Annotated in this window: 52 protein-coding genes, 1 CRISPR repeat array and 1 riboswitch (1 of these 54 cut by a window edge); of the genes, 21 read left to right on the forward strand and 31 right to left on the reverse strand. The window is 67.1% G+C overall.

Annotated features, from left to right (window positions below; all coding sequences use genetic code 11):
• From IEV83_RS15360 to IEV83_RS15380, 5 genes are all read right to left on the reverse strand, one after another.
• A partial coding sequence (locus IEV83_RS15360) for a helix-turn-helix domain-containing protein (RefSeq protein WP_188478611.1) occupies positions 1–877 on the reverse strand: 877 nt, incomplete at its 3' end.
• A gap of 586 nt (positions 878–1,463) precedes the next feature.
• On the reverse strand, positions 1,464–2,501 hold the full coding sequence (curA, locus tag IEV83_RS15365) for an NADPH-dependent curcumin/dihydrocurcumin reductase (RefSeq protein WP_181762133.1): 1,038 nt from the start codon (positions 2,499–2,501) through the stop codon (positions 1,464–1,466).
• 14 nt (positions 2,502–2,515) lie between these two features.
• On the reverse strand, positions 2,516–3,673 hold the full coding sequence (locus IEV83_RS15370) for an iron-containing alcohol dehydrogenase (RefSeq protein ID WP_181762134.1): 1,158 nt from the start codon (positions 3,671–3,673) through the stop codon (positions 2,516–2,518).
• Positions 3,674–3,792: 119 nt separating this feature from the next.
• The gene (locus IEV83_RS15375; RefSeq protein ID WP_181762135.1) at positions 3,793–4,428 is read right to left on the reverse strand and encodes a TetR/AcrR family transcriptional regulator; all 636 of its coding nucleotides are present in this window, start codon (positions 4,426–4,428) and stop codon (positions 3,793–3,795) included.
• A 123-nt stretch (positions 4,429–4,551) separates the two neighbouring features.
• Positions 4,552–5,229: an ArsR/SmtB family transcription factor gene (locus IEV83_RS15380; RefSeq protein WP_181762136.1), complete on the reverse strand. Its 678-nt coding sequence runs from the start codon at positions 5,227–5,229 to the stop codon at positions 4,552–4,554.
• A 184-nt stretch (positions 5,230–5,413) separates the two neighbouring features.
• Between IEV83_RS15380 and cas4 the strand changes: the two genes are divergently transcribed.
• From cas4 to cas2, 3 genes are read left to right on the forward strand one after another with little or no spacing between them, the layout of a single operon-like run.
• On the forward strand, positions 5,414–6,082 hold the full coding sequence (gene cas4, locus IEV83_RS15385; protein WP_181762137.1) for a CRISPR-associated protein Cas4: 669 nt from the start codon (positions 5,414–5,416) through the stop codon (positions 6,080–6,082).
• 4 nt (positions 6,083–6,086) lie between these two features.
• Positions 6,087–7,121 carry a type I-C CRISPR-associated endonuclease Cas1c gene (cas1c, locus tag IEV83_RS15390; RefSeq protein ID WP_181762138.1) on the forward strand — a complete coding sequence of 345 codons (1,035 nt, stop codon included), beginning with the start codon at positions 6,087–6,089 and terminating at the stop codon, positions 7,119–7,121.
• Between the two features lie 8 nt (positions 7,122–7,129).
• On the forward strand, positions 7,130–7,420 hold the full coding sequence (gene cas2 / locus IEV83_RS15395; RefSeq protein WP_181762139.1) for a CRISPR-associated endonuclease Cas2: 291 nt from the start codon (positions 7,130–7,132) through the stop codon (positions 7,418–7,420).
• Positions 7,421–7,627: 207 nt separating this feature from the next.
• Positions 7,628–9,545: a CRISPR direct-repeat array (repeat unit 31 nt; unit sequence GTCGCCCCCTCACGGGGGCGTGGATTGAAAC).
• A gap of 61 nt (positions 9,546–9,606) precedes the next feature.
• On the opposite strand, the gene IEV83_RS20260 is transcribed toward cas2, so the two are convergent.
• The 3 genes from IEV83_RS20260 to IEV83_RS15410 form a co-directional block, all read right to left on the reverse strand.
• Positions 9,607–10,275: a GntR family transcriptional regulator gene (locus tag IEV83_RS20260; protein ID WP_443096377.1), complete on the reverse strand. Its 669-nt coding sequence runs from the start codon at positions 10,273–10,275 to the stop codon at positions 9,607–9,609.
• 261 nt (positions 10,276–10,536) lie between these two features.
• On the reverse strand, positions 10,537–11,520 hold the full coding sequence (denD, locus tag IEV83_RS15405; RefSeq protein ID WP_181761304.1) for a D-erythronate dehydrogenase: 984 nt from the start codon (positions 11,518–11,520) through the stop codon (positions 10,537–10,539).
• A 32-nt stretch (positions 11,521–11,552) separates the two neighbouring features.
• Complete coding sequence (locus IEV83_RS15410; protein WP_181761303.1) at positions 11,553–13,370, reverse strand: IlvD/Edd family dehydratase; 1,818 nt, start codon at positions 13,368–13,370, stop codon at positions 11,553–11,555.
• A gap of 495 nt (positions 13,371–13,865) precedes the next feature.
• Here IEV83_RS15410 and IEV83_RS15415 point away from each other — a divergent pair, with 495 nt between their 5' ends.
• Complete coding sequence (locus IEV83_RS15415; protein WP_181761302.1) at positions 13,866–14,636, forward strand: hydroxypyruvate isomerase family protein; 771 nt, start codon at positions 13,866–13,868, stop codon at positions 14,634–14,636.
• A 32-nt stretch (positions 14,637–14,668) separates the two neighbouring features.
• Here IEV83_RS15415 and IEV83_RS15420 read toward each other — a convergent pair whose 3' ends face one another.
• Together IEV83_RS15420 and IEV83_RS15425 are read right to left on the reverse strand one after the other, a co-directional pair.
• On the reverse strand, positions 14,669–16,000 hold the full coding sequence (locus IEV83_RS15420; RefSeq protein WP_181761301.1) for an ATP-binding protein: 1,332 nt from the start codon (positions 15,998–16,000) through the stop codon (positions 14,669–14,671).
• Positions 15,997–16,659, reverse strand: a complete 663-nt coding sequence (locus tag IEV83_RS15425; RefSeq protein WP_181761300.1) for a response regulator transcription factor — start codon at positions 16,657–16,659, stop codon at positions 15,997–15,999. The genes IEV83_RS15420 and IEV83_RS15425 overlap by 4 nt, the downstream gene beginning before the upstream one ends.
• 146 nt (positions 16,660–16,805) lie before the next feature.
• Between IEV83_RS15425 and IEV83_RS15430 the strand changes: the two genes are divergently transcribed.
• The 5 genes from IEV83_RS15430 (at position 16,806) to IEV83_RS15450 (ending at position 22,900) form a co-directional block, all read left to right on the forward strand.
• Complete coding sequence (locus IEV83_RS15430; protein ID WP_181761299.1) at positions 16,806–17,213, forward strand: PepSY domain-containing protein; 408 nt, start codon at positions 16,806–16,808, stop codon at positions 17,211–17,213.
• Between the two features lie 113 nt (positions 17,214–17,326).
• Positions 17,327–17,797, forward strand: a complete 471-nt coding sequence (locus IEV83_RS15435; RefSeq protein ID WP_181761298.1) for a DUF2271 domain-containing protein — start codon at positions 17,327–17,329, stop codon at positions 17,795–17,797.
• Positions 17,798–17,819: 22 nt separating this feature from the next.
• The gene (locus IEV83_RS15440) at positions 17,820–20,030 is read left to right on the forward strand and encodes a PepSY domain-containing protein (RefSeq protein ID WP_181761297.1); all 2,211 of its coding nucleotides are present in this window, start codon (positions 17,820–17,822) and stop codon (positions 20,028–20,030) included.
• Positions 20,011–20,991, forward strand: coding sequence for an FAD:protein FMN transferase (locus IEV83_RS15445; RefSeq protein WP_181761296.1), 981 nt, complete (start codon positions 20,011–20,013; stop codon positions 20,989–20,991). Before IEV83_RS15440 ends, IEV83_RS15445 begins: the two co-directional genes overlap by 20 nt.
• A gap of 13 nt (positions 20,992–21,004) precedes the next feature.
• Positions 21,005–22,900 carry a heavy metal translocating P-type ATPase gene (locus IEV83_RS15450; protein ID WP_181761295.1) on the forward strand — a complete coding sequence of 632 codons (1,896 nt, stop codon included), beginning with the start codon at positions 21,005–21,007 and terminating at the stop codon, positions 22,898–22,900.
• A gap of 27 nt (positions 22,901–22,927) precedes the next feature.
• Here IEV83_RS15450 and modC read toward each other — a convergent pair whose 3' ends face one another.
• From modC to IEV83_RS15495, 9 genes are all read right to left on the reverse strand, one after another.
• Positions 22,928–24,019, reverse strand: a complete 1,092-nt coding sequence (gene modC / locus IEV83_RS15455; protein WP_371873479.1) for a molybdenum ABC transporter ATP-binding protein — start codon at positions 24,017–24,019, stop codon at positions 22,928–22,930.
• Positions 24,016–24,711 carry a molybdate ABC transporter permease subunit gene (modB, locus tag IEV83_RS15460; RefSeq protein ID WP_181761315.1) on the reverse strand — a complete coding sequence of 232 codons (696 nt, stop codon included), beginning with the start codon at positions 24,709–24,711 and terminating at the stop codon, positions 24,016–24,018. The genes modC and modB overlap by 4 nt, the downstream gene beginning before the upstream one ends.
• A gap of 276 nt (positions 24,712–24,987) precedes the next feature.
• Positions 24,988–25,779, reverse strand: a complete 792-nt coding sequence (modA, locus tag IEV83_RS15465) for a molybdate ABC transporter substrate-binding protein (protein ID WP_181761293.1) — start codon at positions 25,777–25,779, stop codon at positions 24,988–24,990.
• A gap of 67 nt (positions 25,780–25,846) precedes the next feature.
• Positions 25,847–26,218 (reverse strand): winged helix-turn-helix domain-containing protein, encoded by a 372-nt coding sequence (locus tag IEV83_RS15470; RefSeq protein ID WP_181761292.1) that lies wholly within the window; start codon positions 26,216–26,218, stop codon positions 25,847–25,849.
• A gap of 124 nt (positions 26,219–26,342) precedes the next feature.
• Positions 26,343–27,356 carry a 4-hydroxy-2-oxovalerate aldolase gene (dmpG, locus tag IEV83_RS15475; RefSeq protein ID WP_181761291.1) on the reverse strand — a complete coding sequence of 338 codons (1,014 nt, stop codon included), beginning with the start codon at positions 27,354–27,356 and terminating at the stop codon, positions 26,343–26,345.
• 1 nt (position 27,357) lies between these two features.
• Positions 27,358–28,299, reverse strand: coding sequence for an acetaldehyde dehydrogenase (acetylating) (locus tag IEV83_RS15480; RefSeq protein WP_181761290.1), 942 nt, complete (start codon positions 28,297–28,299; stop codon positions 27,358–27,360).
• A complete protein-coding gene (locus IEV83_RS15485) occupies positions 28,296–29,072 on the reverse strand; it encodes a 2-keto-4-pentenoate hydratase (protein WP_280514006.1) in 777 nt (258 codons plus the stop codon). The genes IEV83_RS15480 and IEV83_RS15485 overlap by 4 nt, the downstream gene beginning before the upstream one ends.
• Positions 29,073–29,163: 91 nt before the next feature.
• Positions 29,164–30,039 carry an alpha/beta fold hydrolase gene (locus tag IEV83_RS15490; RefSeq protein ID WP_181761288.1) on the reverse strand — a complete coding sequence of 292 codons (876 nt, stop codon included), beginning with the start codon at positions 30,037–30,039 and terminating at the stop codon, positions 29,164–29,166.
• A 110-nt stretch (positions 30,040–30,149) separates the two neighbouring features.
• A complete protein-coding gene (locus IEV83_RS15495) occupies positions 30,150–31,085 on the reverse strand; it encodes a 3-carboxyethylcatechol 2,3-dioxygenase (RefSeq protein WP_181761287.1) in 936 nt (311 codons plus the stop codon).
• Positions 31,086–31,261: 176 nt separating this feature from the next.
• On the opposite strand from IEV83_RS15495, the gene IEV83_RS15500 reads away from it, so the two are divergent.
• Positions 31,262–32,062 (forward strand): IclR family transcriptional regulator domain-containing protein, encoded by an 801-nt coding sequence (locus IEV83_RS15500; protein ID WP_181761286.1) that lies wholly within the window; start codon positions 31,262–31,264, stop codon positions 32,060–32,062.
• Between the two features lie 11 nt (positions 32,063–32,073).
• Here the strand turns inward: IEV83_RS15500 and IEV83_RS15505 are convergent, their stop codons facing one another.
• Genes IEV83_RS15505 through IEV83_RS15520 form a run of 4 tightly spaced genes read right to left on the reverse strand, consistent with a single transcriptional unit; the run spans position 32,074 to position 36,676 of the window.
• A complete protein-coding gene (locus IEV83_RS15505) occupies positions 32,074–32,868 on the reverse strand; it encodes an aspartate/glutamate racemase family protein (RefSeq protein ID WP_181761285.1) in 795 nt (264 codons plus the stop codon).
• A gap of 44 nt (positions 32,869–32,912) precedes the next feature.
• Positions 32,913–33,731 (reverse strand): SDR family NAD(P)-dependent oxidoreductase, encoded by an 819-nt coding sequence (locus IEV83_RS15510; protein WP_181761284.1) that lies wholly within the window; start codon positions 33,729–33,731, stop codon positions 32,913–32,915.
• Between the two features lie 3 nt (positions 33,732–33,734).
• A complete protein-coding gene (locus IEV83_RS15515; RefSeq protein WP_181761283.1) occupies positions 33,735–35,663 on the reverse strand; it encodes a TRAP transporter large permease in 1,929 nt (642 codons plus the stop codon).
• The gene (locus tag IEV83_RS15520) at positions 35,660–36,676 is read right to left on the reverse strand and encodes a TRAP transporter substrate-binding protein (protein ID WP_181761282.1); all 1,017 of its coding nucleotides are present in this window, start codon (positions 36,674–36,676) and stop codon (positions 35,660–35,662) included. Before IEV83_RS15520 ends, IEV83_RS15515 begins: the two co-directional genes overlap by 4 nt.
• 459 nt (positions 36,677–37,135) lie before the next feature.
• Here IEV83_RS15520 and IEV83_RS15525 point away from each other — a divergent pair, with 459 nt between their 5' ends.
• The gene (locus IEV83_RS15525) at positions 37,136–37,702 is read left to right on the forward strand and encodes an AAA family ATPase (protein WP_181761281.1); all 567 of its coding nucleotides are present in this window, start codon (positions 37,136–37,138) and stop codon (positions 37,700–37,702) included.
• Between the two features lie 27 nt (positions 37,703–37,729).
• On the opposite strand, the gene pdxY is transcribed toward IEV83_RS15525, so the two are convergent.
• From pdxY to IEV83_RS15565, 8 genes are all read right to left on the reverse strand, one after another.
• On the reverse strand, positions 37,730–38,584 hold the full coding sequence (gene pdxY / locus IEV83_RS15530; protein WP_181761280.1) for a pyridoxal kinase: 855 nt from the start codon (positions 38,582–38,584) through the stop codon (positions 37,730–37,732).
• 45 nt (positions 38,585–38,629) lie between these two features.
• Positions 38,630–39,328 carry an MOSC domain-containing protein gene (locus IEV83_RS15535; RefSeq protein WP_181761279.1) on the reverse strand — a complete coding sequence of 233 codons (699 nt, stop codon included), beginning with the start codon at positions 39,326–39,328 and terminating at the stop codon, positions 38,630–38,632.
• 159 nt (positions 39,329–39,487) lie between these two features.
• Positions 39,488–40,447: an energy transducer TonB gene (locus IEV83_RS15540; RefSeq protein WP_181761278.1), complete on the reverse strand. Its 960-nt coding sequence runs from the start codon at positions 40,445–40,447 to the stop codon at positions 39,488–39,490.
• Complete coding sequence (locus IEV83_RS15545; RefSeq protein WP_308683739.1) at positions 40,444–40,866, reverse strand: ExbD/TolR family protein; 423 nt, start codon at positions 40,864–40,866, stop codon at positions 40,444–40,446. Before IEV83_RS15545 ends, IEV83_RS15540 begins: the two co-directional genes overlap by 4 nt.
• 13 nt (positions 40,867–40,879) lie before the next feature.
• Positions 40,880–41,257: a biopolymer transporter ExbD gene (locus IEV83_RS15550; protein ID WP_181761276.1), complete on the reverse strand. Its 378-nt coding sequence runs from the start codon at positions 41,255–41,257 to the stop codon at positions 40,880–40,882.
• Positions 41,247–41,948: a MotA/TolQ/ExbB proton channel family protein gene (locus tag IEV83_RS15555; RefSeq protein WP_181761275.1), complete on the reverse strand. Its 702-nt coding sequence runs from the start codon at positions 41,946–41,948 to the stop codon at positions 41,247–41,249. The genes IEV83_RS15550 and IEV83_RS15555 overlap by 11 nt, the downstream gene beginning before the upstream one ends.
• A gap of 12 nt (positions 41,949–41,960) precedes the next feature.
• Positions 41,961–42,422, reverse strand: a complete 462-nt coding sequence (locus tag IEV83_RS15560; protein ID WP_181761274.1) for a hypothetical protein — start codon at positions 42,420–42,422, stop codon at positions 41,961–41,963.
• Between the two features lie 8 nt (positions 42,423–42,430).
• On the reverse strand, positions 42,431–44,521 hold the full coding sequence (locus IEV83_RS15565) for a TonB-dependent hemoglobin/transferrin/lactoferrin family receptor (protein ID WP_181761273.1): 2,091 nt from the start codon (positions 44,519–44,521) through the stop codon (positions 42,431–42,433).
• 350 nt (positions 44,522–44,871) lie between these two features.
• On the opposite strand from IEV83_RS15565, the gene IEV83_RS15570 reads away from it, so the two are divergent.
• The 10 genes from IEV83_RS15570 to IEV83_RS15615 form a co-directional block, all read left to right on the forward strand.
• Entirely contained in the window at positions 44,872–45,933 is a 1,062-nt protein-coding gene (locus IEV83_RS15570) for a hemin-degrading factor (RefSeq protein WP_244628205.1), read from the forward strand.
• A gap of 8 nt (positions 45,934–45,941) precedes the next feature.
• Positions 45,942–46,832 carry a heme/hemin ABC transporter substrate-binding protein gene (locus tag IEV83_RS15575; protein WP_181761271.1) on the forward strand — a complete coding sequence of 297 codons (891 nt, stop codon included), beginning with the start codon at positions 45,942–45,944 and terminating at the stop codon, positions 46,830–46,832.
• Positions 46,833–46,851: 19 nt separating this feature from the next.
• Entirely contained in the window at positions 46,852–47,955 is a 1,104-nt protein-coding gene (locus IEV83_RS15580) for a FecCD family ABC transporter permease (protein ID WP_181761270.1), read from the forward strand.
• 20 nt (positions 47,956–47,975) lie between these two features.
• Positions 47,976–48,815, forward strand: coding sequence for a heme ABC transporter ATP-binding protein (locus tag IEV83_RS15585; protein ID WP_181761314.1), 840 nt, complete (start codon positions 47,976–47,978; stop codon positions 48,813–48,815).
• Between the two features lie 60 nt (positions 48,816–48,875).
• Positions 48,876–49,094: riboswitch (cobalamin riboswitch) on the forward strand.
• A gap of 213 nt (positions 49,095–49,307) precedes the next feature.
• Positions 49,308–51,236 (forward strand): TonB-dependent receptor plug domain-containing protein, encoded by a 1,929-nt coding sequence (locus IEV83_RS15590; protein WP_181761269.1) that lies wholly within the window; start codon positions 49,308–49,310, stop codon positions 51,234–51,236.
• Positions 51,236–52,120: an ABC transporter substrate-binding protein gene (locus tag IEV83_RS15595; protein WP_181761268.1), complete on the forward strand. Its 885-nt coding sequence runs from the start codon at positions 51,236–51,238 to the stop codon at positions 52,118–52,120. Before IEV83_RS15590 ends, IEV83_RS15595 begins: the two co-directional genes overlap by 1 nt.
• Positions 52,117–53,112, forward strand: coding sequence for a FecCD family ABC transporter permease (locus IEV83_RS15600; RefSeq protein ID WP_181761267.1), 996 nt, complete (start codon positions 52,117–52,119; stop codon positions 53,110–53,112). Before IEV83_RS15595 ends, IEV83_RS15600 begins: the two co-directional genes overlap by 4 nt.
• Positions 53,109–53,963, forward strand: coding sequence for an ABC transporter ATP-binding protein (locus IEV83_RS15605; RefSeq protein WP_181761266.1), 855 nt, complete (start codon positions 53,109–53,111; stop codon positions 53,961–53,963). The genes IEV83_RS15600 and IEV83_RS15605 overlap by 4 nt, the downstream gene beginning before the upstream one ends.
• Positions 53,935–54,999 carry a DUF6925 family protein gene (locus IEV83_RS15610; RefSeq protein ID WP_244628206.1) on the forward strand — a complete coding sequence of 355 codons (1,065 nt, stop codon included), beginning with the start codon at positions 53,935–53,937 and terminating at the stop codon, positions 54,997–54,999. The genes IEV83_RS15605 and IEV83_RS15610 overlap by 29 nt, the downstream gene beginning before the upstream one ends.
• On the forward strand, positions 54,996–55,531 hold the 5' portion of the coding sequence (locus tag IEV83_RS15615; RefSeq protein ID WP_181761265.1) for a MotA/TolQ/ExbB proton channel family protein. The gene runs 106 nt beyond the window's last position; 536 of the gene's 642 nt are visible here — the first part of the coding sequence; it begins with the start codon at positions 54,996–54,998; its stop codon lies off the right edge, out of view. The genes IEV83_RS15610 and IEV83_RS15615 overlap by 4 nt, the downstream gene beginning before the upstream one ends.

Here is a 55,531-nt window from a genome sequence, read left to right on the forward strand (position 1 = left end):
CATGGGGGCGTTCCTCGTTGAATTCCCTCACGAAAGCATCGAATTTGGCCTGCTGCTGCAGGTTGTTCATGCCCGCAGGCCGGGTGGCTTCCTTCTTCAAGGTCAGGTGCATGCGCTCGTGGCGGCCGTTCTGCTGAGGGTGGCCGGGCTTGATGCGCTCAATGCCGATGCCCAGGCGCAGCCACCACACCGACAGCTTGGACAGATTGTAGAGCCCGTTCGGCGAGGCGAACGGCAAGCCGTTGTCCGTCCGGATCGCAGAGGGCAATCCGCGCTCTTTGAACAGGGCGAGGAAGGCCTCCATGACCGGCTTTTCCTTCGTTGAGTCAAAGGCCTCGCAGCTCAATAGAAAGCGGGACGCGTGGTCGGTGACCGTCAAAGGGTAACAATATTGCCGGTTGCCCAGCTTGAATTCGCCCTTGAAGTCGGCGGCCCACAGATCGTTGGGGGCAAGGCCTGCCGAAAGAGGCGTTCCTTCGGCCTTGTGGGCGCGTCGCCTCTTGCGGGCTCTGCTGACAAGGCCGTGCCGGTCCAGAACCGCATGCACCGTGCTTTGCGCAGGAATGCGAACGTCACCGGCCAACTTCCGAACCAGCACTTCCCGGATCTTGCGTGCACCCCAGTGGGGCTTGTCCTTCCTCGTGGAGACAATCAGGCGCTCAACCTGCTCGGGAAGCTGGTTGGCATGGCGCACCGGCCGGCGCGACCGGTCGCAAAGCGCCTCCAGCCCATCGCGCTGGTAACGGTTCCAGATCTTGTAGCCGGTCTTGCGCGAAATGCCGAACTCCCGGCAAACCGCACTCATGCCTTCGCCAGCCAGCAGGCGGGCAATGAAACGAAGACGTTCCTCCACTTTGGACACCTCTTGCCACGGCATCGACACCTCCCGCCAAAGCGAAAAGTGTTACCCATGTGTCCGGAACGTTCTGTCACCTATGTCTCAGCTCGGGCACAAAAACCTCCGCAGGCCACGCCGCGGAGGTTTTTTGCGTTCAGGCACAGTGAGCCGATCAACGGAACCCGCGCCGTAGCCGGGATTTGGGCGGTCGACAGCCTCAGAGATCAACTGTCGCGCTCTCCCTCAACCAAAGATCCCCGCGATAGCAGGCTTTCCCAAACCTCGGCCTCCGGAAGGAGGTTGGGGTTGTTCCTGCCGGTGGAAAGACGCAGGAATTCACCGAGATTGCGGCGTGGGAGGATCGCGAGTGCCCCACTCTCGAGAACAAGCGGCACCTGATCAGCAAAGCCCCGAACATCTCGGCAGGCACGATGACGAAGATCACGAGAATGATCGTCGACGCATTGCGGTACTGAGAGGGGCGCGAACGTGACCTTCAGGCTCCTGAGCGAACGCGTCGAGGTCCGCTTCGAGGGGCCAAGAGCAGGATGGCGCCGGTGCAGATCGTGTCCTTGCCGGCGGCGGTTAGTGCCGGCAAGGACGCTGTTCGCGTGTCAGGGGAGGTTTATTCGGCGGGGCGGACGCGAATGACGCGCTTGCCGAAGTTCTCCCCGCGCAAGAGGCCGATGAAGGCGCGCGGCGCGTTCTCCAGCCCATCGATGATTTCTTCGCGGTAGCGGATCTTGCCGCTCTCGATCCAGCCGCTCATCTGAGCGGCGAATTCGGGATAGAGATGGCCGAAATCGTCGAAGATGATGAAGCCCTGGAACTTGAGCTTCTTGCGCAGGATCTGCGCCATCAGCCAGTTGAGCCGGTCGGGGCCCTCGGGCAGGCTTGTGGCATTGTACTGGGAGATGATGCCGCAGACCGGAACCCGGGCGTTCGGGTTGAGCAGGGGCAGAACCCCGTCGAGAACCTTGCCGCCGACATTCTCGTAATAGACGTCAATGCCATCGGGGCAGGCCTTTGCCAAGAGCTCGGCGAAGTCCGGCGATTTGTGATCGATGCAGGCGTCAAAGCCCAGTTCCTCGACCGCATAGGCGCATTTCTCCGGCCCGCCGGCGATGCCGACCACCCGGCAGCCCAGAATCTTGCCGATCTGGCCGACGGTGGCGCCGACCGGGCCGGTGGCGGCGGCAACCGCGATGGTCTCGCCGGCTTTCGGCTCGCCGATTCGGGTCAGGCCGGCCCAGGCGGTGAAGCCGGGCATGCCGAGAATACCGAGGCTCCAGGAGGGGTGCGCGGGCGCCTTGCCGAGCTTGGCGACCTCCGTGCCGTCGGAAACCGCATAATCCTGCCAGCCGCTGCGCGACAGGACCAGATCGCCAACCTCGAACCCATCGAGCTGGGAGGCGATCACCCGGGCGACGGTGCCACCGGTCATCACCTCGCCGATCTGGACGGGCGGGGCATAGGAGGGCGCATCGCTCATACGCCCGCGCATGTAAGGGTCGAGCGAGAGGTACTCGATCCGCAGCAGCATCTCGCCCGGCCCGGCGACGGGAAGGGGGGATTCCACCAGTTTCAATGTCTGGTCGGTCGGCTCGCCGATCGGGCGTTCGGCCAGAATCCACTGGCGGTTCACGGTGTCGGTCTGGGGCATGTGTGTGTTTCCTTTCAAAGAGCGGCTTCAAGGATGCGGCGGGCATCGCTGGGGGCAATGCTGCGATGCTCGCCAAGGGCGGTCAGGCCATGATCGGACAGGGCACTGACGATGATGTCGATTTCCGGCGTGCCAACGGCATAGTCGCCAAGGCGCGTCTTGATGCCGAGGCTTTCGAAGAAGCCGCGCGTGGCCGCGATCGCAGCATCGATGCGCTCCTCCTCGCTGCCCTCGCGAATGTCCCAGACATTGCGGGCATATTGCAGCAGCTTGGCACGTTTTGCTTCGCGCTGATCATTCATCAGGGCCGGCAGCACCACCGCCAGCGTGCGGGCATGGTCGGTATCGTTCAGCGCGGTGATCTCATGGCCGATCATGTGGCTGGACCAGTCCTGCGGCACCCCGGCGCCGATCAGCCCGTTAAGCGCCTGCGTCGCCGTCCACATCAAGGCGGCGCGGGTGTCGTAGTCCTGCGGGGTGGCGAGCGCCTTCGGCCCGAGATCGATCAGCGTCCGCAGCAGGGTTTCGGCGAAGCCGTCCTGCACCGGCGCGGCCACTGGATAGGTCAGATACTGCTCGATGACATGGACGAAGGCATCGGCGACCCCGTTGGATATCTGGCGCGGCGGCAGGGAGTAGGTCACCTCCGGATCGAGGATCGAGAAGGCCGGGTAGCAATGCGGGCTGAGGAAGGCGAGTTTCGCCCCCTTCTCCGCATTGGTGATCACCGAGCCGGGGTTCATTTCCGAGCCAGTGGCCGGCAGGGTCAGCACGGTACCGAAGGGCATGGCATCGGCGACAACAGCGCCTTGGGACGTGAGGATCTCCCAAGGATCGCCGTCGTGGCGCACGGCGGCGGCAATGAATTTGGTGGCGTCGATGACCGAGCCACCGCCAACCGCCAGAAGGAAGGTGATGCCGTTGTCTCGGATCAGCTCCACCGCCTTCAGCGCGGTGGCGAACCGCGGGTTCGGCTCGATGCCGCCGAATTCGATCAGCTTGCGCCCAGTGAGTGCGGCGCGCACCTGGGCAAGCACTCCGGTGCGTTCGGCGCTGCCGCCGCCATAAAGGATCAGAACCTTGGCGTCGGCGGGGACGCGGGCATCAAGGTCGGCGATGCGCCCCTTGCCGAACAGGATGTGCGTCGGGTTGTGAAAGTCGAAATTGTTCATGCAGTCAAATCCTTGGCGTATCCGGGGCCCGGTCGGGGCCCATGGGGGCGTACCGTGTGGTTTGTCGGTTTGGGGTGGAAATAGACCGGTCGGCTAGAGGGTGGGCGAAAGAAGAGCGCTCAGGCGGGCGGGATCATCTTGCGGGTCATGTGCATGGCCGAGCGCAAGGGGGCATCGTCATGGGACAGGCCGGCCAGCAGGCTGGCACCGAGCCATTGATGGTAGATCGCCTCGGCCAGGCTCTCCGCATCGTCGAGCGGGGCAATCGAGCCGTCTTCGGCCCCGTCGCGCAGGGTCTGCGACAGCCGCCGCAGGATCGCCGCGACGCCGCGTTGCAGGATACGGCTCATGTCGGGGGAGAGATCGGCCACCTCGGCGGAGAGCTTGACCACCAGACAGCGATCTTCCGGATTGCCGCTGATCTGGCGGGCGTGCCAGGTTTCGAAATAGGTCAGGAGCCGGTCGCGCGCCGTCAGCTGGTCGTCGTTCAATGAGCGGGACAGGCCCTTTTCGTACTCCTCGACAAAGGCGGTCAGCAGTGCACAGCCATAGGCCTCCTTGGAGGCGAAGTAGTGATAGAAGGAGCCCTTCGGCACGCTGGCGGCCTGCAACAGCTCGCTGAGGCCGACGCCCCGGTAGCCGCGGGTCGCCGTCAGCCGGCGGCCGACCGCGAGGATGTGGCTGCGAGTGTCCTGCGCAAGCGTCTCTTGAGACGCTGAGTCTTGAGAAGCTGTGTCTGGAGTTTGCCGTTTCATGATCCGGCATATAGGAGCGAATAGACCGGTCGTCTAGTGGTGGGGTGAGATTTTTGTTTGCCGCCATCAATCGCCCTTTGCGGACGAGGTGGCTGGCGATGGGGCTTGCCCGCTGATGTGCCGTCAGGGTCCGGGATCGTACACCCGGGTGGCGGTCTCCACGTCGAGCCCGGCCGCTTTCCAGTCGACGAAACCATTGGCCAGCCGCTGGGCCGCAAGGCCGTGGGCACGCAGGGCGGCGACCGCATCGACCGACAGAACGCAATAGGGGCTGCGGCAATAGGCGACGATGTTCTGCTTGGCCGGCAGTTCGGCCAGCCGGCGCTCCAGCTCCTCGACCGGGATGTTGATCGCGCCGGGCAGATGGCCGAGGGCGAATTCATCTTCCGACCGGACATCGAGCAGGGTGACGCTCTCCTCGCTCATGCGCCGCAGCAACTCCTCGCGCGAGATCGGCTCGAGCCGGGCCGGATGGCTGCGACTGTCCGCCACCAGGTCATGGATCCGCGCCTGCTGGTGGTCGGCATAGTCGCGCAAGGCAACGAGCAGAGGGGCGATCGGGCCAGTGCCCAGCCGATAGAGCACATTCTTTCCCTCCCGCCGGGTCTGGACGAAGCCGGCACGCTTCAGGTGCTGCAGGTGCTGGGAGGCATTGGCGAGGGAGAGATCTGTCAGTTCCGCCAGACGCTCCACGCTCCGCTCGCCTTGCGCGATGTGCTCCAGAAGCGCGAGGCGGTGGGCGTTTCCGAGCGTGCGGGCCAGAAGGGCAAGGGTCTCGATGTGCGTTTGATGGGTGTTCATCCCGGGAATCTAGGGCGTGGCCACCATTCAATCAATGTGTTGAGCATTGCCAGTACGCGAGGGGTGGCGCATTCTCACAAGTTAAAGGTGTGCCCATTGGCGACACTCGAGGCGAGGGCGCCGTCCCGCCGTGGGGTGCCGGTGAGGCCGCCGGTTCTTTGATGGCTAAACGAGGCCAGGTGTCATGCTTCCCGCCGATCCGATCCCGATCTCCGCGCTTCAGCATGCGGTCTATTGCCTGCGGCAGGCGGCCTTGATCCATCTGGAGCGGCTGTGGGCGGAAAATCGTTTCACCGCCGAAGGCGACAGGCTGCATGCGACGGTCGATCTGCCCGGTGGGCGCAAGGCCCGAGGTGTGCGGCGGGAAAACGCGCTGCCGCTGGCTTCCGCACGTCTTGGGATCGCCGGGGTGGCCGATCTGGTGGAGTTTCTGCCGGGCGCATCTGGCACAACGGCGTCTGGCAAGACGACAGATCGCGAGATCCCATGTCCGGTGGAATTCAAGCGCGGCAAGCCGAAATTGCACCGGGCCGACGAGGTGCAGCTCTGTGCCCAGGGGCTGTGTCTGGAGGAAATGACCGGCGCCGCCGTGCCGGAAGGTGTGCTCTTTTATGCCGCCACCCGGCGCCGGGTGGCGGTGCCGTTCGACGCGGGCCTGCGCCGCCTCACCGAGGACACGATCGAAGAGCTTCGCGGGGTTCTCGCGAGCGAGACGACACCGCCGGCGGTGTATCGCGCCGAGCGCTGCCGCGCGTGTTCGCTGGCCGAGCTGTGCCGGCCGAAGCTGGCCGGGCGCGCGGTGGCGGCCTGGCGTGACCGGATGGTGCGCGATCTGCTGGCGGAGGGGGACTGACCGCATGAAGAAGCTGCTCAACACCTTGTATGTGACCGTCGAGGGGGCGGGCCTGCGCAAGGACGGCGAAAATCTGGTGGCCGAGGTCGAGGGGGAGGAGCGGGCGCGGGTGCCCTTGCACATGCTGGCCTCCGTTGTTGTCTTTGGTGGGATTTATCTCTCTCCGGCGTTGATGCAGGCCTGCGCGGCGGGCGGAATTGCCATTGTTTTGCTGGATCGGATCGGCCGGTTTCAGGCGCGGGTCGAGGGGCCTCAATCCGGCAATGTCCTCTTGCGGCGCGCCCAGTATCGTCTCTCCGAGATGCCGGACGAGATCGTGCGCGGGCTCGTGCTGGGCAAGGTGGCGAACCAGCGCGGTGTATTGATGCGGGCGCTGCGTGATCACGGGGCCGAGCTTGACGAGACGCGGCGCCGGGCCATCGACGCGGCGATCCGGCGTCAGGCGGAGATCCTGCGCCGCATCACTGGGGCGGGCGAGGGAGCGGAAACCCTGCGCGGCGCGGAAGGAGAGGCGGCGAAGCTCTACTTCGGCGTCTTTGATCATTTGCTGCGGTCGCCGGATGAGGAGATCCGGTTTCGCGGTCGCTCGCGGCGCCCGCCGCTCGATCCGGTCAATGCGGTGCTGTCCTTCCTCTATACCCTGCTTACCCACGATTGCCGGGCCGCAGCCGAAAGCGTTGGCCTTGATCCGGCTGTCGGTTTTCTGCACCGCGACCGGCCGGGTCGGCCCAGTCTGGCGCTCGATCTGATGGAGGAGTTGCGGCCCGTCTTCGCCGACCGGCTGGCCCTGTCCATGTTCAACCGCCGGCAATTGCGGGCCGGCGACTTCGAGACGCGGGACGGCGGCGCCGTGTCCCTGTCCGAGGATGGCCGCAAGACCGTGCTCGCCGCCTGGCAGGAACGCAAGAAGGAGGAGCGGATGCATCCGTTCCTGCAGGAGAAGGCACCGCTCGGACTGGTGCCCTACCTGCAGGCGCAGCTTCTGTCGCGGCATCTGCGCGGCGATCTCGATGCCTACCCACCCTGGTTCTGGAAATAGGAGAGACGATGCTGGTGCTTGTGACCTATGACGTGCGCACGTCCGATGCCGGCGGGCCCGGGCGATTGCGGCGGGTCGCCAAGGCTTGCCGTGACTATGGGCAGCGCGTGCAGTTTTCGGTCTTCGAGATCGAGGTGGATCCGGCGCAGTGGACCCGGCTCAAGGCACGGCTGGAAGCGGCGATCGACCCGGAGGCGGACAGCTTGCGCTACTATTATCTTGGCGCCAATTGGCAGCGGCGGGTGGAGCATGTCGGCGCCAAGCCGGCCACCGATCTCGGCGGAACGCTGATCATCTGAGACCGGGAAACCGGCGGAGGTCCGGGCCAGCGCGAACCGCAAGCGTGTCCGGATTCCCCGGGAGGTTCGCGCTGGCCTTACAGGGATGAAAAAATTTGTCTTTTTCCAGACAGGTGCGGCATGGGCGATGATTTGTGGACACGTTTTGCAGAGGTTCGCGCTGGCGAACGATTTTTCTTTGATCCGGCAACGTGATAGGAGGGGGACGTCGCCCCCTCACGGGGGCGTGGATTGAAACAACAGGGTGACCGCAGGTGACAACACCCGGGGCGTCGCCCCCTCACGGGGGCGTGGATTGAAACAAAGAACATCGAGCCGGCAGAGACAGCGCCCCCTGTCGCCCCCTCACGGGGGCGTGGATTGAAACGGAGGACAAGAGCCGGATTGAAAAGGCGTACAAGGAGTCGCCCCCTCACGGGGGCGTGGATTGAAACGCCCGGCGATCACGTCCGGATCATCCGGCGCGCCAGTCGCCCCCTCACGGGGGCGTGGATTGAAACAGAACAAAATTCTCCGGACGATGAATACAATATGGTCGCCCCCTCACGGGGGCGTGGATTGAAACGTCGCGGGGCATGCTTGCATTGGCGCGTATCCTGGTCGCCCCCTCACGGGGGCGTGGATTGAAACAGCCAGTCGGCAAACGCCCCGGCAGCCGCCCTTGTCGCCCCCTCACGGGGGCGTGGATTGAAACTCATACAGCGCAGATTACGATCACGACCCTTTTGGTCGCCCCCTCACGGGGGCGTGGATTGAAACGCGGAGGTCTCGAGCCTCCTTGATGAGATCCGTAGTCGCCCCCTCACGGGGGCGTGGATTGAAACGGAGGTGATCGCCATGACGCCGCGCGAGCTGCCTGTCGCCCCCTCACGGGGGCGTGGATTGAAACGAGGGCGACCAGTGGCAATTGACCCATGACGCGCGTCGCCCCCTCACGGGGGCGTGGATTGAAACATCAACTACAAGGGCGCCGATCAGTTCGACAAGTCGTCGCCCCCTCACGGGGGCGTGGATTGAAACCGGGTGCGGGAAGCCCGGCCGGACTCGAGCGGCAAGTCGCCCCCTCACGGGGGCGTGGATTGAAACGAGGACATCCCGACGGCCACGACCGGCGTCTCGAGTCGCCCCCTCACGGGGGCGTGGATTGAAACCCGCTGCTGCCGGCATTTGATGGCGCCGGCGGGATGTCGCCCCCTCACGGGGGCGTGGATTGAAACTCGCGGTGGCGCTGATCAGCGGGCTGCTGCTGGGTCGCCCCCTCACGGGGGCGTGGATTGAAACGATCGTGAAATCGATTGTTTGGCGGATCAGCGGGAGTCGCCCCCTCACGGGGGCGTGGATTGAAACATCCGTCGCCATCATGCGCCCCACAAAAAAGGCCCGTCGCCCCCTCACGGGGGCGTGGATTGAAACCAATATTGCGCCGTCACATCGGTCGCGCTGTCGAGTCGCCCCCTCACGGGGGCGTGGATTGAAACGCGAGGCGCTGGCCTCGCTGGTTGCCGAGCTGGCGTCGCCCCCTCACGGGGGCGTGGATTGAAACGGGAGGACCCTCGATCCGATCCCGCGCGCGCAATGTCGCCCCCTCACGGGGGCGTGGATTGAAACCGCCAGGACCATCGCGACGCCTCGATGATTGGCCGTCGCCCCCTCACGGGGGCGTGGATTGAAACGCCGAGTCCACGCCGATCGTGTAGAGGTTGATCGTCGCCCCCTCACGGGGGCGTGGATTGAAACCGAACGGTGTCCAGTTGCTGTTCGTCGGCATCCGGTCGCCCCCTCACGGGGGCGTGGATTGAAACGTGCGCTCATTATGGGGCCGTACATTGGGTGTTGTCGCCCCCTCACGGGGGCGTGGATTGAAACTGGCGTCATGATGATCTCGGACGGATCGACAAAAAGTCGCCCCCTCACGGGGGCGTGGATTGAAACGTTGCGACAGCATACCAGCCATTCGGCTCAAGGATCGCCCCCTCACGGGGGCGTGGATTGAAACCGCCGATGAATTTATTTTTGGTGGCGGTGCGGTGGTCGCCCCCTCACGGGGGCGTGGATTGAAACCCTGAAACGGATGATATTTCGGGCGGCCGGTCGGTCGCCCCCTCACGGGGGCGTGGATTGAAACGGGTGCAGCAGCTCAAAACGGCGGGTGGTCAGGGGTCGCCCCTCGCGGGGGCGTGGCTGCCTCAGCCGCCGGAGGGCTGGCCCTGCTGTTGGCGCAGCAGCGACAGCAGCAGGGTGTCGGCCCGGTCCCGGTGCTGCTGGTGCAGCCGGGTTGCCTCCGCCTCATCGCCGGCGCGGATCGCCGCCAGGATCGCCCGGTGCTCCTTGTCGGAGATTACCGGCAGCGGGCGAAGCCCGGCGATGGCGATGCGGGCGCGGTATTGCTGGTCCCAGAGCTGGCGCAGCATGCCCTGCAGGCGCGGGTTGCCGCAAAGGGCGACCAGTTCGGCGTGGAACAGATCGTCCAGCTCGGACCATTGCGCGATGTCGCCGCGTTTGGTGGCCCGTTCCATCTGGCTGAGAATGCCGTCAAGCCGCTCGTAGTCGGCCGCGCTGATGCCGCGCCGGGCTGTCAGTTGCGCGGCCTTGACCTCCAGGGTCGAGAACACCTGGTAGATCTGCTCGATCTCCTCGATCGACAGCGCCCGGACGGTGATGCCATGGCGCGGCCGCACGTCGACAAGCCCTTCCTCCTCCAGCCGGATCAGCGCCTCGCGCACGGGTGTCCGGCTCAGCGACAGGAGGCTGGCCACCTCGGTTTCCAGCAAGGTGGTGCCCGGGGGCAAGCGGCCTTCCAGAATGCGGTATTTCAGGTCGTGATAGGCGCGCTCGCGCGCCGGCAGTCTGGCGATGCCCTGAAGGCTGGGCCTTGGTCTGGAAAAGGCCTGGCCGTCGGCATGCGCCCTGCCGGTCGCCGATCCGCTTTTTCGTCCCCGTCCGCCCAGAGCCCTGCTCCCCGCTTGTCGGTGTCTTGTGTTTGCGTGTCGCTCTTCGCGCCGGGCGGGTCGCCGGTTGGCCCTGCGTCCCAGCCCGGTGCGCCCGCGGTGGCATAGCCGTTTTTCGCGCGGGAGGGAACATGAGAGCCGATAGCCGCTCCCCGCGTCGGTCGCGGCTCAGCTCGCCGCCTTTCGCGCCTCCTCATCGGCGATGTGGTCGCAGATGATGGTGTCGAAATCCGCATCCGCCCGGAAGCCGGCGGCCTCCGCCCGCGTGGCCAAAAAGTCCCGTGGCCAGCCGGCAACGATGGCGGCGATTTCCGGATCCGGCTGGTGCGTGATCCGGCCGGCGACCTGCGGGCCGGCCACCCGGCGCAGGGCTTCGATCATCTCCGCCACGGTGATCGACAGGCCGGGCATGGTCAGCGACCGTCGGTCGCCCAGAAGGCCCGTGTCCATGTTGGCCGCGTGCAGCAGGAAGCCGACCGCCGCCGTCGGGCTGGCGACCCATGCACGCACCGTGTCCGCGACCGGCAGGATCGCTTCCTGTCCGACGAGCGGTTCGCGGATGATACTGGAGAAAAAGCCCGAGGCAGCCTTGTTGGGCTTGCCCGGCCGCACGACGATGGTCGGCAGGCGAATGCCGACCCCGTCAACGAACCCCTTGCGGGTGTAGTCGGCCAGAAGCAGTTCGCCGATCGCCTTCTGCGTGCCGTAGCTGGTCAGCGGCGCGCATTGGAACGTATCGTCGATCTTCTCGGGAAAGGGGGCGCCGAAGACGGCGATGGAGGAGGTGAACACAAGGCGCGGCCGGTAGCCTTCGCCGACCTGGCGCACCGCCTCCAGAAGGTGCCGGGTGCCGTCCAGATTGACGGCGTAGCCCTTGTCGAAGGCGGTTTCGGCCTCGCCGGAGACCACTGCCGCCAGATGGAAGATCACGTCCGGCTTGCGCGCCACCAGCGTTCGCAGTGCGTTCGCATCGGTGATGTCGGCGGTCGCCGTCTCAAGGGTTGGTCCGGCGTCGGAGGAGAACGCCGGCCGGACCACGTCGACCGCAAGGATCGAGGCGATCTGGCTGCCGCACAGTCTGCCGTTGGCGAGCAGCTGTTCGGTCAGTCTGCGGCCGAGCATGCCGGCGGCGCCGATGATCAGGATGCGCATGGCGGTTCCCTCCTCCTCCGGGCGTTGCGGGGTCAGTGATTGTCGCGCGGCACCGGCGGCTGGGTGCCATCGGTCCCGCCCTGGGCGAGCCGCTGGTAGTTGACCGCCGGTTCGAGCACCATGCCGGCGTCCAGTTGAGCGACGAGACCGCGCTGGATCTCCTGCCAGGGCGTCTGGTGCGCCGGGTAGGCATAGCCTCCGGCGGCCTCCAGCGCCTTGCGCCGCTCCGCCAGTTCGCTATCGGAAATCAGGATATCGGCCGAGCAGGCGTTGAGGTCGATACGCACCCGGTCGCCGGTTTTCAGCAAGGCCAGCCCGCCGCCGGCCGCCGCCTCCGGCGAGGCGTTGAGGATCGACGGGGATCCGGACGTGCCGGACTGGCGCCCGTCGCCGATGCAGGGCAGCGAGGTCACGCCGCGTTTGAGCAGGTAGTCGGGCGCGCGCATGTTGACCACCTCGGCAGCGCCCGGATAGCCGATCGGCCCGGCGCCGCGCATGAACAGGATCGAGGTCTCGTCGATGGCGAGAGCCGGATCGTCGATCCGTGCATGGTAATCCTCCGGCCCGTCGAACACCACCGCCCGTCCCTCAAACGCCATCGGGTCGTCCGGGTTCGACAGGTAGCGCTGGCGGAATTCGTCGGACACCACCGACAGCTTCATGATGGCGGAGTCAAACAGGTTACCCCGCAGAACCCGGAAGCCGGCATTGGCCAGAAGCGGCCGGTCGAAGGGACGGATCACCCGTTCGTCCTCGATGGTCGCATCCCGGCAGTTCTCGCCGAGACTGCGGCCGTTGACGGTCAGCGCGTCCTCCTCGATGAGTCCGGCCGACATGAGCTGGCGAACCACCGCCGGCACGCCGCCGGCGCGGAAGAAATCCTCGCCGAGATACTCGCCCGCCGGCTGCAGGTTGACCAGCAGCGGCACCGTTTCGCCATGGGTCTGCCAGTCGTCGATGGACAGCTCCACCCCGAGGTGGCGGGCGATGCCGTTGAGGTGGATCGGCGCGTTGGTGGAGCCGCCGATGGCGGAGTTGACGCGAATGGCGTTGAGGAAGGCCGCGCGGGTCATCACATCCGTCGGCTTGAGGTCCTCATGCACCATGTCGACGATGCGCAGGCCCGTGCGATAGGCCATCTCCTGCCGGTCGCGATGGGGCGCGGGGATTGCCGCCGAGCCGGGAAGCTGCATCCCCAGGGCCTCGGCGAGGCTGTTCATGGTCGTCGCCGTGCCCATGGTGTTGCAATAGCCGGTCGAGGGGGCGGAGGAGGCGACCAGCTTGACGAACCCCTCATAGTCGATCTCGCCGGCGGCCATCATCTCGCGGGCCTTCCACACAATGGTGCCCGAGCCGGTGCGCTCGCCCCGGAACCAGCCGTTCAGCATCGGCCCGACCGACAGGGCGATGGCCGGAATGTTGACGGTGGCGGCCGCCATCAGACAGGCGGGGGTGGTCTTGTCACAGCCGATGGTCAGCACCACCCCGTCGAGCGGATAGCCGTAGAGCACCTCCACCAGGCTCAGATAGGCCAGATTGCGGTCGAGCGAGGCGGTCGGCCGCTTGCCGGTCTCCTGGATCGGATGAACCGGAAACTCGATGGGGATACCGCCGGCCTCGCGAATGCCATCGCGCACCCGCTTGGCAAGTTCCAGATGGTGCCGGTTGCAAGGGGAGAGGTCCGAGCCGGTCTGGGCGATGCCGATGATCGGCTTGCCCGACTGCAACTCCTGCTGCGACAGGCCGAAATTCAGGTAGCGCTCCAGATAGAGCGCTGTCATGTCCGGATTGTCCGGATTGTCGAACCAGGCGCGGGACCGCAAGGCGGGTTTGCTCGGGGGGGTGCTCATGGGATCTGCGGGCCTTCGATATCCGTTTGTGTCAAGGATGGTTGCCATTAATGTATACAATAAAATCGGATCTGGGAATGCACTCCTCACGCCCAGCCGCCAACCCAGTCGCCTTCGCCCCCGTAAATCGCCAGATAATCAGCAATTATAGAAGCATATATCATTTTTGACGTTCCCTTGACCCCGGCGCGGCACTGCCTGAAGTCTGTCGCTGAATTGACCTTTATGGATACGTTGATGCGGATCCGTGGTGCAAGGCTGTGAGCGGGGAGGAGAGGCCTGAGGGGGCGTCGCGGGCAGTCGCCCCGGGCGTGCCGGCGCGATCGTTCATCTGGATGCGACCCACTCGGTCGTCCTGTCGATGCTGCCGGATGTGGGGCCGGACAATCGGTTGCCGCCGCTGACGCCCTATTCCATCATGGGGGCTGTCCGACTGTTCCCGGATTCTGGAGCGGAACGGCGGGGAGGAACGTGGCGTGAGATGGAGTGGTCGCGATGCCGGGGTTTTCCGCCAATCTGGGCTTTCTGTGGACCGAGCTTTCGTTGCCGGAGGCGGTGCGCCGGGCCCATGCGGCCGGCTTTGACGCGGTCGAGTGCCATTGGCCCTATGAGGTTCCGCCTGCGGAGCTGCGGGCGGTGCTGGAGGAAACCGGCCTGCCGCTGCTGGGCCTGAACACGCGCAAGGGCGGTCAGGCGGGCGATTTCGGCCTGGCGGCGGTGACCGGCCGTGAGGCCGAGGCGCGGGCGGGGATCGACGAGGCGGTGGCCTATGCGGCGGCGGTAGGGGCACGGGCGGTGCATGTCATGGCCGGCCGGGCGGCGGAGGATGATACGGCGCGCGCGTTTTTCGACGCCAATCTCGCCTATGCCTGCAAGATGGCCGCGCCGCATGGGCTGACGATCCTGATCGAGCCGATCAATCACCGGGATGTCGCCGGCTATTTCCTGTCGCGGGTGGAGCAGGCCGCGGCGGTGATCGAGCGGGTCGGCGCCGACAATCTGAAGATCATGTTCGACTGCTATCACACCCAGATCATGCAGGGCGACCTGTTGCGCCGCTTTGAGGCGCATCGCGAGATGATCGGCCATGTGCAGATCGCGGCGGTGCCCTCGCGGGCGGAGCCGGACGAAGGGGAGATCTGCTACGAGCGCCTGATCGCCGACATGCGCAAATGCGGCTACGACGGCTATGTCGGTGCGGAATACCGGCCGCGGGCCGGGACCGACGCGGGGCTCGGCTGGCGTGCGATCTGCCGGAAGGGCTGAGACCTGCCAGCCGGCAACACGCGGGACCCGGGTTAGCGCGGCGGCATCCGGAACACGGCTTCGAAACCATCACTCCGGCTTGGTGCCGGCGAGTGCAGTTCCAGCTGGCCGTGCACCCCCTCGGCGATGGCGCGGGCAATGGCAAGACCCAAGCCGCTGCCGTCGGCGGTGGCCTCGCCGCGCTCGAAGCGGGCGGTTAGCCGGGCGAGGCTCTCCGGGGCAAGAGCGGGGCCGTCATTGATGACGCCGAGGCTGCCCGCCGCTGAGAGCGTGACCTGAACCGGACTGTCGGCGGGGCTGTGCTTCAGGGCGTTCTCGATCAGATTGCGGGTCAGGATGGCGAAGGCATCCGGGTCCATGTCCGACATCACCGGGGTGTCGGGAAGTCGAAGGTCGATGCGGTCGGCGGCCGAGGGGCCGGCAACGTCGGTGGCGATCATCTTCAGCAGTGGGCGCATGTCCGAAGCGGTCTCCGCATGCAACCGGCCGCTTTCCGCGCGCGAAAGCTGCATCAGTTTTTCGCTCATGCGGCTGAGGCGCTTCAGGGCACTCTCGATATCACCCGCCCGCCGTGCCGCATCCGCATCGCGCGTTTCGGCAATCAGCCGCTGGGTCTGCGCCAGAGCGGCGGCCAGCGGTGTGCGCAGTTCGTGGGCCGCATTGGCGGTGAAGCTGCGTTCCGCGTCGAGGGTGGCCCGTAGGCGGCTAAGTAGTTGGTTGATGGCGCGGGCCACGGGGGTGATTTCCGCCGGCAGCGTGCCGCTGTCCACCGGCGACAGGTCGCCGCCGCCGCGTGTCGCCAGTGCGGCGCTGAGGGCGCGAACCGGGCGCAAGGTTCGGCGCACCATCCACAAGATGCCGATCAGGCTGAGGGGGACCAGCAGCAGCAGCGGCAGCGCCATCGCCATTTGCGTTTCCCGCTCGATCCGGTCCCGGTGGTCGAGCGGTTCGGCAACGGCAATGGTGATGGTGCCCTGAAGGGCGGCGTCGTAGTAGAGCCGGTGGGTCGCGGTCTGGCGGAAGCCGGTGCCCTCGAACGGGGGGAAATCCGCCTCCACCGCCCGGTGTGAGCGCAGCAGGATCCGCCCCTGGTCGTCCCGCACCAGATAGGTGAAGAATTCGTCGTGGGTGCGCAGGGTGCTGATCCGGCGGCTGACCCCTTGCTCCTCACGGTCGATGATGTCGAGCACCGCCAATGGCAGGAGGCGCTGGGCGGTTTCCTCCAGCGTGCTGTCGAACATCTCGCCCATTTCCCGGCGCAGGATCGACGTGGTGGTTACCGCGGTCGCGGCCCAGAGCAAGGCGATGCCAAGGCCGATGGCGAGCGCCAGCCGTCCTTGCAGCGAGCCGGGAAGCCGGCTCATTGCGCCGCGCCCAGCCGGTAGCCAAGGCCCCGCACGGTCTCGATGGCCTCCCGCCCCAGTTTCTTGCGCAGCCGGCTGACATGCACCTCGATGGTGTTGCTCTCGATCTCCGTGTCGAAGGAATAAAGCCGCTCTTCAAGCTGCGCTTTGGACAGAAGCTGTCCCGGGTGCTGGAAGAAGGCCTCGAACAACACCCACTCACGGGCGGTGAGGGCGATCGGCTTGCCGGCGCGCCGGACCGAACGGGCGGCGCTGTCGATCTCAAGATCGCCGAGCTTGAAAAGCGGGTTCGGGTTGCCGGCGTAGCGCCGGGCCACCGCATTCAGCCGGGCGGACAGCTCGGCCAGATCGAAGGGCTTGACCATGTAGTCGTCGGCGCCGGCGTTGAGCCCGTCGATCCGGTCGCTGAGCTGGTCGAGGGCGGTCAGGATGATCACCGGCGTGATGTCGCCGCGCCCGCGCAAGGCACGCAGGAACGGCTGGCCGCGCCCGTCGGGCAGCATCAGATCCAGCAGGATCAGGTCATAGGCGGCGGCCTCCTGCAGGGCGGAGGCCTCGTCGAGCCGGGTTGCCCAGTCGACGGAGTGGCCGTCGGCGGCGATCTGGTCGCGCACCGCCGCGCCCAGCACCGCGTCATCCTCGATCAGAAGCACCCGCATTGCGTTTCGGTTTCCATCCGTTGTGTCGGTTTCTTGTGGGCCATCAACCTGACAGCAACCTGAAGGCAATTGTGCACCGACCTTCAGGTGGTTGTCAGCTTGGCCGGTCATAAGTCCCCATCAAATCCTTATCGAGGAGAGGGACGATGAAGAAATCCGCGATGATCGCGGCGCTGCTGGCGGCACTCGTCATGGCCGGCGGCGTCCGTGCCGATGACGATGATTGCCAGGTGCCGATGGCCGACTGGAAGCCGCGCGCGGCGGTGGAGGCGATGGCCAAGGCAAAGGGCTGGACCGTGCGCCGCATCAAGACCGATGACGGCTGCTACAAGCTGAAGGGACGGGACGCGGACGGCCGCAAGATGAAGGCCAAGATCGATCCGGCGACGCTGGCGATTGTCGAGATCGAGTACCGCGACGACGACGACCACCGCCGCCGCGATCATGACCGCGACCGCAAGCACAAGCACAAGCCGGCACCGACGGGTGCGGTCTCGCCGCCGAACAACGGATTGTTCAACACCACGTCCCCCGCGCAGCCGGTGGTGAAGTGAAACCTCTTGCAGACGGTCTGATGCGATAAGGCAACCGCGTGCGGTACGAACCTCGCACCCGGTCCGCGCCTTGTCTTTCGCGCCGCCACGCGTTCCTGAAACCGGAGAAGAAAATGAAACCGTTCCTTGCCGTCATGGCCCTGACCACGGCCCTTGTCGCGCCGGACCTGGCCATGGCCAAGCAGGTCACCCTGACCACCACCCTCAACAACTACGGCGGCGATGGCGCCTATCTGGCGTTCTACGTCACCGATGCCAATGGCGCCTACAAGGGCAGCCTGTGGATGGCCGGCGGCAAGTCCAAGTACTACGAGCATCTGAGCGACTGGTTCCGGGCAACCGCCGGCAATGCGGCGGAAATCAACGGCATCACCGGGGCCAGCGTCGGGGCGGGACAGTCCCTCACGGTGACGCTGGATCTGGCCGATGCGCTGTTCGATGCCGGCTACGAGCTGCATATCGATGCCGCGGTGGAAGACATGCGCGACAGCCCCTCGGAGGTGGTCATTCCGCTGACCCGCGAAGGGGCGGGCCAGGCCGTGCGTGGCCGCCGCTACATCGAAACCTTCAGCTACGACATGTGACGCGGGAAGACGAGATAAAGTCATGTTGCGTTCCCTGCACAAGATCCCCGGCCTTGTCGCCGCGGCTCTGATCCTTCTGCTCGCCACCACCGGTGTGGTGCTGTCGGTGCTGCCGGCGCTGGAAACGGCGCAGGCCCCGGCGGTGACCACGCCGGCGCCGAACACTGCCGAACTTGCGGCCCGGGTCGCCGCCGCCTATCCGGGCGTGGAGCAGATCCGGCGTGCGCCTTCCGGCCTGATCACGGCGTTCTATTTCGAGAATGACCGTCCGGGCCGGGTGGTGATCGACCCGGTGACCGGTGAAGGTGTCAGGGACTATACCCCCTCGGCCTTTTCCCGCTGGATGACCAATCTGCACCGTTCCCTGTTTCTGGACGATGGCGGACGGTTGACGGCCGCCGCCGGCGCGCTTGCCATGCTGGTTCTGTGCGTCTCCGGCTGTCTGCTCACCGTGCGGCGTGTGGGCGGCTGGCGCCGGCTTTTCTCGCGCCTGCGCGGACCGCTGGCGGGCCGTCTGCATGTGGAAATTGCCCGTATCGCCCTGCCGGGGCTGCTCTTGTCGTCGCTGACCGCGCTGGTGATGACCGCCGGAACCTTCGGCGTGCTGCCCTCGGACCGGGCCGCGCCGCTCTTTCCCACCGAGGTGAGCGAGACGATGGGCGCGGCGCCCGGCGAGATCGCCGCGCTGGCGGCGGTGCCGCTGGAGGATCTGCGCGAGCTGACCTTTCCCTATCCGGGCGATGCCACCGACGTCTTCACGCTGAAGACCGTGTCTGGCACCGGCTATCTGGATCAGGGAACCGGTGCCATGCTGGTTTGGGCCGATCACGGCCCCTGGCAGCAGCTTTCCGCCACCGTCAAGATGCTGCACACGGGCAGGGGCGCCTGGGTGCTGGGGCTTGTCCTCGGCCTGACCACGCTCGGTGCGCCGGTGCTGGCGGTGACCGGGATCATTGTCTGGCTAAGCGGGCGCCGCGCGCGGCCGCGCCTTCCGGCCGGCGCACGTGCCGATCGGGCCGACACGATCGTGCTTGTCGGCAGCGAGGGCGGCAGCACCTGGGGCTTTGCCGCGACCCTGCACAAGGGGCTGATGGCCGCCGGGCACACGGTGCACACCGCCGCGCTCTCCCGCTTCGCGCCGGAGCGCTACACCAACGCGCGGCAGGTCATCATCCTCGCCTCCACCTATGGCGATGGCGCCGCGCCGTCCTCCGCGCAAGGCTTTGCCGATCGGCTGGCGGCGCTGCCGGCGGCACCGGCGATGCCCTTGGCGGTCCTTGGTTTCGGTGACCGGCAGTTCCCCGATTTTTGCGGCTATGCCTGCGAGATCGCACGCCTTGCCGAGGAAAAGGGCTGGCCGCAACTCCTGCCGCTCGACCGGGTGGATCGGCAGTCGCCACAGGATTTCGCCCGCTGGGGACGGGCGCTCGGCCAGGCGCTGGGCCACCCGCTGGAACTGGCGCACCAGCCGGCCCTGGCGCCGACCCATCCGCTGACGCTGATCTCGCGTCGGGACTATGGCGCGGAGATGCAGGCGCCGACCTCGATCCTGCGCTTTGCCCTGCCGTCCATCGGGCTCTGGCAGCGGATCACCGGCAGAGGCTTCCCGAGCTTTGCCGCCGGCGATCTGTTGGGCATCCTGCCGGAAGGCTCGGCGGTGCCGCGTTTCTACTCGCTTGCCTCGGCCAGCCGCGACGGTTTTGTCGAGATCTGCGTGAAGAAGCACACCGGCGGCCTGTGTTCCGGCCAGCTCATCGGGCTTCGTCCCGGCGGCACGGTGCGCGGCTTCATCCGTCGCAACCCGGACTTCCGCCCGGTCGGCAACCGCAAGCCGGTGATCCTGATCGGTGCCGGCACCGGCATCGGACCGCTGGCCGGCTTTGCCCGGGCAAACCGCAAGGGGCGCGACATGCATCTTTATTTCGGTGCGCGGCACCCGAAGTCGGATCTTCTCTATGATGAGGAGCTGCGCCAGTGGCAGGCGAATGGTCGGCTCACCAGCGTCAACACCGCGTTTTCGCGGACGGCGGACCGGTCCTATGTTCAGGATATCCTGCGCAAGGACGCGGCGCGGATCACTGACCTGATCGAAGGCGGCGCCCAGGTGCTGGTGTGCGGCGGACGGGAGATGGCAAGCGGCGTGACGGCGGCGATGGCAGATATCCTGCAGCCGAAGGGGCTGACGCCGGCCACGTTGAAGGCGGAAGGCCGATATGTCGAAGATGTCTACTGATCCGGCATTGGTCGCTCTTGACGGTCCGGTGATGGGCACCCGCTGGTCGGCGCTGTTCCGGGCGCCGGCCGGACTGGACAGCGAAGCGGTCCGCGCCGCGCTGGCCGCCAGCGTCGGCGAGGTGGACCGGCAGATGTCCACCTACCAGCCCCAGTCGGATCTGATGCGGCTGAACCGGGCGCCGGCAGGGGTGTGGATGCCGGTTCCCGAGCGGCTGTTCGAAGTGCTGGCGCGTGGGCTGGCCATCGGCCGCGCCTCGCGTGGCGCCTTCGATATCGGCATGGGCGATGTGGTCGCCGCCTGGGGGTTTGGTCCGGATGCGGCGGATGTCCAGGCGGTGAAGGCGGCGCTCGGCAAGACCCGGCCGCCGGCGCATGAGCTCTTGGAACTCGATGCGGCCGCGCTGACCGTGCACAAAGGCGGGCCGGTCGCCATTGATCTGTCCGGCATTGCCAAGGGGTATGGCGCCGACCGAATGATCAAGGCGCTGGACGGGTTCGGCATCCGTGACGCGCTTGTCGGGCTTGATGGCGAGATGCGCGCGCGCGGGCTGCGCGGCGACGGCAGACCCTGGACCGTTGCGGTGGAACGGCCCGACTATGAAACACGCACCGCATTGTCGGTTCTGGAGTTGGAGGATGCGGCGGTGGCCACCTCCGGCGACTATCGTCATTGGGTTGAGGTTGGCGGGCGGCGCCTGTCGCACACCATGGACCGGCGGCGCGGCGGGCCGGTGGATGGCGGGCTTGCCTCGGTCTCCGTGGTGGCCGAAACCTGTATGGATGCCGATGCCTGGGCGACTGCGCTGATGGTGCTGGGCCTGCCCGCTGGGCTGGAGATGGCGCGCGAACAGAAGCTGGACGCCCTGTTCATCGAACGTGACGGTGCCGGGTTTCGCCTACACCGGACCGGAGCAATTTTCAATGCCCCCGATCGGGTCGCGGTTTCGACGGTCGGGTGAGGAGAACGATTGAATGTATGGAGTGGTTCGTAGCCGGCTGAATGTTGTTCTGGTGGCGCTTGCCCTTGCGGGGTTGCTCGGCGGTCTTGCTGCCCTTTGGTTTGGCACGCGGGGGCTGGCGGATACGGTCTGGATGCTTGGCGTTGCACCGGTGCTGCTGGCGTTGGTCGTCGAGATCGTGCAGAGCCTGCGCCGGGGCGAGGTCGGTCTCGATATCGTTGCCGCGCTCTCCATGTCGGCGGCGATGCTGTTCGGCGAGACGCTCGCCGCCGCCATCGTCGCGCTGATGTATTCCGGCGGCAGTTTTCTGGAAAGCTTCGCCGAAGGGCGGGCGCGGCGGGAAATGAGCGATCTGCTCTCCCGGGTGCCGCGCAGTGCCATGCGCCATCGCAACGGAGCGCTGGATGAGGTGCCGCTGGAGGAAATCGAGCCGGGAGACCTCCTGCTGATCCGCCAGGGCGATGTGGTGCCGGTGGATGGCACGGTTGCCGGCAGCCAAGCGGTGCTCGACCAGTCGGCGCTGACCGGCGAATCGCTGCCGGTGCGTCTTGGCCGCGACCACGAAGTCATGAGCGGGTCGAGCAATGTGGGCGAGCCGTTCGACATGGTGGCGAGCCGCCGCGTCGGCGACAGCACCTACGCCGGCATTGTCCGGCTGGTGGAGGCGGCGCAGCGCTCCCGGGCGCCGATGGCGCGTCTGGCCGACCGCTATTCGCTGTTGTTTTTGCTGGTGACCGTGGTGCTGGCGGGGCTCGCCTGGTGGCTTACCGGGGATCCCATTCGCGCGGTTGCCGTTCTGGTGGTGGCAACGCCCTGTCCGCTGATCCTCGCCGTTCCGGTGGCGCTCGTCGCCGGCCTGTCGCGGGCGGCACATTTCGGCGTGCTGATCAAGGGCGCGAAGGCGCTGGAGGCGCTGGCGCGGGTGCGCGGTCTGGTGCTGGACAAGACCGGCACCCTCACCGACGGCCGTCCGCGTATTGTCGCCATCCACTCGGCGGGCGATCTGGACCCGGCGCGGATGCTTGGCTTCGCCGCAGCGCTCGATCAGGTGTCCAAGCACCCCATCGCCCAGGCGATTGTCGCCGATGCGCGGGCACGCGGAATGACCTTGCCGATCCCTGACACTCTCAGGGAAATTCCGGGTGAGGGGGTCCTTGGGCATGTCGAGGGTCATGAGGTGGTCGTCGGCGGCACGGCTTTCGTGATGGCGCGGGTGACGGAGGGCGGACCGGCCGAGCCGATCCGCGAGGATGGCGCGGCGGTGGTGGCGCTGGCGGTGGATGGCCGGTTCGCCGGGCATATCCTTTTGGCGGACACCTTGCGGGAGGGCACGTCAGAATTTCTCTCCGGTCTGCGCCGGCTGGGCGTGAAACGCATTCTCCTGGCAACCGGGGATCGCCAGGCCGTGGCCGCCCATGTGGCCGACGGGCTCGATTTCGACAAGATCCGCGCGGAGCTGGCGCCGGAAGAGAAGGTTGGGCTGGTGCTGGAGGAGCGCGGGGCCGGCCCGGTGATGATGGTCGGCGATGGGGTCAATGACGCCCCGGCGCTGGCCGCCGCCGATGTGGGCGTGGCGATGGGCGCGCGCGGTGCTGCCGCTTCCGCCGAGGCCGCCGATGTGGTGTTGCTGGTGGACCGCCTCGACCGGCTGTTGCCGGGGCTGGAAATCGCTCAACGAGCCCGGCACATCGCCCTGGAAAGCGTGGTGGTCGGCATCGGCCTGTCCGTCCTGGGCATGATTGCCGCCGCCTTCGGCTATCTCGCGCCGGTGCAAGGCGCGGTCCTGCAGGAAGTGATCGACGTGGCGGTGATCCTCAATGCCCTGCGCGCCTTGCGGATCCGTCCGACCGCCCCCGGTGAGACCATGGACGTCCCCCAGCCGGCGGGCGTGCCCGAAGCCGCCGTCTGACGAGCGGCTTTCCGGCACGTAGCAAGATCAGCCGGGGGTGCCGATATCCACCGGCGCCACCGACACCGTCTTGGTGATGGCAAAGCACAGCGTGCCGGGCTCAAGGCCGAGCGCGTCGGCGGACCGGCGGGTGATCCGGGCCAGAATCCGGTCCTCGCCGGCCTGAAGCTGCACCACCACCCCAGGTCCTTGGCCGCGCCGCAGCGCCGAGACGGTGGCCGGCAGGATATTGAGCGCGGAAATGTCCTGCGGACGGCTGCGGGCCAGCATCACGTCCTGCGCTTCGATGCGGATCCGGATCACGGTGTCGGGCTCGGCCAGCCAGCCGGGCAGAAACAGGCTGCCGGCGGAAACGGCAACCTCGGTCAGATCGTCCGGATGGTGACGCACCACGCGTCCGGTCAGCACCGAGCCCGCCTGGCGCACGCCAAAGGCAGGCACCGCTTCCGGATCGGACAGGATTTCCGCCGCCGGCCCGGCGCGCACCACCTGCCCCCCTTCCAGCACCACCACGGTGGTGGCCAGCCGGGCCACCTCGGCGATGGAATGGCTGACATAGAGGATCGGCACGTCTTCTTCGTCGCGGATGCGCTCCAGATAGGGCAGGATTTCCGACTTCCGCGCCTCGTCGAGCGCGGCGAGCGGTTCGTCCATCAACAGAAGCCGTGGCCGCGACAGCAGCGCCCGGCCGATGGCGACACGCTGCTTTTCCCCGCCGGACAGCGCGCCGGGATGGCGGCCAAGCAACCCACCGATGCCGAGCAGTGATACCACCCGGTCGAATTCCGCCGCGTCGCGGGCGGCGCCGGAGAACCAGCGGCCATAGGTCAGGTTCTGGCGCACCGTCAGATGCGGGAACAGCCGTCCTTCCTGAAACACGTAGCCGACGCGCCGCTTGTGCGGCGGAACCCAGATCCGGCGGGCCGTGTCGACAAGATCGCCGCCATTGATCGCCACCCGCCCCTCATGCGGCTTGAGCAACCCGGCCACGGCGTTGACCACCGTCGTCTTGCCCGAGCCGGAGCGCCCGAACAGCGCCGTGACCCCGGCCGGGGCGGTGAAGTCCACATCGAGGGAGAAGCCAGACAGCGCGTGGCGAAGGGACACATGCAGCATCAGCGCCCCCCGATCCGGCGGGCGACGCGGGTCGCCACCAGTTCCGACACCAAAAGGGCGGTCATGGCCACGGCCACGGAAATCACCACGAGCCGCAGGGCGGAGCTTTCCCCGCCGGGCACTTGCAGGAAGGCGTAGATGGCGGAGGGCACGGTCTGGGTCTGCCCGGGGATGTTGGAAACGAAGGTGATGGTCGCGCCGAACTCGCCCATCGCCTTGGCGAAGGCGAGGATACTGCCGGCGATGATGCCGGGCAGGATCAGCGGCAGCGTGACCGTCAGGAACACCCAGAGCCTTGAAGCGCCGAGGGTCGCCCCGGCCTGTTCCAGCTTGGGGTCGACCGCCTCGATCGACAGCCGGATGGCCCGCACCATCAGCGGGAAGGCCATCACCCCGGCGGCCAGCGCCGCGCCGGTCCAGCGAAAGGCGAAGACGATGCCGAAGGTCTCGCTGAGAAAGCCGCCGATGGGCCCTCGCGTGCCGAAGGTCAGGAGCAGCAGATAGCCGGTCACCACCGGCGGCAGGATCAGCGGCAGATGCACGATGCCGTTGAGAAGCTGCCTGCCCGGGAAATTGCCCCGGGCAAGCGCATGGGCCACCAGAATGCCTGGCGGCAGACTGACGAGGGTCGCCCAGAAGGAAACGCGCAAGGAAAGCGCCAGGGCGTTCCACTCCGCGGGGCCGAGCCAGTCCATCGGTGCCATCTAGGATCCAGCCCCATCACTGAGGCTGACATGGCATGGGAAATGGCAAAGCCTCGCGAGGAAGGGCGTGCGGAGCAGGCTTGTTGCCCACTCAAACGTGCTGACGAGGCAGGGTGAAGCCATTTCCATGTCCTTCAAGATTTGACCGGATTGCGCCTGCTCTGCGTCGCGAAAGGCTTGAAAATGAACCACATTTCCTGCGCTTCCTCTTCTTGATCAGGAGCAATCCGCCTCAAACCATTTCGATCTCATTTATGGGGCTGGACCCTAGTCCGCGACGACCACGAAGCCCTGCCGCTCGAAGGCGGCGCGGGCGACCGGGCCGCGCAGATAGGCGAGGAAGTCCGCATTCAGCGGGTTGCCGCTGGCCGCAATGGCCGCCGCCGGATAGACGATCGGCGGATGGCTGTCCTTGGGAAAGGTGCCGACCACGGTCACATTGGCATCGGCGGCCGCGTCCGTGGCATAGACGATGCCATAGGGGGCTTCGCCGGAGGAGACGAGGCGCAGGGCAGCGCGCACATTGTCCGCCTGAGCGACCTTCGGCGCGACCTGGTCCCAGACGCCGAGGGTTTCCAGCGCCGCCTTGCCGTAGATGCCTGCCGGAACCGCCTCGACCAGCGCCATTGCCAGCCGGTGCTCGCCGAGCAGCCCGGCCAGATCGAAGTTCGGGGCGATCTCCACCTTGGCCGCATCCGGCCCGTGGGCGATCAGCACGATGGCGTTGTTGAGCAGATCGAAGCGGCTGCCCTTGGCGATCAGCCCTTCATCCTGCAGCGTGGTCATCCAGCCCGGATTGGCGGAAATGAACACATCCGCCGGGGCGCCCTGCTGGATCTGCCGGGCCAGCGCGGAGGAGCCGGCCAGCGACACGGTCGCCGTGTGACCGGTGTCCTCGGTCCATTTCGCCGAGATCTCGTCCATCGCGTTCTTCATGCTGGCGGCGGCGAAGACGGTGACGTTGCCTGCGCGGGCCGATGGCGGGGCAAGCAGGAGGAAAACGCCGAGGACTGCCGCAAGGGCGAGGCGAAGAGGGTGGGCCGGTGGGCTGAGTGTCATGAAAGGCTCCCGAGGATTCGATATGTTCGGCCGGGAATATCGCAACCCTGCCTGTGTCGGGCAAGCGTTATTTCCCGTCGGACATATCCCTTGTCAGCGCGCGGATGGCGCCGATCTCTCCCTGGCCGGCCTCGGCCACCCGGTCCTGCAGCCGGCGATAGTTTTCCAGAACGGTCTGGCCGGTTGGCGTGAGCTGGGCCGATCCGCCCTTGGAGCCGCCGCGCGCACTGAGGACCAGCGGTTCCCGGAACACCCGGTTCATCTCTTCCACCAGCATCCAGGCGCGTTTGTAGCTCATTTTCATGCGCCGGCCGGCGGCAGCGATCGAGCCGCTTTCGGCGATGCCCTCCAGGAGGTCCGCCTTGCCCGGTCCGAGGGCGACATCCGGCGTCAGCACGATCCGCACGCGCACGCCCGTGGTCTTGTTTCCCGTTTCCATGGATCGGTTTTAGCGCCCCTGCGTCCGGCTGTCATTTGCCGTCGGCAAAGGAGAGGCGGCGCCCGGGCGCCGGGGAAGAAAAAACCGCGCGGGGGGGCTCCCGCGCGGGTCTTGGCTCTAGGGGCTAGCTGGCGTTCGCCTTCACCAGATCGAGGGCGACGTCGGTGATCATGTCTTCCTGTCCGCCGACCATGCGGCGCTTGCCCAGTTCCACCAGAATGTCGCGGGTGTCGATGCCGAAGCGGTCCGACGCCTGTTCCGCATGGCGCAGGAAGCTGGAATAGACCCCGGCATAGCCGAGCGTCATGGTCTCCCGATCGACCCGCACCGGCCGGTCCTGCAGCGGCCGCACCAGCTCTTCGGCCGCGTCCTGCAGCTTGAACAGGTCGCAGCCATGCTCCCAGCCCATCAGGTTGGCCACCGCGATGAAGGCTTCCAGCGGCGTGTTGCCGGCGCCTGCCCCCATGCCGGCGAGCGAGGCATCGACCCGGGTCGCGCCATGCTCCACCGCCACCACCGAGTTCGCCACCGCCAGCGACAGGTTCTCATGCATATGCGCGCCGCGTACCGTCTCCGGTTTCAAAACCTTGTCATAGGCTTCGAACCGCGCCGCCACATCGCGCATCACCATGCCGCCGCCCGAATCGGTCACATAGACACAGGCCGCGCCATAGCTTTCCATCTTGGCCGCTTCGCCGGCCAGCACCTCCGGCGGCGTCATATGCGACATCATCAGAAAGCCGCTGACATCCATCCCCATCTCGACGGCGGCGGCGATATGCTGCGCCGACACATCCGCTTCGGTGGAATGGGTGGCGACGCGCACGGAGGTAACGCCCACATCCCGGGCACGGCGCAGGTCCTCGATGGTGCCGATGCCGGGGATCAGCAGCGTCGTCAGCCGGGCGCGTTTGCACACCTTCGCCGCTTCCGCGATCCAGGCCGCATCCGTGCATTTGCCGAAGCCATAGGTGAAGGTGGAGCCGGTCAGCCCGTCGCCATGGGCCACCTCGATGGCATCGACCCCCGCTTCGTCCAGCGCCTCGGCGATGGCGCGGACATGACCAAGGTCATACTGGTGACGCAGGGCGTGCATGCCATCGCGCAAGGTGACGTCCTGAAGATAAAGCTTGGTCATGTCAGGCGGCCTCCACCCAGTTGCGCTTCACCGCCAGGCGCTCGGCGGTGCGCAGCGCGGCGGAGGTCATGATGTCGAGATTGCCCGCATAGGCCGGCAGGTAGTGGGCCGCGCCCTCCACCTCCAGGAAGATCGAGACCTTGAGCCCGGTGAAGCTCCGGTCCATCTCCGGGATGGTGAGCGGGGCGTTGTCGCCGATCCGCTCGAACTGCACCTCCTGCTTCAGCCGGTAGCCCGGCACATAGGACTGCACCTCGGCCACCATTGCCGCAACCGAGGCGCGGATATCCGCCTCGTCGGCGTCGTCGCACAGGCAGAACACCGTGTCGCGCATGATCAGCGGCGGTTCGGCCGGATTGAGGATGATGATCGCCTTGCCGCGGGTGGCACCGCCCACCGCCTCGATCGCATGGGCGGTGGTCTCGGTGAACTCGTCGATGTTGGCGCGGGTGCCGGGCCCGGCGGATTTCGACGAGATGGAGGCGACGATCTCGCCGTAATGCACCTTGGCCACCCGGTTGACCGCCGCCACCATCGGGATGGTCGCCTGGCCGCCGCAGGTCACCATGTTGACGTTCGGCTCGGCGAGGTTCGCATCGAGATTGACCGAGGGCACGGTGAAGGGGCCAAGGGCCGCCGGGGTCAGGTCGATCACCTGCTTGCCATCGGCGATCAGCGCTTCGGAATGGCGCTTGTGGGCGCCGGCGGAGGTGGCATCGAAGACGATGCGAATGTCGCTGTACTCCGGCAGCGCGCGCAGGCCGTCGAGCCCCTCATGGGTGGTGGCAACGCCAAGGCGCTGCGCCCGGGCCAGCCCGTCGCTGGCCGGGTCGATGCCGACCATGGCGCCCATCTCCAGCACCTTCGACAGGCGCATGATCTTGATCATCAGGTCGGTGCCGATGTTGCCCGAGCCGATGATCGCGGCCTTGATCCTGTTCATTCTGCTTCTCCGAATGTGACGGCGGTCTCGCCAAAGCCTTCGATCTCGGCAACGAACCGGGCGCCGGGGGTGGCGGCGACCATCGACCCGAGCGCGCCGGACAGCACCACGTCGCCTTCGCCGAGCGGCCGGCCGGCCCGTGCCATCACCCGGGCGAGCCATAGAAGCGCGTTGAGCGGCGAGCCGAGGCAGGCGCGGCCGCTGCCTTCGCTGACCACCTGATCGCCGCAGCGCATTTGCATCCGGCAGTCGAGCAGGTCAGCGCCATCGAGCCGCCGCGCCGAGGGGCCGAGGGTGAAGAAGGCGGAAGAAGCGTTGTCGGCGACCGTATCGACAAAGCGGATGTCCCAGTTGGCGATGCGCGAGCCGACGATCTCAAGGCTCGGCACCACGTATTCCACCGCGCGGATCACCTCGGCCATGGTGCAGTCGGGCGCGGCGAGCGGCCGGCCGAGGATGAAGGCCAGCTCCGCCTCCGCCTTCATCTGCGCGCCGGCGACGAAGGGGATCTCGCCGTCATGGGGCACGTCCATGTCGGCAAACAGCATGCCGTAATCGGGCTGGTCGACGCCGAGCTGGCGCTGCACCGCCGGATTGGTCAGGCCGATCTTGCGGCCGACCAGGCGTCCGCCGGCGGCCAGCCGGTGCTGTGTGTTGATCTCCTGCACGGCATAGGCGTCTTCCGCCGTGGCAATCTCATCGCGCACCGGCAGGATCGGCGCGCCACGGGCGTCCGCCTCCCGCAGCGCACGGGCGATGTCATCAAGGGTCATTGCCATTTTCATCCCAATGAAGCCAGCGCCCCCGCGCAGGGGCCTGAACGGGCGCGGCGCGGGGGCTTGGGGAGACAGGAAGCCGAGGCGCTCAGGCGCTCTTGCGGTCCAGCAGGAAGTCGAGGTGCAACTGGTTGAACAGCGCCGCATCCTCGAACTGCGGCCAGTGACCGCAGGCGTTCATCACCACATAGCGGGCGCCCGGGATCAGGTCGGCGATCTTCTGGCCTTCCTCGGGCGTTGCCGTCGGATCATGCGAGGTCCACAGCACCAGCGTCGGCGCGGCGATGCGGCGGGTGTCCTCGTCGGAGAACATGTTGCGGCGGCGGATGTCCATCTCCTGCAGGCAGAGCACCCGTTCCATGGTTTCGGCGAACCCGTCCTGGGCGTAGATCGCCCGGCGGGTCTCCACCAGGTCGTCATTCACCTTGGAGGTGTCATGCATCAGGAATTCCAGTCGGCCGCGGATCCGCTCCGGGTTCGGGTCGTTGACCGCTTCCATCGACAGCCGCTTGATCCGCGCCATCACCTCCGGATGGGCGGTCCAGCCGCCGGAGGTGTTGAGAACGATCCGATCGACCGCCCCCGGGTGATGGATCGCCAGATGGGCGGCGACCCAGCCGCCGAGGGACTCGCCGGAGATATGCGCCCGCTCCCGGCCAAGCGCCTTGATCACCGCCAGAACGTGGTTGGCATAATCGGCGATTTCATAGCTGCCGGCCGGCTTGTCCGACCAGCCATGGCCGATCAGGTCGATGGCGACGGTCCAGAAATGCTCGCCATGGGCCGCCAGGTTCCGGCTGTAGGCTTCCGCATGGCCGCCGGTGCCGTGAATGAGGATCAGCAGCGGCTTGTCCGGCGAGCCGGAGGAGAGGTAGCGGGTGCGAATCCCACCGGCATCGAGAAAGCCCTGGGAAAAGGAGACGCCGGTGAGATCCGACCAGACGGAGAAATGCTGTTTGCTCATGGGTGTTGCTCTTTGTGAGTGCAGGCCTTCGGCCCGGTGTTCATGGAATGGGGAGCGCGGTGCGGGCACCTTGCAAGGTGCCCTGTCGCTTGCCTGCGTCGGTATTCCGGTCAGGCGGCCCGGCTGGCATGCAGGATGCCCATGCCGGTGATCCACTCGTCGATCGGCTCGTAGAACAGCTGCTCGGCCCGGTAGTCGGGACCAAGAGCGGCGAGCGCGGCGACCCAGGCCCGGACTTCGTGCCCGCCCCGGCCGCCGGTTGCCGACAGGGTCTCGTCCGACATGTCGTCGAGCACGGTCAGATCGCCGGCGGTGAAGGCGGTCATCAGCTTTTCGTCCCACTCCGGATTGAGCGGAAGGATCTCCGAGGTGCCGGCGGCCAGCGCGTAGCCCTCGTTGATCGCCCGGTTCTGCCGCGCCAGCCGCTGGCTGTGATTGAGCGGCCGGCCGGCGATCAATTGCTCGCGCACCGGCTGCGGCGCCGTCGTCAGGCTGGGGATCGGCGGATCGTGCGACAACCCGCCGGAGCCGATCATCAGCACCCGCTCCGGCAGGGCCTGCGCCCAGTCGCCGACGGCCCGACCAAGGGCACGCACCCGCTCGAAGGTGGGGCGCGGCGCGGCGGCGCAGTTGATGAAGACGGGAATGATCCGCGACAGCGAATGGCGGGCCGAAAGCAGTTCCAACGGCTGCATGGCGCCGTGGTCGACCTCCATGTCGAGGGAGACGGCGGTGTCGATCCCCTGGTCGAGCAGGCTGCGGGTCAGCGAGAAGGCGGCGGCCTCGGGGATGTCGAGCGCCCCCTGAACCGTGCCGAAATCACCGATCGAGGTGCCCGCCGCGCCGACGCAGAAGGAGGGCAGCAGCTTGTAGAAGAAGCCGTTGATGTGATCGGGGTAGAAGACGATGGTCAGGTCCGGCTGTGCCTGCTCCACCAGGCGTTCGGCGCGGGAAAGCGCTTCGCCGAAGCGCTGTTCGGCGCCCGGGTCCGCCCGGTTCCGGTCCATCAATGGACTGTGTGACATGCACATTGTGCCGACGATCATGATGCGATGCTCCCTGTGTTGTTCTGCCGGGCCAGCTCCGCGCGCCGCTGCGGCATCTGCCGTCTGTCAGGCGCCGGCGGGCATGGCCGCTCCTGTCCCGATTGGCGTATCCCTTGACCGGGAACAACACGGATCCCTAGAATGTTCGCATTGCGAACATGAAGGAGCGGGGCGGGATGCAGGAAGCCCGAGCGACCTACCGGAATGTCAGTTCGATCGGCCGGGGCCTGAAAGTGCTGGAAGCGCTGGGGGAGCTGGGCTGGGTGAAGATCGGCGTGCTCAGCGAGTATGCGGGGATCGACCGCTCGTCGCTGTACCGGATCGTCAACACGCTGGTCGAGCTTGGCTATGTCGCCCGCCGCAGCGAGGACGGGGCGATCTCATTGACCGAGAAGATCGCCCAACTCGCCGATGGGCTGAAGGACAATGACATTGTCGGCCAGACCGTGGCGCCGCATCTGCGGGCGTTGACGCGCAAGGTGCTGTGGCCGTGCGACTTCGCCAGCCTGACCTCCGGGGCGCTGGAGATCCAGTATTCCACCCACCGCATCAGCCCCATGTCGATCCACCGCAGCGTGGTCGGCAAGAAACGCCATCTGGTGCGCTCCGCGCTGGGGCGGGCGATCCTGTCGGCAATGACACGGGAAGAGCTGGAAACGGCTCTGGCCATCGTCCAGAGCCTTGGCGGGGAGGATGCCGCCGACATTGCCAATCGGCCGTATCTCGACTGGTTGATCGAGGAAACCCGGGGAGCCGGCTATGCCGGCTCCGCCGGGCAGGCGGACCCCAAGGTCGGGGCCATTGCCGCGCCGGTGATGGGGCCCGAAAGCGTGGTCGGCGCAGTCAATATCATCTTCTTTCGCAGCGCCATGACGCCGGCGGAGGCCGCCGAACGCTATCTCGACGACCTGCTCGGCTGCGTGGCGCGGATCGAGGCGGAGCTGCGCGTCAATCTGGAGCGCCCCTCCGCCACGTGACCGGCGGAAGGTCAGCCGCGCGCCAATGGCGGGAAGCGGGCCAGTGCTTCGGCGCCAGGCGAGACGTAGTGCCACTTGCGCCCCGCGTGCAGGCCGGTGCTGCGATGCAGGCTGCCCAGCATCTGCGCATAGGCAAGCGGAATGCCGATGCCGTCCATGACGCAGACCCCGTCGATTTCCGTCAGCCCCGCCTTGTAGACGACCTCCGCGACGATGCCTTCCGCCGGCACGATCACATCCGCGCCCATGGCAATCACCCGGCGCGACACCTCGGTGAAGCGGGCGATGTAGTCGGTCGGGTCGGCGAAGGCGTCCTCAAGTTCCTTTTCGTTGAGTGCCGGTTCCACCACCTCGATGCCGGCGATCCGGCCTTCGAACTTGTTGGAGGAGACCATGGTCTGCAGGAACCAGCGGTTCTCGTCATTGAGGGTGACAAGGCCGATCTTCTGCGCCATCGAGCAGCCGACGAGGATGGTGCTTTCCGGCATGGAGATCACGGGGATGTTCACCAGCGAGCGGCACTCGCGCAGGAACGGCGCGGTGTAGCTGCCGATGACAAAGGCGTCGTAGCCTTCGCGCTCCGCCCTCAGGCAGTTGGTGTAGAGCAGATTGCTGAGGGTCTGCTGGTAGAGATAGGGCGAGCCGATGAAATCGCTCGGCGAAAGACCGCCCCAGGTGTCGACGGGAACGCCGACGAAGGTCATCTGCGTGTCCGGATGCAGGATTTTTTCGTAATGGCGCAGCATGGATGCGTGGTAATGCGGGTAGTTTTCCAGATCGACGCTGGACTGATGCCAGATGCGCAAGATGTCTCGCTTTCCTGAATAGCTGGGCGGTGTGGGCGGGCGGGTCAGCCCATGTGGTAGCCGCCGTTGATGTCGAGGGTGGCGCCGGTGATATAGGCCGCGTCCGCCGACACCAGATAGGCGACGGCGGCGGCGACCTCCTCCGGCTGGCCGATCCGCGCCAGCGGCACGGCGGCGCTTGCTTCCGCGTCCTGTTCGGCCCGCAGGCCCGCGCGCAGCATGGGCGTGTCGATCAGGCCCGGCGCCACGCAGTTGACGGTGATCCCGTGCGGGGCCAGTTCGCGCGCCAGCCCCTTGGTGAAGCCGATCACCGCCGCCTTGCTGGCGATGTAGATCACCGAGGACTTGTGCCCGCCGAGCTGCGCCGCCGCCGAGGACAGGAACACCACCCGGCCATGGCGGCCAAGGTCGGTGCCGGCCTTCCGCGCCCGCCGGGCGTATTCGCGTCCGAGCAGGATCGTGCCCAGGGTGTTGATGTCGAGCACGTCGCGCAGGAGTGCGGTGTCCGTGTCGGCGATTGCCAGCCGCGAGCCATCGGCGGGCATGGGCGAAATCGCGGCGGTGTTGACCAGCACCGACACCGGGCCGAACTGCGTCTCGGCGTGGTCGAACAGCGCTTGCACCGCCTCCGGATCGCGGATGTCGAGGGCATGATGGCCGTGGCCACCGCCGAGCTCGGCGCAGACATCGCGCGCCGCCGCCGCGTCCCGGTCGGCGACAAGGACCTTGAGCCCCTGTGCCCCCAGCTTCCGGGCCGTGGCGGCACCGATGCCGCGCCCGCCGCCAACAACGATGGCGGTACGGTTTTCCGCTGTGGTAGCGCCGCCGTCAGACGGCGCGTCTGGTGGTGTGTGGGTGGTCATCGGTCACAGAACCTTCGGCAGCCAGAGGGTCAGGATCGGGAAGAGCGTCAGCACCGCCAGCCGGACGAGGTCGGCGGCGAGGAACGGCACGATGCCCTTGAAGATCGTCTTGATCGGCGCGGCGGTGCCGATCACCGATTTCATGACGAAGACATTGACGCCGATTGGCGGGGTGATCATGCCGATTTCCACCAGCGACAGGGTGATCACCCCCCACCAGATCAGGTCATAGCCCATGCCGCTGATCAGCGGGATGACGAAGGGCGCGGTGACCAGAACGGCGGCGACCGTGTCGAACACGCTGCCGAGCACCAGATACATCGCCATGATCACCAGCAGGATCAGCCAGTGCGGCGTGGTTTCCAGATCGACGACGCTGAGCACGCTGGTGGTGATGTCGGTCAGGGTCAGATAGGCGGCGAAGATATTGGCGCCGATGACGATCACGTAGATCACCACCGTGTTGACGGCGGTCTCCGCAAACCCGTCGAGCAGCGCCCGCAGCGAGAACCCCTTGCTGGTGACGGCGAAGGCGAAGGCGAGAACGGCGCCGACCGCAGCCGCTTCCTGGGTGGTGAACACCCCGCCGTAGAGCCCGCCGAGCACCATCAGGAACAGCAGGATCGGCCGCCAGGCGACGGCCATGCTGCGCATGGCTTCGCGCGCGTCAAAGCCCTCGGCCTGCGGGGCCAGATCCGGCCTGAGCCGCACCTGAACCACCACCGCCACCAGATAGAGGCCCATGGCCAGCAGGCCGGGAATAAGGCTGGCGATGAAGGCTTCCTGGATCGAGACCTCGACCAGCACGCAATAGATGATCAAGACGACCGAGGGCGGGATCAGCGCGCCGAGGGTTCCGCCCGCCGCCAGCGTGCCGGTGGCTAGGCCGGCATCGTAGCCGCGCTGCTTCATTTCCGAGAAGGCAACCTTGCCGAAGGTTGCGGTGGTGGCGATCGATGATCCGGAAATGGCACCGAAGGCACCGCAGCCGATGACACTGGCGATCGACAGTCCTCCCCGGAAGCCGGCGGTGAAGCGGCTGGCGGCCTTGAAGATGTCGCCGGCAAGACCGGCCTGCACCGCAAGACTGCCCATCAGCAGAAACAGCGGAATGGCGGCGAGGCTGTCGCTGGACAGAGCGCGTGCGGTTTCGTTTTCGACGATGGCCAGCGCCTGCGGCTCGCCGATCACCAGAAAGAGGAAGCCGAAGCCGGTGAGGCCAAGGCTGATGCCGATGGGGATGCCGGCGACGATCAGGAGATAGAGGGCGAGAAAGGCGGCACCGGCCTGCCAGCCGGGCGTGGCATCGGCGGCCACCAGCGAGGCGAGGATGCCGGCGACGGCGGCGCCGATCAGCGTGAGGATGAGGGCGGGCCGCAGCAGCCGGCGCGGGTCCGTCTTGCGCAGCGCCAGAAGATGGCCGCCGGTCTTCCACAAGGTGGCGGCGCCGGCAAAGAGCAGGCAGTAGCTGGCCGCAAACCAGAACGGGGCGATGGACAGGCCGAGCAGACTGGTGGTGTCCTGAAACTCCAGCGCATCGGCAGCCTTGGCGTGAAGCCGCCAGGCGATCAGCAGAAGAAACGCCGTTTCGGCAATCGAGGCGATGGCGGTCAGCAGGGAGCGCTCGCCGAGCAGTGGCACCAGCAGCTCCATCCCCACATTGCGCCGGAGCAGGAAGGCGGGCGCTGCGGCGGCGGCAATGATCACCGCCATGACCAGGCCGCTGACCTCGTAGATGCCGCGCACGGTGAAACCGGCCGGCGTGTTGCGGCCGATCACATCGACCACCGTCGCGAAGGCGAGGCAGCCGAGGGCAATCATGGCAACATGCAGCGCGAGAAAGGCGATCCGCAGAACCTCCCGGTCCGGCGAAAAGGCCGGACCGGGAACGCTGGCGGCGCCGTCAATCACTTCGCCGCGATTGTTGCTCATCCCCGCGCCTCGTTGAGGGTGGCGGTGTAGAGCTCAAGGGCACGTTCGCCGTTGGGGTTCTCGGAAACCCACTTTTCGGTGACCGGGGCAATCCGCTTTTTCCACTCGCCGAGCTGTTCGGCGGTGGGAACGAGGATGTGATGGTCGGCCATCTCGGCGACGACCGCGCGCAGCCGGCGGTTTTCGCCGTCGAGCTGCTCGCCCCAGAAGTCGTTGAAGCGCTGGCCGCCATGCTCGCGAAGGGCGGTCTGGGCGACCTCCGGCAGGCTGTCGAACACCTTCTTGTTGATGGTCAGGAAGCAGGGGGAGGAGCCCAACGGCACATCGATATGCCACTTGACGAAATCGAGGATGCCCCAGGTTTCCAGCGCGTTCCAGTCGTTCATCGAGCCGCGCAGGGTGTTCTTCGACAGGCTCTCGGCGATGGTCGACACCGGCAGGGAGACCGGGATCGCGCCGAAGGCTTCCCACATCATTGCCGCCGTCGATCCGGCGGCGCGCACCCGCTCGCCGGCCAGGCCGTCGAGGCTGTCGATGTCCTTGGTGCTGTGGCAGTGCTGGATGCCGGAGGACATCACGGAGAACACTTCCACGCCCTTGAACCCGTCGAGAAGGTCTTCCTGGTAGAGCTTCCACAGCCCCCGCGAGGCGGATTTGGAGGTCAGTGCCTCGAACGGCAGTTCCACGAGCGTCGCGGTCTTGAACCGGCCCGGCGTGTAGCTGGTCACGCCCCAGCCCATGTCGGCGATGCCGCGCCGCACCGCATCATAGGTGTCGGCGGCGCTGGCCAGCGACCCGCCGGAATAAATGTCGATCTTCAGCGTGCCGTCGGAGGCCGCTTCAATGGCATCGAAGGCGGGACGGAAAATGCCGTTGGTCAGGAAGGACGTCGGTCCGGCGAAATTGGTGAAACGCAGCTTGGTCGGGCCGGCCGCGCGCAGGATCGAGGGGGTGCACAGCGCAGCGGCGCCGGCGGCAAGTCCGAGAAATTGCCGTTTGTTCAGTTCAGTCATGGGTTTCCTCCCCAATTGTCGAGATTTATGTGGGTGTATCCCGCAACCGCATGCATCCGCTCTCGTCGCCGCACCGGTGGGTCATGGTCCGGTGCCGGAACGGAATGCCTCCAGTTCCTGTCTGGATAGGTCGTTGCGTCAGGTTGGAACAAGGCGGAAAGAAGAAATGTTCGCACTGAGAACGTCGCGACGTTGAAACCTTGCCTTCAGGTGGTTGATCTCGTAGAGATGTGGCCGGCGGTTGAAGTCCGGTCGATGATCGGAGCTTCCAGGTTCCATTAGCCGAAGCACACCACACCGGCGAGCCCTCGGGGCGGCGGACCAGACCCCTTTCCCCATCTCCCTGTTTTTCAAGTCCTCCCTCGGGGCGCGTGTCTTGCGTCCGTCTTCGCATGGGACGGACGGCTTCCCGTCTGCGCGCTCCCCGTTTCTTAACCTTCGCACGAGAAAGGTCATGTCATGGCGCAATCCACGACACGGTTTCATGTGGTCACCGGCGGGCCGGGCTCCGGCAAGAGCACCCTGCTCGGTGCCCTGGCGGGGGCCGGTCTCTCTCGCACGGTCGAGGCCGGCCGGGCGATCATTCGGGATCAGGTGGCGATTGGCGGTCCGGCGCTGCCCTGGCGCGATCCGGCTGCCTTCGCCGAACAGATGCTCGCATGGGACATGCGCTCGCACCACATGGCACAGGACCTTCCCGGGCCGGTGCTGTTCGACCGGGGCGTGCCTGATGTTCTGGGGTATCTGGACCTTTGCGGCCTGCCCGTGCCCGCGCATATGGAGGCCGCAGCGTGCCGGTTTCGCTATCACCCGCAGGTCTTCATCGCCCCGCCCTGGCGGGAGATCTTTCACCAGGACACGGAGCGGCGTCAGGACTTCGCCGAGGCCTGCCGCACCTATGAGGCGATGGCGCGGGTCTACGCCCGGCTCGGCTATCGGCTGGTCGAGTTGCCACGGGCCAGCGTCGAGGAGCGCGCCCGTTTCGTGCGGGCGCATCTCGGGCTGGCGTCGCAACTGGTCCTTTAATAGGGCGCCCGGCTGGCCGTTATCTGCTCAGCTGGTGGCGGAAAATCCGTTCAGCACCATTTCCTCTGCGCCGGCCTCGGCGGTGCGGGCTAGCACCTCCTGCATGGCGCCCACCGCATGGGCGACGGCGGCGGGCAGCGGGGTGCCGGTTGCCAGTTGGCCGATCATCAGCGCGGTGAAGAGATCGCCGGTTCCCGCCGGGCGCACCGGCAGGCGCGGCACTGGACAGCGATGCAGGCCGCTCGCCTGCACCAGCACCGTATCCAGATGGTTTTGCGGCGTATCGGCAAGGACGCAGCCGGTGGCGATCACGCCGGTCGGTGCGTTGGCACCAGTCGGCCGTGCGTCGCACAGGGCCTGGAAGGCTCCGGACAGCTCCTTCGCCGTGCCGGTCCGATGGTCGGTTAGAAGCCCCAGCTCAAATTGGTTCGGGGTGAGCAGGTCGGCCAGCGGCACCAGTTCGCTGCGCATCAGCTCCGGAATGCCCGGCTTTACATAGACGCCGAGGTCGATGTCGCCCATCACCGGGTCGCAGATATAGACGAGCTCCGGATTGCGCGCCTTTGCCAGCCGCACGAAACGGGCGACTGCCGCGCCGATTTCCGCCGAACCGAGATAGCCGGTAACGAGGAAGCGCGCCTTCTCGATCAGCCCGCGTTCGGTGAGGCCGAGCAGAAGATCTTCCACCAGCGCCGCATCGAGAACCTGTCCGCGCATGGTCGGGTAATGCGGGTTGTTCGACAAGAGGGTCGTCGGCACCGCTGCCACCGTCAGGCCGGCGGCCTGCATGGGAAACACTGCCGCGCTGTTGCCGACATGGCCATGCACCACCTGGCTCTGGATCGACAGGACGAGCGGGGCGGGCGTTCTGGGCGCACTCATGATCACTGACTTCTTTGTTGGGGGAAGGTCGGCGGCGAAGATGCCTCAGGCGGTCGTCTCGGACGTCCCTTTCAGGCGGCTGTCCCAGCTTTCCACCCGCCGGTTTTCAAGGCGCCGGCGCGCATAGCGGCGCCAGCCGTCGGGCAGGTGCTCAAGCGCGGCCATCGCCGCCAGTTCGTCGAAGTTGAGGGTGTCGACGTAGAGCGTGTGCCACAGCCGGTGCAAGGTCCAGTCCGGCGAACGCCGGTCCACCAGCGTAAACGATGCGCCCGGCTCCACGGTGCCTTCTTCCAGCACCCGGTAGTACCAGCCGGTCCGTCCGCTCTTCTGAACGCGCAAGGCCATGTCCGGCACGTCATGCCGGAAATTCAGCTTCCAGCAGGGCTGGCGTCCCTGCGACACCTCGATCAGGGCTGTGCCGAGGCGAAACCTGTCGCCAAGGGCAACGGTTGCTTCGGTCATGCCGGAGGTGGAGAGGTTTTCGCCAAAGGCGCCGGGGGCGGCCAGCAGCGGCGTTGCGCCCAGCTCCTGCCGCCAGGCGGTGTAATGCTCGAACGGATAGTGGTGCACCGCCTTGTCCGGACCGCCGTGATGTTTGCGGTCGCCTTGCGCGTCGCCGTCAAAACCTTCACGGCCAAGGTGCAAGGGGCGGTCCACTGGCAGCTTGGCGATGCCGCTCGGGACGGCCTTCGGTCCCAGCTCCGCCAGCTCGCCGACCAGCAGGTGATCGAGATGAACGGTCATGACATGCGGTCCCTCTTGCAGTTGAGCCTTTCCGGAAATGCCCGGCTCGTGGCCGGTGTTAGGGAAATTCTGGTCTCATACAAAGGGCCGGTTCCAATATTTGCAAGGAACCAGTTTTCGCGGCAGTCGTCCACTGCATGATGCGCCGCGCGCAGGCGATCAGCGGAAGGTCAGCGGGATGGTGAAGCGCCAGCGGGTTTTGCCGGTACTGGCCGGAATGCGCGGGAAGGGCGCCGCACGGCCGACGGTCTCCAGCGCCGCCCGGTCGAGGATCGTCGAACCGGAGCTGCGGACGACGCGCACGCCGGTCGCCGCCCCGGAGCTTTGCACGGTAAAGCCGACGGTGACTTCACCGGTGAGCCCCTTGCGCCGGGCCGACCGCGGATAGCGCAAGGAGCGACCGAGCTTGCGCCGGACAAGGCCGGGATAGTTTGACCTTGCGGCGTTGCCTGCGTCGCGGGTCTTCGCCCCGCCGCGCGAACCGCCCTTTTGCACGGTCTGTCGCCCCTTGCCGCCGGCCCCGGGCGCGCTTTTCGCGCGTGCTGTCCTGGCCGCCTTGTCGCGCCGTTTCGGCTTCACCTGTTTCTGGGCCTGTTTCCGCTCCGGCTTTTTCGTCGTGGGCGTTGCCGCGGCGATCCGGGTGATCTCCGGAGGGCGGGCGATGGGACGCGGCACTGTCGGGCTCTGTTCCGCCGCCCGGCTTTCTGCGGTCCTGGCAGCCGTTGCCGCCACCGGTTTTGCCTCTGTGGGGCGTGCGATTGCGGCTCGGACCGTCTGCGCCGCAGAGGGTTTGAGAGCCGGCTGGGCCTCCGGCCTGACCGCCTTCGGTTGGCTCTGTTGCGGCGGTTGGGGCCGCAGCGCCCCTGCCGGTTCGGCGGCAGTTGCCGTCTGTGTCGGGCTTTGCTGCGGCTGAACCGCCCCGCCCCCGGCCTGTGCACCGGCGGCGATGCTGCTGGTAAAGGCTTGGCCGATCTGCACCGAGGCGCGCGCACCGGCGCCGGCAAGCTGTTCCTCCGGCGCGCGGCCATTCAGGGCGAAGGCGGCGCCGAGATGGACCGCCAGCGAGGCGGCCACCGCCAGAAGCCGGTAGGGCGGGCGAAAGGCGCGGCGCTCGGTCATGACCCGGCCCGCATGGTCACCACCGACACGCTGCCGGCGCCGGCGGCATAAAGCGCATCCACCAGCGTCAGCAGGCGCACCGCCGGCAAGGCCCGGTCGGCGGCAAGGCGGATGGCGGGCAGTGGGGGAACGTCCCCCGGCTCTCTTTCTCCCGCCGTTTCCCTTCCTCGCGCATGATCGGTCATGAACGCCTCGGCGCTGGTGGCTTGCCCGCGATAGCGCAACACTCCTTCAGCATCTGCGAAGAGCGCATCGGGGGGCGGCAACGGCGGCGCGCCGGTTGTTTCCGCCAGCGATACCTCGGGATCGACCGGTGGCGACAACTGGCCGGCAATGAGGAAAAAGATCAGCATCAGGAAGACGATGTTGATCAGCGACAGGGTGTTTTCCTGCGGCCGTTTCGGTCGGGAATGTGCCATGCGGATCATCGCCTTACCTCGCCACGGTGATCTGCAGGGGGGTGATCGCACCCAGCCGGTCGAGCGCGGCCACGAGATCCTGGGTGGAGGCATCGCCGCCGGGCAGGAGCAGCGCGGTCTTCGCGCCCTTGCCGACGAGATCGGTGACCGCCTCCGCCGCGCCCTCAAGGTCCATGGTCAGGCCGTTGAGGCGCAGACCCTGCCCGTCGACGGTCAGGAAGATATCCGGGGCAGGGCCTGCGCCGCCCTGTCCTCCAGCGGCCAGGTCGACCTTCCCGAACCGGGTGAAGGTCGAGGACAGCATGAAGAACAGCAGCAACAGGAAGATGACGTCGATCAGCGACGTCAGGGACAAGGGCCGCCGCCGGGCCATGGGTCGGTCAATGCGCATGGGCCACCCGGGGGGCAATTGTCGGAACCTCATCGGCAAGCGGCAGCGCGGGGCTGCCGACCCCGTGCAAGAGGATGGCCATGGGCAGGGTTTCCACCGCCACCCGCTCGCTTTCCAGACGCTCCTCCAGATAGGTGACGGCGAGCGACACCGGCATGGCGACCGCAAGACCGGCGGCGGTGGTCAACAGCGCCACCCAGATGCCGCCGGCCAGCGCGGATGGGTCGACCGCATTGCCCGCCAATTGGAGCTGCTGGAAGGCTTCGATCATGCCCAGCACCGTGCCGAACAGACCGAGCAGCGGCGCGATCTGGGCAATCGAGTCGAGCGCCTTCAGCCCCCGGCCAAGCTGGTGGAAGCGCTCGCCGGCGACCCGGGCGATGTCTTCCTCGATCCGGGCCTTGTCTCCCTCGGGGCGCTCGGCGAAGCGCATGGCCATGGCGACAGCCTCCTCCGCCGCGCTCGTCGCCCCGCTGAGGGCGCGCCAGGCATCGCCGCGCCGGCCGTGGCTCCAGTGCAGCACGGCGGCGCGCGCCCGGGCTGGCCGGCCGACCCGGGCTTGCAGGAACTGGCCGAGCTTCAGCATCAGGAGGGCGAGGGCGATGACCGACAGGCCGGCAAGCAGCGCCACCACCGGCCCGCCCAGGTCGATCAGGGCAAGAATGGGTTGCAACAGATCAGGGGCGGACATAGGCGAAAACTCCTATTGAATGACGGCAATGTCGGTTCGGCTGGAAAGGTGCAGCGGCGCGGTGCACAGCGGGGCGGCGGTACGATTGTCGTCGCCACCGGTACAGCCGGCCGGACCATTGACCAGAAGCCGGCTAAGGTTCGGGCAAGACACTCCGGGAAGGTCGAACTGGCGGACGACGGTCTTGGCCGGCGCCAGCGCGCCGAAATCGAGGGTGGTGAGCTGCTCCACCAGCCCCGCCTTGTTGAACAGCACCACTTCGTAGCGGGCCGCGTCGATGGCGCGACCTGTGTCGTTGCGGATGACGAAGGTGAGCAGGCACCCGGCTGAACCGGGCGCGACCCGGTTCAGCTCAAGGGCCAGCCCCTTGTCCGCGTTGGCGGGCGGGGCTGCCTCCGTCGCCGAGGCGAAAGCGGGGAACAGCGCCGCCGCCGACAGGGCGGCGGCAGCCAGGATCGAGACGGCGAGTTTCATGCGCGGGCCTACCATCCGAAGGTCTTCGCCAGGGTTAGCTTGAAGGTGCGGCCCCGGCCATCGTCGCCGGAGAGGTTCGCCCGGTACTGCTTGTCGAACAGGTTCTCCACGGCGGCCCGCACCTGCAGCCCGGAAAAGCGCCCCTCATCCGGCGTCCAGTTCATGAACAGGTCATGCACCGCGTAGCCGCCGAACGGACCGGTGGTGGCGCCGGTGGAGATCGAGGCGGCGAACAGGCCGCGCCAGCCGAACGAAAGGTCATGCTCGGGCAGGCGGCCGCCGAGGGTGACCGCCAGCGTGTCGGCCGGGATCGTCGTCAGGGTCTGGCCGGTCGCCTTGTCTTCCCCGCGCGTGAGGCTGTAGGCGAGGCTGGCGAAGGCGTAGTCCATGTCATAGGCGGCCTCGACCTCCACGCCGTAGATCTCCGCCTCGTCCACATTGACGTAATAGACCACCGGCACCGCCGCGCCGCGATTGGGGTTGGTGGTGATCAGGTCGTGCAGGTCGTTGTAAAAGCCGGTGGTCTTGAGCTGCAGGCTGTCCCCGTCGGTGACAAGGTCCTGGGTGGAGATGGCAAAACCCACCTCGACGGAGTTGGAAGTTTCCTTCTTCAGGTTGAGGCTTGGTAGGCGCCCGCCGGGATAGTCCGCATTCGGGCCGGCACTGGAGAACATCTCATCAAGGGTCGGCACCCGCTGGGTATGGGCAACGGAGCCGAACAGCGAGAAGGTCTCGTTGATCTGGTACATCACCGCCAGTTTCGGCGAAAAGGCGATGTCGTTGCTGGTCTTGGCGCCGGGAACCGATGCGTCCGGGCGCAGGTTGACGAAGTCGAGCCGGGCGCCGGGAATGACGGTGAGCTTCTCGTTCCAGATGAACTCATTCTGGAAGAACACGCCGTATTTGGTGTCCGTTCCTTCCGGGTGGAAGCCGATCGGACCGGTGCTCGCCTCGGCAAAGCGCTGCTGGTGGCTGAGCTGGCCGCCGACGGTGAGGAAGTTCTCAAAGCCGTCGCCGCTGTGCTCGAAGGTGTTTTCCGCCTTGGCCGCCCAGGTGCGGTAGCCGTAGTCGGAATCGGCGAACAACGGCGAGGGAATGAAGTTGAACGAGGAATTTTCCTGCCGCACCTTGGTGTCGGACAGGGACAGGTTCAGCTTGAAATCGAGCAGCGGGTTGCTGCTGGCCGGGTTCTCGTAGCTCAGCACCACCGTCTGGTCGGTGATCTTGCGGTCGATGGTGCCGAACGGCAGGGTGCCGGTCTGCGAATACTCGGTATCATCCGCATCGCTCTGCCAGCGCTGGTAGGACAGCCGCACCGCCTGTTCGTCGTTCTCGCCGAAGCGGTGGGTCAGCTTGGCCAGCCCGGAGAAGGCGGCGAAATCGGAGCCGGGCACCGGCACGCCATTGCCGTTCTCGTATTCGCTGGAGCGGCGGAAGTTGCCGTTCAGCAGCACCTCCGTGCCGTTGGAAAAGGCATGGGCGGCGGAGATCGAGGCCAGCACCCCGTCCTTGTTGGAATCGTACATGGACTTGAGCTGGACGGCGGTGGTCTGCCCGTCCTTGAGGAAATCGGCCGCGTCTTTGGTGGTGAAGTTGATCACGCCGCCGAGCGCGCCGGAACCGTAAAGGGTCGAGGAGGCCGGGCCGCGCAGCACCTCCACCCGCTTGTAAAGTTCCGGATCGCTGAAGAACGAGCCGAGCCGGTATTGCTCGTAGAATTTCACCGCGCCGTCGACGGTGACGACGATCTTCGATTCGTCGGAAGCCTCAAGCCCGCCGATGCCGCGAATGTTGAAGGACTGGCCGGCGGTCCGCTCGCTGCCGATGACGGTGACGCCCGGCACCTGGCGCAGGATGTCGCCGATCACCATCGGCTGTTCTTCGTCGATCGCCTCCTGATCGAGGACCGTGACCGCCTGGGGCGTGTCGATCGCCACCTTTTCCACGCCCGCGCCGATCACCAGCCGTTGCAACAGGGTCGAGGCGCCGGGCGCATTGACCGTTGCCGCATCCTGCGCCCGCGCCTGCGGCGCTAGCGCGATAAAAAGCGCGCCGAGGGCGACACCGTTCTTCCAAACCGCAAGTTTGCCAGCGGCCATATGCATTTCCGGTCTCCAGACATTCCTCGTCTGCTCGCTGGCATCGGCTCGCTCGCTTTTCGGTGGGTGAAATATGAGTTAACAACTCAGGTATTGATGTGGATACGAAACATGAGTATTTGAGTCAAGATATTGATCGGCGGTTTCGACCGCACTGACCCGGGTGCGATGCAAAGCCAGCACACTCCGGGCCGCCCGTCGCGGCGGGCCATCGCCCGCCCTTTCCGACCGGTGGCCGAGTGGAGCGCAAGCACAGCCGAGCCCCCGCCGCGCGCGCCTTTACGAGGCGTGCCTGTGCTTCCTGCGGCGGCACCCCATTTCGCGGGGCGGCCCAATCACGGACAATGGCTATGACAGATATCTCTCTCGACATTGATCAGATCCGGCGCATGCGCGATGGCAATCCGAAGATGCGCGAGCGCGACCTGGCCCGGATGATGGGCATCAGCGAGGCGGAGCTGGTGGCCGCGTTCTGCGGCGAGACCGTGCGCCGGATCAATGTGCGATTCGACACGCTGTTTCCCGCGCTGGAGGCAGTGGGCGAGGTGCTGGCGCTGACCCGCAACGAAAGCGCCGTGCATGAGAAGGTCGGCGTCTACGACCGGTTCATCGACGGCAAGATGGCGGCAATGATGCTTGGCGCCGACATCGACATGCGCATGTTTCCCGCCCATTGGGTCCATGGTTTTGCCGTCGAACGGCCGCAGCAGGATGGATCGGTGCGCCGCAGCCTGCAGGTCTTCGACCGGCATGGCGATGCGGTCCACAAGATCCATGCCCGCGAGGCGACGGATATCGCCGCCTGGGACGCGCTGGTGGCAAGCCATCTCGCCGAGGACCAGACGCCCGGCCTTGGCATTCGCCCGGAACCGGCGGTGCTGCCTGTCCGTCCGCCGCTGGATACCTCCCAGCGTGCGTCCTTGCGGGCCGGCTGGGCGGCGATGACCGATCCGCACCAGTTCCATGGCCTCTTGCGCAAGTTCAAGCTGCACCGGCTGGACGCGCTGGAGCTGGCCGGAGAGCCGCACGCATGGCAGTTGCAGCCCGATGCGGTCTCCGCCACCCTGCGCCTTGCCGCCAACGAGGCGCTGCCGATCATGTGCTTCGTCGGCAGCCGTGGCTGTATCCAGATCCATTCCGGTCCGGTGGAGACCGTGGCGGTGCGCGGACCATGGATCAACGTGATGGATCCGGGCTTCCATTTGCATCTGCGCACCGATCAGATTCACGAGGCCTGGGCGGTGCGCAAGCCGACGCCTGAGGGGCATGTCACCTCCATCGAGGCCTATGACGCGGACGGCACGCTGGTGATCCAGTTCTTCGGTCTGCGCAAGGAAGGCGCGGACGAGCGCGGCGACTGGCGCGCGCTGGTGGAGAACCTCCCCCGCCTGTCGCTGCTTCCCGCGCAGTGAGGTCCCCCATGTCCATTCTTTCGCCCGCACTTGTGCGGATCGCCGCGCCCGTTGCTCTCGCTCTTTCCCTGGCCCTTGCCGCCGGAACGGCTCTGGCCGAGCCGGCGCCGCTCAAGGATGCCCGGCGGATCGTCGCCATCGGCGGCGCCGTGACCGAGATCGTCCATGCGCTGGGCGAGGAGGGGCGGCTGGTTGCCCGCGACACCACCAGCAGCTATCCGCCGGCGGCGGACGCCCTGCCCGATGTGGGCTACATGCGCGCCCTGTCACCGGAAGGGGTGCTGTCGGTGAAGCCCGATGCCATCCTGGCGATCGAAGGCAGCGGCCCGCCGGAGGCACTCACCGTGCTGAAGGGCGCGGGGGTCGATTTTGTGACGGTTCCGGAGCGCTTCGACGCCGCCGGTATTTCGGAGAAGGTGCGCTTGGTGAGTGCGGCGCTGGGCGTGCCGGAAAAGGGCGCGGAACTGGTGCGGCGGATCGAGGCGGAGCTTCAGGCCGCCACCGCCGAGGCCGCGGCGCGTGGGCGAGACGCGCGGGTGCTCTTCATCCTCTCGCTCAGCGGCGGGCGCATTCTCGCCGCTGGCGACGAGACGGCCGCCGCCGGGGTGATTCGCCTGGCCGGCGCCCGCAACGCCATTGAGGGACTTTCCGGCTACAAGCAGATCAGCGACGAGGCGGCGATGGCCGCCGCGCCGGACGTGATCCTGATGATCAGCCGGAGCGGCGATCACCAGACCGGGGAGGCGGAGGTGCTGGCCCATCCAGGAATTGCCCGCACGCCCGCCGGGGTGCATCGGCGCCTGATCCGCATGGACGGGCTTTATCTGCTCGGCTTCGGCCCGCGCACCGCTGCCGCGGTCGGCGACCTGTCCGCCGCGCTCACCGACTACGGTCTTTGACAAAGAGGAGCGGCGGATCATGAGCGAAACCGTTCTGGAACCTCCCGCCGGCGGCTGGCGCACCGCCGCCCGTGCCGGGGATCGCGGCCCGATGGCCCGGGCGGTGATCGCCGCCCTGGCCGTGGCTCTGGCCGGCACCGCGCTGTTCTCGCTGGCGACCGGAGCGCTGGAGATCCCGGTGCTGTCGGCGCTCGGGGCTCTGGCGGAGGGGCGGGAGACCCTCACCGCCACCGAGCTGCGCGACCGGATCGTGCTCACCGAGGTGCGCCTGCCAAGGGTGTTGCTCGGCGCGCTGGTCGGGGCGGCGCTTGCCGTCTCCGGCGCGGTGATGCAAGGGATTTTCCGCAACCCGCTGGCCGATCCGGGCATCGTTGGCGTCTCCGCCGGCGCGGGGCTTGCCGCCGCCGGCCTGATCGTGCTCGGCGGCGGGGTGCTGGCGCCGGCCGTCGCCCTTGCCGGCATCTATGCCCTTCCGGTCGCCGCGTTTTTCGGCGGTCTGGTGACCACCTTCGCCCTTTATCGCATCGGCACGCGCGGCGGCATGACCTCGATCCCGACCATGCTGCTGGCCGGCATCGCCCTTGGCGCGCTGGCCGGAGCGCTGACCGGACTGCTGGTCTATGTCGCCGACGACCGGCAGTTGCGCGATCTGACCTTCTGGGGCCTCGGGTCGCTCGCCGGTGCCAACTGGGACAAGATCCTGGCCGCCGGCCCGGTGATCGCGCTGGTTCTGGCGGCGGTGCCGTTTCTTGCCGGCGGGCTCAATGCGCTGGTGCTGGGCGAGGCGGCGGCCAGCCACATCGGCATCCGGGTGCAGCGGCTGAAGACGATTGCCATCGTCGCCGTTGCCGCCGCCACCGGTGCGGCGGTCGCGGTCAGCGGCGGCATCGGCTTCGTTGGCATCGTCGTGCCGCATCTCCTGCGCCTGACCATCGGCCCGGATCACCGCTATCTGTTGCCGGCCTGCGCCCTGCTCGGTGCCAGCCTGCTGATCCTCGCCGATACGGTGAGCCGCACCATCGTCGCCCCGGCTGAATTGCCCATTGGCATCGTTACCGCGCTCGCCGGTGCGCCGTTCTTCCTGTGGATACTGCTGCGGCGGAAAGGCCTGACCTCCCTATGAAGCCCGACACGCCTCAGATGATGACCCCGCCCCGGTTGGAGGTGCGTGACCTCGGCGTTACCCTGTCCGGCAAGCCGATCGTCACCGGTGTCGGCTTTTCGGTTCCCGCCGGCACCCTGACGGCGATTGTCGGGCCGAACGGCTCCGGCAAGAGCACGGTGATGCGCGCGGTCACCGGTGAGCTGGCCCATTCCGGCGCGGTGCGGATCAACGGCGCTACCCTTTCGTCGCTCTCGCCGGCGGCGCTTGCGGCCTTGCGCGGGGTGCTGCCGCAGCACACCAGCCTGTCCTTCCCCTTGAGCGTGATGGAGGTGGTACGGCTCGGCCTGTTGCCTCCCTTCGGGCCGGGAAATGACCGCGACGCTCGGGTGCGCGCCGCCCTGCAACGGGTGGATCTCGCCGGCTTCGAGGGGCGTGCCTATCACAGCCTGTCCGGCGGTGAGCAGCAGCGGGTCCAGCTTGCCCGGGTGCTCTGTCAGGTGTGGGAGCCCTGCAGCGCGGGAACCGCCCGCTGGCTGTTCCTCGATGAGCCGGTGTCGAGCCTGGATATCCGCCATCAGATCCTGATTATGCGCATCGCCGCGGATTTCGCCGCACGCGGTGGCGGTGTCGTCGCGGTGATGCACGATCTCAACCTGACGGCGATGTTCGCGGGCCGGCTGCTGGTGATGAAATCCGGCCGCCTTCTGGCGGACGGGGCGCCGGAGGCGGTGTTGCGCGACGATCTGATCTCCGAGGCCTTCGACCATCCCTTGCGGGTGGGGGCGCTTCCGGCGCGCGGGACCCCCTTCGTCCTGCCTCAGGCAGCTCAGGCAGCTCAGGCAGCTCAGGGGGCGACCCGGGAGACGTCTCTCGTTTGACGTGCATATCTTGCAAGCTATCCATTTGGCCGCATTGACGGGCGCTTGGCGGCTGGGACATAGTCGATCCTTGAAAGTGGTTTCCGTGAAACACACGGATGAATAGGGAACACGGTGAGGATACCCCCCTTTGGGGCCAAGACCGTGGCTGCCCCCGCAACTGTGAGCGGCGAGCCGGCATCTGAAAGACCACTGACCCATGCCTCGGCATGGGTTGGGAAGGTGGATGCCCGGCGCTGACCCGCAAGCCAGGAGACCTGCCGCTTTCGGTCACCCGACCTTCGATACGGGGTGTGTCGAGGTGCGGCTTTCCGTTGAGGTGACACCCGAAAATCAGGACCCGCTCGCCGGGGCCTCGGTTTCGTTCGCATGGCGCGTCCGCAAGGCGCCCCGCGTGGACAGGACCCGCGCGCCCCCGTGACCCGGATCCTGCGACTTGTGATGTCCGGAGACGCCGACAGGCGGCCCGGCAAACACCTGGGGTGTGTCAGAATGACTGTAGCTGCCTGCCGGATCGGCATGTTTGGACTGGGACTGTTCTGCGCCGTGCCGGCGCTGGCGCAGGACCTGGAGCTGGAGGAGGTGGTGGTCTCCGCCGGCCGCACGCCGCTTGGCGCGGAAAAGGTCGGCCGGGCCTATACGGTGATCACCGGCGAGGATCTGGAGCGGAGCCAGACCCGCTATCTCGCCGATGCCTTGCGCAAGGTGCCGGGCGTTTCCGTCTCGCGCACCGGTTCCGTCGGCGGTCTGACCCAGGTCCGCCTGCGCGGGTCGGAAGCCAATCATGTACTGGTGCTGATCGACGGGGTCGAGGTTTCCGCCTCGTCCAGCGGCGAGTTCGACTTTGGCGGCTTGCAGGTCGCCGATGTGGAGCGGATCGAGGTGCTGCGCGGACCGCAAAGCGCGCTTTATGGCTCCAATGCCGCCTCTGGCGTGATTCATATCATCACCAAGGGCGGGGTGCGCGACGGCTATGAGGTCAGCGGCCGGACCGAGGTCGGCACCGACCGCACCTGGCTCGGCGCCGTGGAACTGCGCGGTGGCGGTGAGAATTTCGACCTTGCCCTGGCCGGCGCCTTCCGCCGCACAGATGGGTTCAACCTGTCCGACTACGGCTCGGAAAAGGATGGCGACCGGAACCTGACCCTCTACGGCAAGGGCGCCTGGGACCTGTCGGAGACCGTCCGGCTCGATGCCAACCTGCGCTATGTCGACCGCAAGTCCGACACGGACGATCAGGACTACAGCTTCCCGCCGACCCCGACCGAGGGGCAGGTGATCGACACCCCCGGCTACAACGCCACCCGCGAATTCTCCGGCGGGGTGGGCGCGTCCTGGTCGCTGTTCGAGGACCGGTTCGTGCAGAAGACCCGGTTCGAGCTGACCGATGTGGAGCGGCGCGGCTATGGCAGCGGCAGCGAAAACGGCAACCATGATCGCCGCTATCATGCCAGCTATCAGGGTACCTTCGCCTTCGAGACGCCGGAGTTTCTCTCCGCCGCGCACAGCCTGACCGGCGCTGTGGAATGGGAGCAGGAGACCTTCCGCAATACCCATCCCGGCACCCCCTCGCAGGTGCCGACCCGCAGCCGCGATCTTTTCGGCTATGTGGCCGAATATCGGGGCGAGTTCTACGACAATCTGTTCATCAGCGGCGCGCTGCGCTTCGACCAGAACGACGATTTCAAGAATGCCCTGACCTACAGCGCCAGCGCCGCCTATCTGGTGCCGGAGACGGGAACCCGGTTCCACGCCTCGATAGGCACCGGCGTGACCAACCCGACCTTCTTCGAGCAGTTCGGCTTTATCCCGTCCTCCTTCATCGGCAATCCGAATCTGCGGCCGGAGCAGAACTTCGGCTGGGACATCGGCATCGAGCAGACGTTCTGGGAGGACCGGGTGGTTGCCGACGTCACCTATTTCAACGAGCGGCTGGAGGATGAGATCCAGACCCGCTACCTGCCGGGCTGGGTCAGCACCCCCGTCAACCTCGATGGCACCAGTCGACGTCAGGGCGTGGAAGTGGCGCTCGGCGTCGACGTCACGGAAAACCTGCATGCCAAGGTGAGCTACACCTATCTCGACGCGACCGAGCCGTCCGGACTGCAGGAGGTGCGCCGCCCGCGCCATTCCGGCTCGCTCGGTCTCGTCTATGGCTTCGACGAGGGGCGCGGCAACCTGTTCCTCGATGCGGTTTACAACGGCCAGATGCAGGATCTGGAGTTCATTTCCTCGACGCCCTGGACCCGGGTCACCCTCGATCAGTACTGGCTGGTCAATGTCGGTGCCGATTATCAGCTCAATGATCATGTGCAACTGTTCGGCCGGGTGGAGAACCTGTTCGATCAGGATTATCAGGAGGTCTACGGCTACAACACGCAAGGGCTGACTGCCTTCGTCGGCCTCAAGGGCACCTTCTGATGTGCCGGCCGGCCGTCTCCCTGCTCGCCGCCGTGCTGCTTGCGCTCTCAGGCGCCGGCGCTTCGGCTGGCGAGCTGGCCGGGGTGGCCGGGACCTCCGGAGAGGTCGGATCGCCGCCGCTGCGGGTGGTGTCGATGAATCTGTGCACCGACCAGCTTGCCCTGCTGCTGGCCGCGCCCGGGCAGCTTCGGGCGCTGTCCCATCTGGCCTCCGATGAAAGCGTCTCCGTTCTCAGCGCCCGCGCCCGGGCCCTGCCGCGCAATCACGGTCTGGCGGAGGAAATCCTCCGTCTCGACCCGGATCTGGTGATCGCCGGCACCTACACCACCCGGGCGACGGTCAATCTGCTCAGGCGGCTGGGCCTGCGGGTCGCCGAATTCGCCCCGGCCCGCAACTTCGCCGATATTCGCGAAAACCTGACGCGGATGGGCGCGCTGTTGCACCGGGAGGCGCAGGCGCGGGCGCTCACCGAAGCCTTCGACCGGGAGCTGGCGCGGCTGAGTGCAGACAAGGGGGGCGCGCGTCGTCCGGTTCTCGGCTCCTATGCAGCCAACAGCTACACCACCGGTGGCGGCACGCTGGAAGCTGAGATCGTCACCGCTGCCGGCTTTCGCCATCTGGGCACGGAGCTCGGCCTCTCCGGCGCAACGCGCCTGCCGCTGGAAAGCCTGATTGTCGCCAATCCGGACTATGTGATGTCCTGGCGCCGCTGGACCGCCACCCCGGCGCGCTCCGGCGAGATCCTGACCCATCCGGCCTTGCAAAAATGGTTCGGGCCGGAACGCCGGCTCTGGTCGGATGATCGCTACTGGATCTGCGGCGCGCCCTTCACCGTGGAGGCGGTCACGGCGCTGGCCGCAGCAGTCCCCGGAGATGGATCATGAGCGGCGGGCGCGGCATCCGTTTTCCTCTGCTCGTCGCCGGGCTGGCCTCTCTGGTCGCCGGGCTGTTTTTCCTGTCGCTGGCGGTCGGTCAGGTGTGGATCGACCCACTTTCCGCTTTTTCCGGCGGCAGCGCCGCCGACCGGTTGATCTTGGCCGAAATCCGTCTACCCCGTGCCCTGCTCGGGCTGATGGTCGGGGCGATCCTCGGCCTGTCCGGCGCGGTGCTGCAGGGGCTGTTGCGCAATCCGCTGGCCGAACCGGGGCTGCTGGGCGTTTCCGCCTCGGCCTCGTTGGGGGCGGTGCTGGCGATCCATGGCGGGCTGGTCGCGGTCCATGCCTATGCCTTGCCGCTCAGCGCCCTCATTGGCGCGCTGCTGTCCGTTCTGCTGCTGCAGGCGCTGGTCGGCCGCTCCGGTGAAATCCTGACGCTGATCCTGGCCGGCGTCGCCTTGACCTCGCTGGCCGGTGCCCTGACCTCGCTGGTGCTGAACCTCTCGCCCAACCCGTTCGCGGCGATGGAAATCGTCTTCTGGATGCTCGGCTCGCTGACTGATCGCAGCATGGTTCATGTGGGGCTGGCCGGGCCGTTCATCGTCGTCGGCGCGGTGCTGCTGCTGTTGACCGGTCGGGCGCTGGAGGCGCTCAGCCTCGGGCAGGAGGTGGCCCGCAGCCTTGGCATCCGCATGGGACGGACCCGGGCGCTGGCGGTGCTGGGCACGGCGCTCGGGGTTGGCGCGGCCACCGCCGTCAGTGGCGCCATCGGCTTTGTCGGCCTGATCGTTCCCCATCTGCTCCGCCCGCTGGTGGGGCATCGGCCCGGCCGGCTCTTGCCGGTCAGCGCTCTGGGCGGGGCGGCGTTCCTGCTCGCCGCCGATCTTCTCGTGCGGGTGATCCTGCCGGGGCGTGATCTGAAGCTCGGTGTGGTGACCGCGATCATCGGCGCGCCGTTCTTCCTGTGGCTGTTGCTCAGTTTGAAAAGGAGGGCGGCATGAGTGGGCTGGTTTGCGACCGGATCACGGTGCCACGCGGCGATCGGTTGACCGTCGACAGCGTCTCCTTTGCCGCGCCCCGGCCGCAGCTCATCGGGTTGATCGGCCCCAATGGCGCGGGCAAATCGACCCTGATGCGGGCCGTCGCCGGTCTATTGCCGGCAAGCGGAACGGCGGTCTGGAACGGTGAGGATCTGACGGCAATGAGCCCGGCTCGCCGGGCGCGGGCGCTCGCCTTCATGCCGCAGGAGCGCACGGTGCACTGGCCGCTCGCCTGCCGCGAGGTGGTGATGCTCGCCCGTCTCCCGTATCAGGGGGCATTTGCCGGGCCTTCGGCGGCGGACCGGCGCGCAGTCGCCGAAGCGCTCGCGGCCATGTCGGTAGACGGCTTTGCGGATCGTGCCTTCGACACCTTGTCCGGTGGCGAGCAGGCGCGGGTACTGATCGCCCGCATGCTGGCGCAGGATCCGGATCTGCTGATCGCCGACGAGCCGGCGAGCGGGCTCGATCCGGCGCATCAGATCGCCCTGATGCAAGTCTTTCGCGACATCGTCGCTGGCGGGCGCAGCGTGCTCGTGTCCTTGCATGATCTCTCCCTGGCCAGCCGCTGGTGCGACCGGCTGCTGCTGATGGACCAGGGACGGCTCGTCGCCGATGGCACGCCGGAAGAGGTGATGACGGCGGACCGTATGGCGCGGGTCTATGGCATTGCCGTGCGCCCACTCACCATCGGCGGCAGCTTTGCCGTGGTGCCGGAGGGGCTTGCCCCATCTGCCTCCGCACAAACCTCCGAAGTCATGCCAATCGAGGAAGAAGGAGAGGGAAATGAGCGCTGCCTGCCGCGCATTGCATGATCACCTGCGCGCCGCCTTGCGCGATATCGACGCTGGCTGGAGCATCGGCTCCTTCGGCGCGATCGGCGAGTTTCACCAGCGGGCGGATGACCTCCGCCTGGTCGATGACCCGGAGGGACTCACCCGGGTGAGCGAGAAGGGCGGCATCCGCCTCGACGGCGCGGCGCTGGCCGAGGTGCGGGCCTTGGCCTACGAGACCCTGAGCCCGCGCGCCCATCGCTGGGGGCTGGGGCTGGCGCTGTGCCTGCCCGAGGCGCAGGCGGCCATGTCCGGGCGCAGCGTCCTGACCGAGCTGGGGCCGGATGAGGGCGCCTTGCGCGCAGAGGATCGGGGGGCGCTGCTGTTCGACATGGGGCTGGACCAGTTGCAGGTCGATTTCTGCATCCGCACCCGGGATCCGGAGCTGATCGCCATCTTGCGCGCGGGCGCGGGCAGCTCCGTCATGGCGCCGGGCAACGGGGCGATGGCGGCGATCCTGGAGGCTCACCCGCACCGGGTGGTGATCTCCCGGTTGGGTCGGGTCGAGGTCTATCAGAAGATCGGCGGACCGGCGACCGGCGGTGTGTCGCCGGACGGGCCGCACACCCATGTCCTGCCCAAACTCCTGAAGAGCGGGCGCAGCCATTCGGCCAACATCCCCGTCCCGGAAGGCTTCGTGCCTTGCGCCTATCTGCATCCGGCAAGTCCGGTGGCGGGGCCTCAGGGGCAGGATATCACCTATGACGCGGGCCGGCAGGCGGCGTTCGAGGAGTTGCTGGCCGCTTATGGACCGGCCGGATATCTGGCGGTGCGCGGTGCGGTGCTGGCCGCCTGTGCCGCCGGCGACGACCCGTCCTCCTTCACCGAGCCGGCGACCCGGACCGGTCGCATCGGCCTGCGCAACACCTTGCGCCAGATCGCCCGTGCCGCGGAAAGCGCTAGTGATGCGCCCCGTCTTGCCTGGGCGCGGCGCTGGCAGGCGGTGTTCGACCAAAGCGGTCAGCATGCGGAGGAGATGGACGCCGACAATCCGGGCCATGAGGGAGAGCCGTCATGACTGGATCTCCGGTGGATCAAATCGGTGCGGCGGCGGAACTGCTGCTCGACCGGGGCGGATGGACCATGGCCGCGCTGCTCTGCCTGTCGGTCGCCGCGCTGATGGCGGCCATCGTTTCGGCCCTGCGCTTTGCCGCGCTCCGCCCCTTTCAGGGCATGGCGACCGGGCGCGGCACGGCGGCAAACCTTGCCGCCCATTTGCGCCGTCGGCTGCTGCGCGGCGATGATCGCGAGTTGGTTGCCGAGGAAGCGGCGCTTTTGGCGCGCGGGTATCTGCGTCAGGCCCGCACCGGCTTTCGCCTGCTGGAGCTGATCGTTACCACCGCGCCGCTGCTGGGGCTGCTCGGCACGGTGCTTGGCATGATTGATGCCTTTCAGGCGATGCAGTCCTCCGGCGAGGCGGTAAAACCGGCGGATCTTGCCGGCGGCATCTGGGAAGCGCTGATCACCACGGCGGCGGGCATGGTGATCGCCCTTCTGGCGCTGGCGCTGCACGCCCTGCTCGATGCTCTGGTCGACCGGTTTCGTTTCCG

This window comes from Stappia taiwanensis, from assembly GCF_014635285.1.
GTDB classification, from domain to species: Bacteria; Pseudomonadota; Alphaproteobacteria; order Rhizobiales; family Stappiaceae; genus Stappia; species Stappia taiwanensis.

Excerpts from the sequence above, each read along its gene's own strand:
- IEV83_RS15580 (WP_181761270.1), top strand. The coding sequence starts at position 46,852 with ATGAGCGAAACCGTTCTGGAACCTCCCGCCGGCGGCTGGCGCACCGCC.
- IEV83_RS15510 (WP_181761284.1), bottom strand. The coding sequence starts at position 33,731 with ATGACCACCCACACACCACCAGACGCGCCGTCTGACGGCGGCGCTACC.
- IEV83_RS15410 (WP_181761303.1), bottom strand. The coding sequence starts at position 13,370 with ATGAGCACCCCCCCGAGCAAACCCGCCTTGCGGTCCCGCGCCTGGTTC.
- IEV83_RS15600 (WP_181761267.1), top strand. The coding sequence starts at position 52,117 with ATGAGCGGCGGGCGCGGCATCCGTTTTCCTCTGCTCGTCGCCGGGCTG.
- IEV83_RS15480 (WP_181761290.1), bottom strand. The coding sequence starts at position 28,299 with ATGAACAGGATCAAGGCCGCGATCATCGGCTCGGGCAACATCGGCACC.
- cas1c (WP_181762138.1), top strand. The coding sequence starts at position 6,087 with ATGAAGAAGCTGCTCAACACCTTGTATGTGACCGTCGAGGGGGCGGGC.
- IEV83_RS15540 (WP_181761278.1), bottom strand. The coding sequence starts at position 40,447 with ATGACCGAGCGCCGCGCCTTTCGCCCGCCCTACCGGCTTCTGGCGGTG.
- IEV83_RS15435 (WP_181761298.1), top strand. The coding sequence starts at position 17,327 with ATGAAACCGTTCCTTGCCGTCATGGCCCTGACCACGGCCCTTGTCGCG.
- IEV83_RS15450 (WP_181761295.1), top strand. The coding sequence starts at position 21,005 with ATGTATGGAGTGGTTCGTAGCCGGCTGAATGTTGTTCTGGTGGCGCTT.
- IEV83_RS15525 (WP_181761281.1), top strand. The coding sequence starts at position 37,136 with ATGGCGCAATCCACGACACGGTTTCATGTGGTCACCGGCGGGCCGGGC.
- IEV83_RS15490 (WP_181761288.1), bottom strand. The coding sequence starts at position 30,039 with ATGAGCAAACAGCATTTCTCCGTCTGGTCGGATCTCACCGGCGTCTCC.
- IEV83_RS15590 (WP_181761269.1), top strand. The coding sequence starts at position 49,308 with ATGACTGTAGCTGCCTGCCGGATCGGCATGTTTGGACTGGGACTGTTC.
- IEV83_RS15445 (WP_181761296.1), top strand. The coding sequence starts at position 20,011 with ATGTCGAAGATGTCTACTGATCCGGCATTGGTCGCTCTTGACGGTCCG.
- IEV83_RS15515 (WP_181761283.1), bottom strand. The coding sequence starts at position 35,663 with ATGAGCAACAATCGCGGCGAAGTGATTGACGGCGCCGCCAGCGTTCCC.
- IEV83_RS15470 (WP_181761292.1), bottom strand. The coding sequence starts at position 26,218 with ATGGAAACGGGAAACAAGACCACGGGCGTGCGCGTGCGGATCGTGCTG.
- IEV83_RS15585 (WP_181761314.1), top strand. The coding sequence starts at position 47,976 with ATGACCCCGCCCCGGTTGGAGGTGCGTGACCTCGGCGTTACCCTGTCC.
- IEV83_RS15425 (WP_181761300.1), bottom strand. The coding sequence starts at position 16,659 with ATGCGGGTGCTTCTGATCGAGGATGACGCGGTGCTGGGCGCGGCGGTG.
- curA (WP_181762133.1), bottom strand. The coding sequence starts at position 2,501 with ATGCCCCAGACCGACACCGTGAACCGCCAGTGGATTCTGGCCGAACGC.
- IEV83_RS15545 (WP_308683739.1), bottom strand. The coding sequence starts at position 40,866 with ATGGCACATTCCCGACCGAAACGGCCGCAGGAAAACACCCTGTCGCTG.
- dmpG (WP_181761291.1), bottom strand. The coding sequence starts at position 27,356 with ATGACCAAGCTTTATCTTCAGGACGTCACCTTGCGCGATGGCATGCAC.
- modB (WP_181761315.1), bottom strand. The coding sequence starts at position 24,711 with ATGGACTGGCTCGGCCCCGCGGAGTGGAACGCCCTGGCGCTTTCCTTG.
- IEV83_RS15555 (WP_181761275.1), bottom strand. The coding sequence starts at position 41,948 with ATGTCCGCCCCTGATCTGTTGCAACCCATTCTTGCCCTGATCGACCTG.
- IEV83_RS15565 (WP_181761273.1), bottom strand. The coding sequence starts at position 44,521 with ATGGCCGCTGGCAAACTTGCGGTTTGGAAGAACGGTGTCGCCCTCGGC.
- IEV83_RS15375 (WP_181762135.1), bottom strand. The coding sequence starts at position 4,428 with ATGAAACGGCAAACTCCAGACACAGCTTCTCAAGACTCAGCGTCTCAA.
- IEV83_RS15430 (WP_181761299.1), top strand. The coding sequence starts at position 16,806 with ATGAAGAAATCCGCGATGATCGCGGCGCTGCTGGCGGCACTCGTCATG.
- IEV83_RS15610 (WP_244628206.1), top strand. The coding sequence starts at position 53,935 with ATGAGCGCTGCCTGCCGCGCATTGCATGATCACCTGCGCGCCGCCTTG.
- denD (WP_181761304.1), bottom strand. The coding sequence starts at position 11,520 with ATGCGCATCCTGATCATCGGCGCCGCCGGCATGCTCGGCCGCAGACTG.
- pdxY (WP_181761280.1), bottom strand. The coding sequence starts at position 38,584 with ATGAGTGCGCCCAGAACGCCCGCCCCGCTCGTCCTGTCGATCCAGAGC.
- IEV83_RS15440 (WP_181761297.1), top strand. The coding sequence starts at position 17,820 with ATGTTGCGTTCCCTGCACAAGATCCCCGGCCTTGTCGCCGCGGCTCTG.
- IEV83_RS15605 (WP_181761266.1), top strand. The coding sequence starts at position 53,109 with ATGAGTGGGCTGGTTTGCGACCGGATCACGGTGCCACGCGGCGATCGG.
- IEV83_RS15550 (WP_181761276.1), bottom strand. The coding sequence starts at position 41,257 with ATGCGCATTGACCGACCCATGGCCCGGCGGCGGCCCTTGTCCCTGACG.
- IEV83_RS15520 (WP_181761282.1), bottom strand. The coding sequence starts at position 36,676 with ATGACTGAACTGAACAAACGGCAATTTCTCGGACTTGCCGCCGGCGCC.
- IEV83_RS15370 (WP_181762134.1), bottom strand. The coding sequence starts at position 3,673 with ATGAACAATTTCGACTTTCACAACCCGACGCACATCCTGTTCGGCAAG.
- IEV83_RS15575 (WP_181761271.1), top strand. The coding sequence starts at position 45,942 with ATGTCCATTCTTTCGCCCGCACTTGTGCGGATCGCCGCGCCCGTTGCT.
- IEV83_RS15500 (WP_181761286.1), top strand. The coding sequence starts at position 31,262 with ATGCAGGAAGCCCGAGCGACCTACCGGAATGTCAGTTCGATCGGCCGG.
- IEV83_RS15535 (WP_181761279.1), bottom strand. The coding sequence starts at position 39,328 with ATGACCGTTCATCTCGATCACCTGCTGGTCGGCGAGCTGGCGGAGCTG.
- cas4 (WP_181762137.1), top strand. The coding sequence starts at position 5,414 with ATGCTTCCCGCCGATCCGATCCCGATCTCCGCGCTTCAGCATGCGGTC.
- IEV83_RS15570 (WP_244628205.1), top strand. The coding sequence starts at position 44,872 with ATGACAGATATCTCTCTCGACATTGATCAGATCCGGCGCATGCGCGAT.
- IEV83_RS15380 (WP_181762136.1), bottom strand. The coding sequence starts at position 5,229 with ATGAACACCCATCAAACGCACATCGAGACCCTTGCCCTTCTGGCCCGC.
- IEV83_RS15595 (WP_181761268.1), top strand. The coding sequence starts at position 51,236 with ATGTGCCGGCCGGCCGTCTCCCTGCTCGCCGCCGTGCTGCTTGCGCTC.
- IEV83_RS15415 (WP_181761302.1), top strand. The coding sequence starts at position 13,866 with ATGCCGGGGTTTTCCGCCAATCTGGGCTTTCTGTGGACCGAGCTTTCG.
- cas2 (WP_181762139.1), top strand. The coding sequence starts at position 7,130 with ATGCTGGTGCTTGTGACCTATGACGTGCGCACGTCCGATGCCGGCGGG.
- IEV83_RS15485 (WP_280514006.1), bottom strand. The coding sequence starts at position 29,072 with ATGACCCTTGATGACATCGCCCGTGCGCTGCGGGAGGCGGACGCCCGT.
- IEV83_RS15560 (WP_181761274.1), bottom strand. The coding sequence starts at position 42,422 with ATGAAACTCGCCGTCTCGATCCTGGCTGCCGCCGCCCTGTCGGCGGCG.
- IEV83_RS15420 (WP_181761301.1), bottom strand. The coding sequence starts at position 16,000 with ATGAGCCGGCTTCCCGGCTCGCTGCAAGGACGGCTGGCGCTCGCCATC.
- modA (WP_181761293.1), bottom strand. The coding sequence starts at position 25,779 with ATGACACTCAGCCCACCGGCCCACCCTCTTCGCCTCGCCCTTGCGGCA.
- IEV83_RS15495 (WP_181761287.1), bottom strand. The coding sequence starts at position 31,085 with ATGATCGTCGGCACAATGTGCATGTCACACAGTCCATTGATGGACCGG.